Genomic DNA, 53,315 nt, shown 5'->3' with positions numbered 1-53,315 from the left:
GGCAACGCCGTCGCTTCGACTTCCGCGTGCGCGTGAGCATCGCGGCACGCTTCGGCCCCATTGAGATTCACGGACGCACCCGCGACCTCTCCTTCGGCGGATTGGGCGTGGTGCTGACGCGCGAACTGCCAGAGGGAACGCCCGCCATCATCAGCCTGCGCACGCCGGTGCTGCGCCGCGACAGGACCGTGCAGGAACCACGCGAGTTTCACTTTCCGGCCATCCTGCGCCACCGCCGCGGCTTCCAGTGCGGCTTCCAGTTCCTGCGCTTGACCCCCGAAGCGCGCCTCTTCGTCCAGCAGTTACACCGCGCACTCCCCTAGCCCCCGCGTCTGCGGCCGGCAGTCGCGCAGCGGCGTTACCGCCTCGCGCCCGCGGCCGGCAGCGGCTTGCCGCGTTACCCGTCTTAGCGCCCGCGGCCAGAAGCACCGAAGGTGCGTTACCCGTTACACACAACTGTCCATGTCTCCACGACAATACTTTTTGCTTCAAAGCACGGGCACGGAAGGCGCATCTTCACGCCCTGCCCACGCGGCGGCTTTGGTGATAGCATCTGCCGCAGAGAAGGGACCCCTGTGAAACTCACGCGCGTGCTCATCTCCGTGCTATTGCTGGCCACCCCGGCGATGGTGTGCGCGCAGGAGTGGCGGCAGGCACGCACGCCCGGTGCGCTGCTGCTCACCGACCAGCGCGAGAGCGAAGCGCAGCAAACGGCGGTGCGGCTGGAACAGGTACGCGAGCTGTTCGGCGAATTGCTCCACCGGGATTCACCTCACCTGGCGCGGCCGTTGCGCATCATCCTTGCCCGGCCCGCTTCTTATGCGGCTGAACCGCTGCTGGCGCAGATGACACCGGAGATGCCCGCAGGGGGCTTCCAGCGCGATGAGGACATCCTTGTTGCCGACTCCTCCGCCCCGAGCGCGATGAACGCACTGTCAGCGCTTTATGCCAACCGGCTGCTGGAATCCAACTATCCGCGCACACAGCCGTGGTTCGACCTCGGCATTGCCGAGCTGATCGGCTCGGCCCGTTTCACCGCGAAGGAGATGCAACTGGGCGGCCCGCATCCAGACCTTCCGATGCAGGCGCACTGGATCCCCGTGCCCCAACTGTTCGCCGCCGCGCCCAAGGCCCCAGAACACGCAAGGGTGAACATGCGCGAGCTGCGTGCCTGCGCGCAGGGCGTGGACGCGAATGACTTCGCCGCCGAAAGCTGGACGGTGGTGCGCTGGCTGCTGGCCAACCAGCGCATGAATGACGCGGGCAATTATTTCGGCCTCGTCATGACGCAGGGCGCCACGGTTGAGCAGGCCATCACAAAGTCCTTCGGCTCCTCTCCCGCGGAGCTGGACGCCGAATTGCAGCAGTTTGCGCGGCAGATGCCGAAGGCGATGACGCTGCCACTGCCCTCCAGCACGCTTCCGCAGAGCATTCCGCTCGAAAAGGTGGCGGCGAACGAGGCGCGTGCGGCATTGGTGGAGGCCGCCGCCAGCATGATGGATGACCCGGCACCGGCCGCCGCGCGGCTACACCAGGTGATGGAGGATGAACCGCGCAACGCCCGCCTGCACCATGCGCTGGCCGTGCTGGCCATGCGCGGCAACCAGCCGGAGTTGATGATGGAGCACGTGCGGCGCGCCCTGGAGCTGAACCCCGACGACGCACTGATGCACTTCTATTTCGCCATCAACCTGAATCGTGGCGCGCGCGACACCATCCGCGTGGAGAGCGCCTCGGCGCGGCTGCGCGGCGAGTTGGGCAACGCCATACGCTGCTACCCCTCGCTGGCCGCGGCCCATGCGCTCTACGGGCTTGCCCAGGCATCGGGCGATCACTTTCCGGAAGCTCTCCAGGAGCTGGGCGCGGCGCGGAAGCTGGCGCCACGCGACGACCAGATTGCGCTCTCTTTGGCACGCGTGATGGCCGCCAGCAAAGCGCTGGAAGGCGCACGCCGGCTGCTGACGGTGCTGCAATTCAGTCCACAGCCGGCGATTGCACGCGCGGCTCGCGAGGAGTTGGCCCAGGTGGGGCACGAGCAGAAGCAGCGCCGCCTCTGGGAGCAACTGGCCGCCGAACAGCAGCGCGGAACCGAGCCGAACTCGCAGGCCCATGACAGGCTGGGCGTGATTCCCGATACCGACGAAGCGTTGCGCAAGAGCGAGGCTCCGCCGGATACGCGCAAGATTGAGTTCTTCAAGGGACGCATCGTCTCCGTCAGTTGCGCGGCCGATGGCACGGCGCTGCTGCGGGTCTCAGGCAATGGTGCTCTGCGTACCTTCAAGGCCGCCAACTACCCGAACACGCTCCTGATTGGGGCCGAGCGCTTTGACTGCGCGTGGCGTGATGTTGCCGCCAATATCAACTACAAAGCCGGCGGCGGAACCGATGGGGATGTTGTGAGCATCGAAGTTTCTATAGCGCCTGCGCGCCACTGACCTGGTTCAGCGAAAGCCGCCCGCGAGCAGCCAGAGAGTTTTGTAAAGAAGGAGATGCCATGATCGCCATACAGGTAAGTGAATTTGGAGGGCCGGAGCAGCTTGTGCTCAAGCATGACGTGCCGGACCCGACACCCGGCATCGGTCAGGTGCTGATCCGAGTGCATGCCGCAGGCGTGAACCCTGCGGATACCTACACGCGCACCGGCACCTACGCCGTCAAGCCTGCGCTGCCTTACACGCCCGGCATGGATGGTGCGGGCAATGTGCTGGCGGTTGGCGCGGGCGTGACGCGCTTCAAGGCCGGGGACCGTGTCTACATTGCCGGGCCACTCTGCAATACCTATGCCGAGCGCACAGTGGTCGACGAAGCGCGCGTTCATACGCTGCCGGATAGTCTCACTTACTCGCAAGGCGCGGCCATCGGCATACCGTTCGCCACCGCCTGGCGCGCCCTGTTCCAAAAGGCTCACCTCAAGGCCGGGGAGACCGTCTTCGTGCATGGAGCCAGTGGCGGCGTGGGACTGGCGGCGGTGCAATTGGCCAAGCTGCATGGAGCCAAGGTGATCGGCACGGCCAGCACCGACCGTGGACGCCAGTTGGTGCGCGACAACGGCGCCGACCAGGTCTTGGATCACCATTCGCCGGAGATGGCACAGCAGCTTGCCACGCTCACCGGCGGACACGGGCCGAATGTAATTCTGGAGATGCTGGCCAATCTGAACCTGGCGCGAGATATGCAGATGGCCGCGCGCGGCGCGCGCATCGTCATCATCGGCAACCGTGGCACCATCGAGGTGAATCCGCGCGACGCCATGGCGCGCGACCTGGTCATCTACGGCATGGTGCTGTTCAACTCCTCCGCCGAGGAACTGGCCGAGAATTATGCCGCACTGGGCAAGCTGCTGGCCGGGGGCAAGCTGAAACCGGTCGTCGGGCGCGAGTTTCCGCTGGAGCAGGCCGCAAAGGCCCACGAGGAAGTGCTCAAGCCGGGCAGCTACGGCAAAATTGTGCTGCGGCCATAACCATTTTGTATTGGAACAAAACGAAAGCCCCTCACCAGTGAGGGGCTTTCAATCTGGGAGTTACGCGGACCGCTGGGGGGTGGAGTCTGCGGGCGCAATCAGCGCCAACTGGGTGGATTCGGAACCGGCGGGCCTCACGGCGCCACCGCAAATCCGGGTTAGCCGCGGCTGACGTTCTGCGCCTGAAGGCCCTTGGGGCCCTTCACGCACTCAAACTCGACCGTTTCGCCCTCATTCAGAGTGCGATAGCCGTTTTCCTGAATGACCGAGTAATGAACGAAAACGTCTTCCCCGGTGCTGCGCTGAATGAAGCCATAGCCCTTCGCGCCATTGAACCACTTCACAGTACCCTTCTCTCTCACAACAAACTCCTTTCCAGAATGCTGATCCGCGCGGCTGGCATGAGTTTCCGCCGCCGTCGTACGGAGTTATTTCCTGGGTTGGTCTCCTGTCCCGAGCCACCGCCACAAAAAAACTCGGGCTACCGGATCTTGTCCCATGCAGCAATGGCGCCACTGGCCATCGCTTGCAGTGGAACAACACCCGGAAGCCCGGATTTCCTCGTACGTCTGACCGCTGACTGAAACATCAACCTGATGACTGGCTCCTAGCCAGACTTACCCGACAGATTCAGGTAAGTAGCGCATGATTGCAAGAAGTTACCGAATATGCAAGCGACGCAGCGCACAGACCTTTGTGATAAGGCACCAACAGAGAAAAGCCGCACCCAAAAGGTGCGGCCTCCGTGCAAATTGCACTGAGTCAATTATTTGGGAGACTTGGGCGTCGCCTCTGGCGCGCTCTTAATCTCTTCGCCCTCGAAGAGGATGCGGCTCTTCGACTCAAATCGCTTGTAATTCGTGTACTTGATGACCTGTTTGATGTGTACGTCGTTCAGGTCAAAGTGCAGCACATCGTCCACTTTTGTGTAGGTCGGGAACCAGTATTTGCCATCGATCTGCTCGCGCCAGGTGGTGAACTTGGGGAACAGATTCTGGTTCTCCACGCTCTTGCGCTTCTTCTCACTCAGCTCAGTGACAGGCTTGCCGTTCACCAGGTCCGGCACACTCTTGCCAAAGCTTTTGACAATCTGCAGGTCATGATCGTCGACCCATATGCGCCCCTGAAAGTAGCGCTTGCCACGCTCGATCTTCTTCGGCGCCACGTCGAAGACGAAGGTATTCAGCTCGTCTTCCTTCTGCTGGCCAACATAAAGCACGTCATACTGCGGCAGTTCCTCGGCCGTGACCGTGAACGGCATGTGGTTCTCAAAGTCGTCGAGGTCTTCCTTGGTCAGCTCGATTTCGCGCAATGTGTTTTGCGGCGCAAACAGGATGTTCTCGGTGCGGCGTCCCTTGTCGTCAAAGACCACGTCGAAGACGTTGCGGTACTCGCCGGTAGGGGTGTTGCCGTCCATGGTCTGCACGCGCACGTCCTGCCGCCAGGTGTACTGCTCGCGGGCACGCTTGAAGTCGGCTTCCTTCTGCGTGAAGCCCTTGACGATCTGCTCCACCGCGATGCCCTTGGGCTGCTCCTCGCGCAGGGGGCCTTCCTGCGCGGCCATCGGCACGCCAGAGAGATACAGCACCACGCCCGCCACCCAGAACAGCAGACTCGCGCAACCCAGCAACCAAGGTGCGAGTCGATTGGAATTACATGTCGACGCCATCGCCTTCAACCTGTCGTATGAAATTGGGCCTGCGTCGGCCCTTCCGGTTGGATGCCACCGGCCTGCGCGCGATGCACCCAAGTCTGTTCGTACCTGCTTTCTATTCGACGCGCCAGCGCGGCAGCCGTCAACCGGCGGCCGTGGCCGCGGCTTGCCCCAGCGTGTAAACTTCTGGGTTGGAGCCAAGCTCTCTTTTTCCACCCGGAGTTGCCATGAGATATCTCTCGCGCTGTCGCCTGATTCTTGCCGCATTGCTCGTCCTCACGCTCGCCCTGCCGCTGGCCGCCGAAGCCAAGCGCCCCTTCACCTTTGAAGACATGATGAAGCTGAAGCGCGTGGGCGACTTCGCGGTTTCGCCCAACGGAAAGTGGGTCACCTTCAGCGTGGTCGACGTCTCGCTCGAGGCCAACACCAGGAAGTCTCACCTGTGGATTGTGCCCGTCGCGGGCGGCGCCGAGCGCCAGCTCACTAACGGCGCGGGCGAAGACCGCCTGCGCTTTGCCCCGGACGGCAAGCGCGTGCTCTACACCGGCACTACCAAGGACGGTCAGTCGCAGATCTTTGTGCAGGCCTTTGACACCGCCACGGGCACGCTGACCGGCGAGCCGATGCAGGTGACGAGCATCTCCACCGAAGCCGACGGCGCGCTCTGGTCGCCCGACGGCAAGCAGATTCTGTTCGCCAGCACCGTCTACCCGGAATGCACGGATGACGTCTGCAACAAAGCGAAGGACGAGGCCAAGGCAAAGAGCAAGGTGAAGGCGCAGGTCTTTACGAAGCTGTTCTACCGCCACTGGAACCGCTTCAGCGACGGCAAGCGCTCGCACCTGTTCCTGGTTTCGGGCGAATGCGATGCCAGCACCGGCAACGCAGCCTGCGCGGGCAAGGACCTTACCCCCGGCGACCGCGACGTGCCGCCCTTCTCGCTCGGCGGACAGGACCAGTACCAGTTCTCACCCGACGGAAAAGAGATTGCCTACGCCAGCAACCCGGACGAGGTGGAGGCAACTAGTACCAACAGCGACATCTATATCCTCTCGCTGACCGATCCGCAGGCGAAGCCGGTGAACCTGACAGCCGAGAACCACGGCTCGGATTCGACGCCGATGTATTCGCCCGACGGAAAGTGGATCGCCATCCGCTCGCAGTTCCGCCCCGGCTATGAGAGCGACCGCTTCCTCCTGCGCCTGATCGACCGCGCGAGCCGCAAGATCACCAACCTGACCGAGGGCTTTGACCGCTGGGTGGAGTCGATGGCCTGGGCGCCGGATTCAAAGTCGCTCTACATCACAGCCACCGATGCGGGCGAAGCGCCGATCTATGAACTGGCCGTCACAGGCGGTGCACCGAAGCTAATCGTGCGCGGCACGAATGATTCGCCGACGCCGACTGCCGATGGAAAGACAATCGTCTTCGCGCGAAATTCGGTACGTTACCCGAACGCAATCTTCTCGATTCAGCTTCCGGTAGCCGATGCAAAGGCCGCCCAGGCGCTGGAACTCAACAAGCTGAACGATGCCGTGCTCTCGCAGATTCAGATGCAGCCGGCGGAGCCGTTCTGGTTCACCGGTGCGAAGGGCGACAAGGTGCAGGGCTTCGTGGTGAAGCCGCCGGACTTCGACGCCAGCAAGAAGTATCCGGTGAAGTACCTGGTGCACGGCGGGCCGCAGGGCTTCTTTGGAGATGACTGGTCGTTCCGCTGGAACCCCAATCTTTTCGCGGCCAACGGATACGTCGTGGTGATGGTCAACTTCCACGGCTCCACCGGCTATGGACAGGCCTTCACCGACGCCATCAACGGCAACTGGGGCGGCGCTCCGTTCGAGGACCTGATGAAGGGCCTCGACTACGCGGAGAAGACATTTACGTATATCGATAAGGACCGCGAGTGCGCGCTCGGCGCCAGCTACGGCGGCTACATGGCCAACTGGCTGCTCGGGCACACCACGCGCTTCAAGTGCATCGTCTCGCACGACGGCATGTTCAACCCCGTTTCCGCCTACGGTGAAACCGAGGAGCTGTGGTTCAACGAGTGGGAATACAAGGGCACGCCGTGGACAAACCCCGAGCTTTACGCCAAGTGGAGCCCGGCGGCGGCGGCAAAGAACTTCAAGACGCCGACGCTGGTGGTGCACGGCCAGCTCGACTACCGGCTCGATGTGGCCGAGGGCTTCCAGCTCTTCACCACTCTGCAGCGGCTCGGCGTGCCGAGCAAGATGCTCTACTTCCCCGACGAGGGCCACTGGGTACTGAAGCCGCAGAATTCGCAGCTCTGGTACAAGACGGTGAACGAGTGGTGCGATGAGTGGGCGAAGGAAAAGAAGTAGCAGGCGACGCCAACTGGAGTACAAGCAGTTCGCACGTACCCGGTTGGCAAGCCGAAGAACCAGGTTTTCCAGTTGCAGGTTTCCGGTGGGCGCTGCGGTTGCGGCGCCCATTTTTCTTGCAGCAATGTGGAAACAAGCGCACGCTTAGTGGAGTGAATGGCACACAGACATGGCACGAACGTACCAAAGTGCGCGCCCTTTCGCGCCGTGTGTGCACATCTTTGCTTCCGTAAGGGGCCCTTGACCATCTAATCTAGAGAAGATCACTTCACGGAAAGAAGGTCCTCGCACAAGATGAGTTCCTCTCTCGCGTTCGCCCCCACGGCGCATGCCGTGCGCCTCTCGGGCGAATTCGGAATCTCAAATCTCACCGTTGATGAAGTCCCCACTCCGCAGCCCGGCCCCGGACAAGTTCTGGTCGCCATCAAGGCCGCGTCGCTGAACTACCGCGACGTGCTGATGGTGAAGGGCCTGTATAACCCGCGCGTGCAGAAGCCGCTGATTGTCGGCTCCGACGGTGCGGGCGACGTGGTTGCCGTGGGCGACGGAGTCTCACGCTTCAAGCCCGGCGACCGCGTGGTTGCCAACTTCTTCCAGAAATGGGTGTACGGCCGCCTCACCCGCGCCGGCAGTGACAGCGCGCTCGGCGGCTCCATTGACGGCACGCTGACGACCTATCAGGTCTTCGACGAAGCCGGTTTGCTCGCCATTCCCGCGCACCTCGACTACCTTGAGGCCGCCACTCTGCCCTGCGCCGCGCTGACCGCCTGGAATGCTCTGGTCAACTCCGCGCACGTGCAGGCCGGTGACACGGTCGTGCTGCTCGGCACCGGCGGCGTTTCAATCTTCGCGCTGCAGTTTGCCAAGTTGAGCGGCGCACGCGTCATCATCACCAGCAGCAGCGACGCCAAGCTGGCCCGCGCCCGCACGCTCGGCGCCGACGAGACGATCAACTACAAGCAGACGCCGGATTGGGAAAAGGAAGTCTACCGGCTCACCAACAAGCAGGGTGCGGATATCGTTGTGGAAGTGGGTGGCGCCGGCACCTTGCAGCGCTCGCTCAAGGCGGTGCGTCCCGGCGGATTCGTCGGCCTGATCGGGGTGCTCAGTGGCATTGAGCAGCCGATGAACATCGGCCCCATCCTGCACAACAACGTTCACCTGCAGGGCATTTATGTCGGCTCGGTGGCAATGTTCGAGGACATGAATCGCGCCATCGGCTTCCACAAGGTGAAGCCGGAGATCGATCGCGTCTTCGGCATGAGCCAGACCAAGGAAGCACTGGCTTACATGGAGAGCGGACAGCACTTCGGCAAGATTGTGCTGGACACGATGCGGTAGATCGCGACTCAACTTCGCGCAAGACAGCAAAGGCGCCGGAATCTCCGGCGCCTTTCGCATTTCTATTTGAACTTTCTCTAGCTGGCGGCTTCGACCTTCTCTGGCTTCGGCTCAGGTGCGGGCGCAGACTTCGGCACCTGGCCGACAGCGGACAGATGTGCGCCGCCCAGCATCAGCAGGCCGCAGACGTAGGACCAGAAGATGAGCGTGACCGAGACAGAAAATGGCCCGTAAGTCTCCTTGAAGTCAAGCAGCGGCAGGCACCAGACGAAGATCTGCCGCGCAATCTCAAAGACCACGCCGGTGATGATCGAGGCAGGGAGCACGGCCATCGGAGGAATCTTGGAGTTGGGCAGCAGCCAGTAGATGAGGAAGAACACGAGCACGCTCGCCACGAGCGCAAAGGCTTTCATCGCAATATAGGCGATGCCGCCGTTGATGTTGCCGATGAGGCTTCCAATAAATCCGGCGCCGACGTGATCGTTCACCAGCCCGGCAACGTGCGTGGCCGGGGCCAGCACCACGGCCGTGCCCATGATGGAGAGCATGATGAGCGTGGCGCAGCCGAGCGCCAATCCGAGCGAAACCACCTGGTTCATCAGGTAGGAGCGGTCGCTCTTGCTCTGCCAGATGCGGTTCAGCGCCACCTCCAGCGGCAGAAAGACGCCGGTGCAGGTGATGAACAACATGATGCAGGAAAACAGTCCGACCTTGAAGTTCGACGCCTTGTCGAAGACCACCGAGTAGATGAACTTCTGGTTGCTCGGCAGATAGGCCACGATCAGATTCTGCATGGCGCGGCGCATGTAGTCCGAGTGCAGCACCTTGGTCGAGATGGTGGCCATCAGCACCAGTGCCGGGAAGAACGCGAGGATGGCGTTGGCCGCCACCGAGAAAGCGTAGGTGTGCACCTCGGTCTCGGTCATGTACTTCAACGTGGAGAGGCCGTGCGTCTTGAGCGTGCCGAATAACGACTTCCGCACCCAACGCCCCAGCGAGGGTGGTTCGGTCGGGGCCGGTGCCGCGGCACTCGCGGCGGGATTGGATGGCGTGGACATGATGCTTTTATCGTAGCACCCGGCAAGGCCGCATTTCATGCGGGCGCGAGTGACTTTCGACGAGGTTGGCTGGATTCCGGACAGGCGCAGTGGAGCGGGGCTGCGACTGCGATCGCAGCCCCGCAAAATAGAGGATTAGAAGTACAGGTACTTACGCCACTTGGCGTCCGAACGGCCCATCATGCGCATGATGTGGCGGCTGGTGTGCAAACTGAAGGGCTTGGGCTCGCGCAGGGGCTTCATCCCGCACTCCCAGGTAAACGCATTGCCCTTCTTCCGGTTGCACTCGTGGCAGCAGGCAACCAGATTTTCCCAGCTTGAGGTTCCACCGCGCGAACGCGGCAGCACGTGGTCCAGCGTCAACTCGCTGGCGGGCAGCACCACGCCGCAGTACTGGCAGGTGTTGCGGTCGCGCAGCAGGATGTTCTTGCGCGAGAGCGCGCGTGTCTGGTGCGGAATGCGCCGGTATTCGAGCAGGCGAATGACGCTGGGGACGCGCATGGCCACCCTGGTGGAGTGCAGGAAGTGCCCGTTGATCTCTTCGGTCTGGGCGACGCCCTTCAGCACCAGCACAATCGCCCGGCGCGCGGCGCAGACGTTGATCGGTTCATAGGAGGCATTCAGTACCAGGACAGGCGCGTGCATGGCGGTGTAGACCATGTCGCCCCCCGCCTGGTGATAACTGCGAAACGCTCTGTGACTCTCCATGTTCAGGCTCCGTTGTGGGCCGCCCGCGTCGCGTCGGCACTGTCCGGCAGCGTCGAAGCGGTCAGTTCCTCTTGCATCGGTTTGCGAATGAGTTCGGATTCATGCTTTGGGTTCACTTGCATGGCGCGCGCGGCGGTGGCCACGCACACCTTTCTGGCGCCTGCGCGCAGCAGCACGCGCGAGCACTCGGAAACCGTTGCGCCGGTGGTGAGCACGTCATCCACCAGCAGAATTTCGCGATCCTTGACGCGCTCGGGCGCCGCCACGCGGAAGGCACCCTTCATCTGCGCCATGCGCTGATCCAGCCGGAGGCCGAACTGCGCCTCCGTAGGACGGCGGCGGATGAGCGCAACCGTCTCCAGCCGGACGCGGCGTCCCAGCGCGCCGGTCAGTCCGCTGCGCGCCTCTTCGGCAATGCGCTCGGCCTGGTTAAAGCCGCGCTCGTGGTAGCGTGCCTTGTGCAGCGGCACGGGGATCAGCAGAACTTCGTCGCTTTCAAACTCATTGGCCAGCGCCACCGCGGCCGAGGCCGTCAGGCGGCCCAGCACACCGGCCGCCGGGCGCACGCGCTGATACTTCAGCAGGTGCACCAGTTCGCGCAGCACGCCTCCATAGGGGGCATAGGCCACGGCGCGCTCAAAGTGGCGCTCGGTGCGGGCGCACTCAACGCAAAGCGGGCCGGCCTCACGCTCGGCGAGCGCGTCGGAGCATTTCTGGCAGCGTGGGATGTCCGTGGGGGCGAGCAAACTCAGGCAGGAGGGACAGACAGGGAGTCGTGAAAAATTGCCCAGTGGTGCGTGGCAGATGCGGCAATCGGAGGGGAACAAGACCGCAAGAAGGCTTCCGGCCGCACCGCCCAAAATTTGGACGGCAAGCGGACTTCGGTGTACGGCATGAACACCGGTTCGCCGGATTCTGTCTCCAGGACTGCTGAAGACGCGCCTCCTTCCCGCTGGCGGAGCGTCGCCCAGTTGCGACGGACGTTCACGGGAACTGCCCTAAGTATAAGGTTTCCGCCGGGCAGCCGCAACGAACATCGCCGAAGCTGCGGTAAAACACCGCCGGTGACACCCCAAAGGGCCGTAAACTGCTGTCCGTAAGTGCCCCGTTAGTGTCACAATAGCAGCACGCAACCGGCGCAAGGTTACGCTTGTATGAAACTCTTACCGCATGCTAACTTGCGCCTTCCGGGATTCCCCACAGGAGCACCATAGAGGACTTCATGAGTTCGCAACCCAGAGTGCATAAACCATACGTTCCCGCCAACATGCCCATGACCGAGTTCACGGGCCGCGCCATTGTCCTCGGACTTTTCATGACCGCCCTGCTGGGAGCGGCCAACGCGTACCTTGGCCTGAGAGCCGGTATGACGATTGCCGCCACGTATCCGGCGGCCGTTATCGGCATGTCCCTGCTGCGCGTGATGAAAGGCTCGCTGCTGGAAGAGAACATGGCCCGTACCGTCGGCTCCATCGGTGAGTCGGTGGCGGCTGGCGCCGTGTTCACCATCCCGGCCTTCGTCATGGCCGGCATCTGGAATGGGCTGACACCGGACCACTACTGGAACTCGGTGGTGTTGATGGTGATCGGCGGCCTGTTGGGCATTCTGTTCGTCACGCTGCTGCGCCGCGTGATGGTGGAAGACCCAGAGCTGCCCTTCCCTGAATCGGTTGCCGCCTCTGAAATTCACAAAGCCGGTCAGCAAGGCTCGAAGGCCGCGAAGATCCTGTTCAGCAACATGGGCTTCGGTGGCCTGCTCTATCTGCTCGGCCAGCTCAACGTCTTCAATCCGAGCAACGTCTTCAATGTCACCATTGGCGACGTGGGCAAGAAGCTGCTGCTGCGCACCAGCACCAAGCCGGAAGTGGCCACCACTATCACCGGCGGCGCTACCACGTTCGCCGCGCCGGACATCAGCCCGGCCTACCTCGGCGTTGGCTACATCATTGGCCCTCGCCTTGGCGCGCTGAACTTTGCCGGTGGCGTGCTCGCCTGGGGCCTGCTGGTTCCGCTTCTTACCTATGTCCTTGGCCCCTACGTGCAGGCCGCGCAGGTCGCCGCCGGACAGCCTTCGATCCCGTGGCCCACACTGGCCGGTGCCATCTACTTCTCCATCGTGCGCCCCATCGCTGTGGGCGGCATGCTGGTGGGCGCCAGCTACACGCTGTTCAAGATGCGTAAGCAGCTGGGCGCCGGAATTGCCCGCGCCGTCAGCGATCTGAAGAAGTCGACCGAGGCTCATGAAGCCGCCGACCGCACCGAGCAGGACCTGAGCGCGAAGCTGGTCTTCGTCGGCGTGGCCGTGGTGCTGCTGGCCATGATCGGCCTCTACTGGTACTTCATCCACGGGGCCGGCAACCTGTCGGGCTCCACGGTGATTACCGGCGCGGTGGTTGCCGCAGTGGTCATGATCATCCTTGGCTTCTTCTTTGCCGCCGTCAGCGGCAACCTGGTCGGCATGATCGGCTCCAGCAACAACCCGATCAGCGGACTTACGCTGTGCACGCTGGTGATTGCCGCGCTGCTGATGGTGGCGCTCGGCGTCTCCGGTATTGGCGGCGTGGCCGCCGTGCTGGGCGTGGCCGCCGTGGTCTGCGTCTCCTCGGCCGTCGCAGGTGAAATGCTGCAGGACCTGAAGGTTGGCCACATCCTCGGCGGTACCCCCAAGCGCATGCAGGTGGGCGACGTCATGGGCGTGATCGTGGCTTCGCTGGTGCTGTTCTTCCCGCTGATGGTGCTCGACAAGGCCTATCACTTCGGCAGCGACAAGCTGCCGGCGCCGCAGGCCGGCCTGATGGCCATGCTCTCCAAGGGCATCGTCAACCATGACATGGCGTGGCCGCTGGTGATCGTCGGCATCCTGATGGGTATCGCGCTCATCATGATCGAGGTCAAAAGCCCCATGCTGTTCTCGGTCGGCATGTACCTGCCGCTGGGCACCACGTTCGCCATCTTCGTCGGCGGCCTCATCCGTTGGGCCACCGACAAGCTGCGCGACAACGGCAAGCTGAACGACGCGCAGAAGGCGCGCGTGGACAACGCCGGAGTGCTCACCGCCAGCGGCCTGATCGCGGGCGAAGCGCTCTGCGGCTTGGTCGTCGCGGCCATCGTCGGCTCGCGCGGCAGCATGTTCACCGTGATGGAGAAGGCTCCCTGGGTGACCGCTGTGATCGCCCTCGTTGCCCTAGCTGTGCTGATGGTGAAGCTGCCGCTGGCCAACGCCGGAGATCCCGACGAGCCGGCGCCGCCGACCGCCATCATGTAACAGGCAGTTCAACCGAAACACGAAAGGCGCTCTTCGGAGCGCCTTTCTTCATGCCTGCAAACAGCCAAGCGTGGCAACACGACAGCAAACAGAAAGCCCCGCGTGCCATCAGGCTTACGCGGGGCTTTGAACTATCGTCTGCGTTCCACTCGCGGCACGCACGTGGCGCCGCCATGAACGCGGTTACCGCTTCATGAAGTAGAGCGCCCAACTGGCGATGATGAGTCCGCCCATGAACCAGGCGAAGCAGTAGGCGCCGTACTTGGCCATCTCGCGCGGCGTGTTGCGCTGCGTGATGCCGAAGACGATGGAGGCGCAGATGCTGAAGACGAGCGCGGCGGAAAAGTGTGACAGTTCCATTATTGCTTCTTTCCGATGGCGATGTGGTAAGCGTCAATCATGCAGACCAGGTTGAGCAGACCGGCGACGACGATGAACTTGGTGCCGTAGTCACCCACGGCGCGCTGCACCTGTCCGGTACCCCAGTCGAGCGAGCGCGCCAGGAAGTAAAGCCCCCCGGTGCAGAAGTCGCCGACAAAGCTGAGCACGTCGATCAGGTCATTAAAGCTGGTGCCGTAGATTTTGCCCTGCATGGCCTTGCCCATGAAGAACATGGACAGCACCGAAACCATGATGAGCAGTCCGCGCACCCAGCGCTTCTGGATGAGGTGGCCGCCGCCGGGGATGATCCATCCCGCGGCCAGCGCCAGCATGCTCATCGTGTTCGGCGGAAACTGCTCCTCCACCGCGTTCTTAGCTGCGTTCGTCTCTTTCGCCATAACCTGCCTAAACCAGCACCAGCGCATCCTGAATGCGCCCGGTCACTTCGGCCGCGCCGTTGCGGATCAGCACATCGACCTCGCTGCGGATGCCGAACTCGGGAAGATAAATTCCCGGCTCTACTGAGAATAACGTATTTGGCAGAATCTCGCGGACGTCCTGCGTCTCCAGGTTGTCCATGTTGGCGCCATTGCCGTGGACGCTGGTGCCGATGGAGTGTCCGGTACGGTGCACAAAGTAGTCGCCGTAACCGGCTTTGGCGATGACGCCGCGCGTGGCGTCGTCCACCTGCCAGCCCTCGATGCGCTGCTTGGCCGCAAAGGCGTTCTTGGCCTCCGCAATGCCCGCATTGCGTGCGTCGCGCACGATGTTGAAGATTTCGACGTGGCGCTTGCTCGGCTCGCCAATGACGCCCGTCCAGGTGATGTCGTAGTAGACGGCATCCGGCTGGTCGAGCTTGGCCCACATGTCAATGAGGAGCAGGTCACCCACGCGAATGGGCTGCGAGCTTTCCTTCGTCGGGCCGTAGTGCGGATTGCCGGCATTGGCGTTCACGCCCACGATCGGCAGATCGTCCGTCACCAGCCCTTCGCGCTGGAAGGCCTCGCCGAGCCACTGCTGCGCCGAGAACTCGTCCCAGCCACCGCCGCGCACGCGCTGGCCCACTTCCTTCCAGGCCGCAGCCATGATGGCGTCCATCTTGTCGCGAGCCGCAAAGTGCGTGGCAATCTGCGGCTCGCTCAGCGTGGCTTCAAACTGCGAAACCAGATCGGCCGAGCTGGCCACGTCCACGCCGAAACTGCGCACCAGCTCCAGCATGCCGCCGTCTACCAGCGAGACGTACATGATCTGGTTGTTCGGCGAGTACTGCATGGCCACCTTCTTGTACGGCGACAGAATCTCACGCAGCTTGGCGTGCAATTCCTGCCACGGGCCGTAGTGCAGTTGCTTGCCCGGAAGAGCCGTCAGGTGCTTCGGCTCCACGCGATGGTTCAGCTTCACCGGCTCGCCCACGGCGGGCACCAGGTAGAACCAGCGCCGCGTAACGTGCATGTTGGCGGGCAGACCGAGAATGCTGTAGGCAATCTCGTCGCGGTGGTGATGATCGTAGAACAGCCAGGCATCAAGCTTGCGGTCGCGCAACGCGGCCTGAATGGCTTCGAGTTTCATAGGGGCTTATTGTACAGCGGAGCGGCGCGGGGCCGTTAGCGGCACGCGGGCGCGGCCTTTCCGTGGGGACGCGAAGAGCGGCTCAGCCCAGGATCTGCGTGCGCAGCGTGGAGTTCAGGGTTTCACAGCCGGTGCGCAGCACCAGCCGCGGAGCCGTGTCCTTGATCGACTTCAGCAGCGGCACGGTGAACTTGGGGTTGTACTTGGCGCCCTCGCGCAACAGCCAGCCCAAGCCCTTCTGCACCATCACGTCCTCTTCCTTCAGCAGACGGTGCGTGACCTCTTCGGTCTCCAGCTCGAACAGGCCTTCGCGCACGCCGCGTATGAGAGAGACGCAGGCGGCGCGGCGGTGCCAGCGCTCGGCCGAGCGCGACCACACCAGCGCGCGTGCCGTCCGGCGGTGTTCAAGAACCATCATTGGCCCGATCAGGTACGAGCAGAGCGCATCGTGGTCGGCCCAGGAGAGAATGCGGTCGAGCCAGCTTTCAAGCAGCTTGAAGTGCTTCGGCTCCATCTCCTTGGGGTAGCTCTCCAGCAGTTGCACGGCCAGCACGCGCTCTTCGAGCACGCGTCCGTTGAACAGGTCGTCGGAGACCTGCACGAGGTAGTCCAGCCCGGCTTCATGCCGTATGACCTTGCGGAAGCGCTTGGCCAGCGTGCGAAGCTCGGGATAGCGCCAGCCGCGCGAGGTCACCTCGTGCTGGAAGAACGCTTCAACCTCCGCCGTGTGCGGCGCGGCGGCCCCGTCAATCAGCACCTGCCGCAGATGATTCGCAATGTAGTCGACCGGCTTGGGCATTAGTGGCTCGGCTCAGCGCTCCGCAGCACCACGCGGTCGTAGACCCACAGCAACCCGGCGGTGAGCACGCCAAGCAGGCTGACGCACACCCAGATAATCTCCGGTTGGTGGCGTACCTCGCCAAAGTAGTGCATCAAACGTCCGCCGAACCAGCCGCCAATCAGCGAGCCGATGCCGATGGGCATGAAGGCGAAGCCCATGTACGTTCCCTGCTGCCCGGCCGGTGCCAGACGCGAGATGTATTCGTAGTAGCGCGGAGACTGGGTGATCTCACCGATGGCGACCATGAACAAGGTCAGGATAACCATCGGCACCGACGGGTGGAACACAAGGATGAGGAAGGCCAGCGAGGAGATCAACGCGCCCAAGGTGACGGCGCGGAATGCCGGAATCTTGCGCGTCAGGAAGCTGGCCACCATCTGCAGGGTGATGATCGTCAGCGGGCCGGTCACCAGCAGCAGTTCCGTGTCGGTCTTCGGGTTGATGTAGTCATGCACATACAGCGGCAGAATGATGAATTCCTGCCAGTAAACCACCCAGTACCCGGAGAAGATGATCAGGAACAGCATGAAACGCGGGTTGGAGAGCACCGTCCAGAAATTGGCTGCCGATTGCGCAAGCGTGGGGACAGCTTCCTCCTCCGAACGCCGGGGCTCGCGGAAGAACAGCAACACCGCGAAGAACATGAGCAGCACGCTCAAGGCAGCCACGCGGAAGACGTTCTCCACCGCGAGGTGCTGATGCACGTAGGAGGCGACGTACGGCCCGGCCGCGCCGCCAATGTTCACCAGCGTGTAGTAAATCGAGTAGCCGATGGAACGAACATTTTCCTTGGAGGCGCGCGCCGTGGTGCCCACCACGCAGGGCTTCACCAGGGAGATGCCAAGGGCAGGCAGCATCAGCACCAACGCCACCAGCAGCCCCAGCGGGAGCACGCTGCGAACCGGCCCCATCCACGGAGCGCCCAGCGAACCGAGCAGGAAGTACGCGCTGCTGAGCAGGAAGTACGCCAGCGAGAGCGACCGCCGGAACCCCATGCGGTCCGCGACCGTACCACCAAACGCCGCTAGGAACCAGACTAGGCCGCCGAACAAACCGGAAAGGCTTGCCGCCCGTTCGGTCGGGAACTGCAGCGTCTCATGCAGGTAACGCGCCAGCGAGGCGAAGGCCGCGTAGTAGGACAAGCGCTCGAACAGCTCGCTGATGTTGGCGACCCAGAATGGCCGCTCAAAGCCAGTGCGTATCTCCTGCAAACGCTGCGCAATGCTCAACGTCTCTTCCTCCGTTAATGTCCGAGCTTTTCCCGCACCTGCGCGGCCGTCAGGCCGGCGACGCGTATGACCTTGTTGCGGCCGGTTTCGCCTGCGGCAATCGTAACCGAGGAGCGCGCCACGCCCAAGAGTTTTGCGAGGAACTCGATGCAGGCCTCGTTGGCCTTGCCCTCCACGGGCGGCGCGGTCAGGGCAATCTTCACGGCCTCGCCCATTTCTCCCACCACGGCGTTGCGGCTGGCGCGCGGCTGCACGCGTATGGCGAACGACACGCCCTCGGCGCTCTCGCGGATCTGAATCACTTTGAGCTTTCCTTCGAGTAGTCCCGCGCGCCAAAGATGGCCGTGCCCACGCGCACGCAGGTCGAGCCTTCCTCGATGGCCACTTCAAAATCGTGCGACATGCCCATGGAAAGCTCGCGCAGCTTCACCGTGGGGAACTTCGCCGCCAGCTCCTCGCGCAACTCGCGCAGGCGGCGGAAGTACGGACGCGCGCCCTCGGGGTCTTCCGTGAACGGCGGCACCGTCATCAACCCGCGAAACTCAAGGTGTTCGAGGCGAGGCGCTGCCTCGAGCATCTGCGCCAACTCGGGCGAACTCTCCGCCAGCCCGCTCTTGGCTTCCTCGCCGCCAATGTTGACCTCAATGAGCACGCCGAGCCGCTTGCCCAACGCGGCAGCCGCAGCATCAAGCCGTTCTGCCAGCCGCAGGGAATCGACGCTATCGACCGCGTGGAACAACTCGGCGGCCTTGGCGGACTTGTTCGACTGCAGGTGCCCGATGAGGTGAAACTCCGCGTCCTTCAACTCGGTCAGCGGCGCAAACTTCCCGGCGAACTCCTGCACGCGGTTCTCGCCAAACAGCCGCTGCCCCGCCGCATAGGCCTCAAGGATGGCCTCCGCCGGGTGCGTCTTGCTGACAGCCATCAGCGCTACGCTGTCGGCGCTGCGCCCCGCACGCGCGGCAGCACGATCGATGCGCTCGCGAATGCGCGCAATGTTTTCAGACAGGCTCATAGTGCCAGTGTAATCAGAATCGCCGCGTAATAGAAGGATGGTGCAGCGGTCACCCTTCCCAGACAAAGGCGTCGAAGACGTGCTGCACCTGGAAGCCGAGGCGCTTATAGAGGGCCACCGCGCGCTGGTTCTGTTCGGTCACGGTCAGGCTCATCAGGTGGCCGCCGGTTGCAGCAAGAGCCACGCTGTTGGCGTGGATGAGGTGCTCGCCAATGCCCTGGCTGCGGAACTCCGGCAGCAGGCACACCTGCGTGATGTGGCCGACGTCCTCGCGGATGCGCGAGCAGAGCAGCATGCCCACGTTCTGCCGCGACTTGCGATGCACGGCGATGAACGACGACTGCGGGTCAAATGCGCCGCAGCCGGGGAAACGCACGATGTTATTTAGAAACCGCAGCGAGCCGGAGACCGACCGGTACTGGTCGTTGATGTCGCTGTCAACGTGTCCGCGATAGGCGGCGGTGATGAGTTGTGCCGCCGGCTGATAATCGCCATCCTGCCAGGTGCGCAGTTCCAGAGCCTCGGGCAGCGGACGGCTCGGCGCAGAAATTCCGCGCACGGAGGTTTCCATGAAGAAACGCGGGTAGCGGCGGAAGCCCGCCTGCAGAAATTCAGCCGCAGCTTCGCCGGAGGGATGCACCAGAAGCTGCGCTTCCACGCGGTGTATGCCCGGCGACTGCTGCAACGTGTCAATCACGGTGGTCAGCAGTTCATGCTGCACCCTGCGCCGCTCTTCGTTGCTGCGCGCCACATCCACGTACATGTCGCCGATGACGCCCTTGGCGCCCTCGTACACGTAAAAGGTGTAGCCGATGATGCGGCCGCGGTCGACCGCCGCATAGCCGGGCAGGATGCGCGCATCCATGTAGCGCAGGATCATTTCGCTCGAGCTGCGGTAATTCCAGTTCAGCTTGCGCAGCCAAATCTCCGACTCATCCTCCAAAAGAGGACGCAGGTCCGGGGACGCGAAATGTCTCAGGTCAAGGATCTCCACTGATTGCCCGCTGGTGTTCACTCGCAGTGTAACCGCGGCGCGAGCGAGCGGCAAACCCGCGTGGGTTGTGCATCCGGGTACCCCTGTGCAAGAGCGGGCGCGGTGCTGAGGTGACTTCCCCCTGCGAAATACGCCGCGCGCTACCGCCGCCTTTTCGCTACCGCGCCGCCACCGAATACAACTCAAGATGCTGCAAACGGTAATAGCCGGCAAAGGCCACAGGACGCCCGCCGAGCGCCGCCGCAAGCTGTGCGCGCTGTCCTTCGCGAATGACCACCAGGTGCGCGCTCGCAGGAATCGCGATGGTTTCGGGCTGCCCCGGCTCAATCGCCTGATAGGTGCACACGCGCTGGTTGCGGTAGAACTGCAGGCCGTATTCGAGGTCGCGCTTGACGCCGAAGACCGCAACAGTCTCGGTGTCCGGAACGCCCAGTTCGCGGATGAACTGGTTGACCGGCCGCGCCGACTGCACGGCATCGAGCGTGAAAGTCTGGGTGCGCAACACGTAACCCACGCAGAAGATCAGCACCGCAAGGGTCAGGAAGCGGACCAGCTCCCAGCCGCGGAAATAGAGGCCCAGCGCCACGACAAGAAAGACCACAGTGCCCGCCGTCGAGGCCGCCATCAGGGTCATCACGCTCGCTGGCTGCTTCAGCAGCCACGTGGGAGACATGACGGTGGCGGCCGCCAGAAGAGCCAGCACCGCCGCGTGCGAAAACGCCAGCAGCGCGCCCGGCTTCACGCCATAGCGGATGCGTCCGTGCGCCCACTCCGCGCCCAGCAGCAGCAGCGCGGGCACCGCCGGCAGAATGTAGGCTGGCAGCTTCGAGGTGGAGATGGAGAAGAACGCAATCGGCACCAGCGCCCAGATGAGCAGAAACGTCCCCAGCGCCTCATCGCCCTCTTCGGGCTTCCACTTCTGGAACTTCAGGTCGCGCACCGCGCCAATTACGCCGGAAACCGTGAAGGCCACCCATGGCAGCGTGGCCACCAGCGCCACCGGCACGTAAAACCAGAACGGCTGCTTGTGGCGGAACATGTTGGTGCCGAAGCGTGCGAGATTGTGCTCCAGCAGAAAGACACGCGCGAACTGCGGCGTGTGCAGTTGCACCAGCGCGTACCACGGAAGCGCCACCACGCAGAAGACAAGCACGCCCGGCAGCCAGAGTGATTCCAGGATGAGTCTTGGCCGGCGCAGCACAAGCGCGAACAGCACGATGATGCCCGCGGCGAGCACCGGCGCCACCGGCCCCTTTGCCAGCATGGCCACCGCATTCGCCGCGTAGAAGGCGACGAGCAGTGCGCGATGCTTGGTGCGATACCAGGCAAACCACGCCAGCAGGCTGAGCGTAAACGGCACGGTCAGCGGCATGTCTGTGGCAGAGGCGCGGGCCATGCCAAACACCATGACGCCCGAGGCCGTCATCAGCGCCATGTCCAAGCGCATGGCCGGACGGAAGCGCGAGGCGAACCAGTAGACGGCGAAGACCATCAGCGTGGCCAGCAGCGCCGAGGGCACGCGCGCAGCCCAGTCGCTGACGCCGAACACGCTGTACGACAGCATGGCTCCCCAATAGTAGAGGATGGGCTTCTCCAGCCACGGGCCGTGGTTGAGAATCGGCGTCACCCAATCGTGGCGCTCAAGCATCTCACGCGCCACCTGCGCATAGCGCGGCTCATCGGCGCCAATCAGGCCGAAGCTGCCAAGCTGATAGAAGAACAGGAAGCCGCAGATACCTGCCAGCAGCAGGAGTTCGCGGCCACGCTCACGATTGAGTTCCATGGCTGAAGTCTAACAGGCGTGCGAGGCCGGGCCGCGCCGAAATCAGCGGTGCAGGCGCGCTACTCGGTGCGCTCCGTGGGCCGGAACATGGCCCAGATGCTGATGGCCACCCAGGCAAACTCCAGGATGACGAAGCCGAGCTTGAACGGATGCAGCGCCACGTAGCCGAGGATGCCGGAGCCGATGGCGTTGAGAACGTTGTAGAGGGCGCTGCGCGGGTTCATGCGGCCGGTCTGGTGGCCAACATAGGCCACAAGAATCATCAGCGCGCCGAGGAACGAAAACATCTGGAGGGGGTCACGAAACAAATCCATGGGATACCTTTTTCTTCCGTCGCGTGGCGCGTTGCTGTCTGCGCCGCTTGCGGCTATTTCCGGGACGGAGTCTGCTTTTCGATTTCTGCCATCACCTGCGCGCGGGCGTTCTCCAGCGGGCCATCCACGGAGAGTCCGGCGGCCGCTGCGTGTCCTCCGCCGCCGAAGTGCTCGGCGACTTTGGCCACGTCAAGGTGCCCCTTGCTGCGCAGGCTGACGCGGAACCTTCCCTCCAGTGTCTCACGGAAGAAGGCCGCGGTTTCCACACACTCAATGCCGAGCGCGTAGTTCACAAGGCCCTCGCAATCCTCGTCGATGGCGCCGCAGGCGTCCATGTCGCGGCGCATCACGTGCATCGTCGCCAGCGCGCCGTGCAACTCGAGCGTGCGCATGGCCGCACCCAGCAGCTTCATCTTGCCGCTCGGATTGGCAAAGAACGTCTTGCGCGCAATCGCCACCGGGTCGGCCCCGGCGTCCACGAGGTTGCGCGCCAGTTGAAAGGTCGCCGCATCTGTGCCCGCGTAGCAGAACATGCCGGTGTCGGTCAGCACCGCCGTGTAAAGGCAGGTGGCCATCTCCGGCGTGATCTTCACTCCGGCGCGCACCACCAACTGGTAGACAAGTTCAGCCGTGGCCGAGGCGCTCGGCACCACCCAGTTGATGTCGGCAAACGCGTTCATCGTGTTGTGGTGGTCAATGCTGATGGCGTACAGCTTTTCCATGCCGGAGATGCGCGAGCGTTCCAGCCCGTCGCACTCCAGCACCAGCGCGCCATCGTAATCGCCGTTCACATGGCTGGTGGTCAGGATGTATTCGGCGCGGGGCAGCCAGCGGTAGATGCGCGGCACTGGGTCATGCAGCACCACGGTCACCTGCTTGCCGAGCGCGCGCAGCAGTTGCGCGCAGGCCAGGGCGCTGCCCACCGCATCGCCGTCCGGACGCGCATGCGAGGTCACAACCCAGCGCTCGCGGCCCTTCAGCCCCTCAAGAATTTGGTCCACCACGTCCATCGTGTTCGCTCTTGTCCCGTCTACCCCGGACGCATGCCGCAGGCGCAGACCGGGACACTTACCCCTTGTTCTTGCGCTTCTCCACCCGGTTCAGAAGCTCGTCAATGCGGGCTCCATACTTCTCCGACCGGTCGAGCTGAAACGTAATTTCCGGTGCCTTCCGCAGATCCAGGTTGGCAGCCAGTTCATGGCGCACAAAGCCGACGGAGGCCGCCAGTCCCTGCATCGTCTGCTTGGCCTCTTCTTCGCTTCCTTCCACGGTAACGTAGACCCGCATCATCTTGCCGCCCGGCATCATGGTCACCTCGGTCACCGTGACCAGGCCGATGCGCGGATCTCCCAGCTCGCCGGAGAGGATCGTGATCAGTTCTTCCCGCAGGGCCTCGTGTAAACGCTCCCGGCGGTGTTGCTGTCCGCGTGGTTCCACTTCAAACTCCATCCTTTCCCCGGCACGCTCGGCGAGCGGAGGAAAACTTATCAATCTACACCTTTGCCAAAAACTTTGCAGCGCGAGAGTGACGAAAAATCGCCCGTTTCGCTATTTCTAATCGGCACATCAGGCGGACTACTCAATGTCGCAATAGCTGTCTACGACCTCGGCGCCCACGTTGTTGGCAAGCCGCACCGCTGCCGACTCCACCTGCTTCATCAGCCCGGCCAGGTAGTCGCGCGAATCGGAAATGCTGACCACGCCGATGGTTGCCCTCTGCCACAGATCGGTCACATCCACCTCGGCCACGGCCACGTTGAAGCTCGCGCGCAGCCGGTCCTTCACACTGCGCACGGCCTGGCGCTTGTCCTTGAGCGAGTGCGCGTGCTCAATCCGCAACTCCAGCGTGAGATGAGCGATGGGCATGCCGAAAGTACCCGTACAACACAAAGGGCCTCGCCGTGGCGAAGCCCCTTGCGATTGGATTGAGTTTTACAGAACCGCCGCGACGCTCTCCTGATGGAAGGCTTCGATCACATCGCCCACCTTGAGGTCGTTGTAGTTCTGGATGCCGATACCGCACTCCATGCCGTTGGTGACTTCCTTGGCGTCGTCCTTGAAGCGCTTGAGCGAACCGATCTTGCCGCTGAAGACGACCACATTGTCGCGCAGCAGGCGGATATCGGAATCGCGCTTGATGACGCCATCGGAAACCTGGCAGCCGGCGATGGTGCCAACCTTCGGAATCTTGAAGGTGTTGAGCACCTGCGCACGTCCCAGGTAAGTCTCCTTGATCACCGGTTCCAGCAGGCCGGTCATGGCCTTCTTCATCTCGTCCTGCAGCTCGTAGATGATCGAGTGCAGACGGATGTCGACCTTTTCCTGCTCGGCCATCTCCTGCGCCTTGCGTTCCGGACGCACGTTGAAGCCGATGATGATCGCGTTGGAGGCCGAGGCCAGCAGCACGTCGGTTTCGGTGATGGCGCCCACGGAAGCGTGCAGCACCTTGACCTTGACCTTCTCCGTGCTGAGCTTGGTAAGCAGATCGCTGATGACTTCGACCGAGCCTTGCACGTCGCCCTTGAGGATGACGTCCAGCTCCTTCGAGCCTTCCTTCTTGATCTGCTCCGCCAGGCCTTCGAGCGAAACACGCGTGCTCTTGGCCAACTGCGCCTCGCGCGCCTTCGCCTCGCGGTAGTCCGCAATTTCGCGGGCCTTTTCGCGGTCGGCGACGACCACCATCTGGTCACCCGCCTGCGGCAGGCCATCCAGACCGAGAATCTCCACCGGCGTCGAAGGACCAGCCGTGTCGATGGCGCGGCCGCGGTCGTCAAACATGGCGCGAACCTTGCCGAAGACGTTGCCCACCACAAAGCTCTCGCCGTTACGCAGCGTGCCGTTCTGCACCAGCACGGTCGCCACCGGGCCGCGTCCGCGGTCCAGCTTGGCTTCCAGCACGGTGCCGCTCGCCAGGCGATCCGGCGTGGCCTTCAGGTTCTGCATGTCGGAGACCAGGCAGATCATTTCCAGCAGCAGGTTCAGGTTCGTCTTCTGCTTGGCAGAAACATCGACGAACACCGTCTCGCCGCCCCAGTCTTCCGGCATCAGTCCGCGATCGGCCAATTGCTTCTTCACGCGGTCCGGCATGGCGCCGGGTTTATCAATTTTGTTGACGGCCACGATCAAGGGCACCTTGGCAGCCTTGGCGTGGTCAATGGCTTCCAGCGTCTGCGGCATCACGCCGTCATCGGCGGCAACCACCAGAATGACGATATCGGTGACCTTGGCGCCGCGCGAACGCATGCGTGTAAAGGCCTCGTGACCCGGCGTATCCAGGAAGACGATTTCGCGGCCGTTGGCCGGAGAGTTCGGATCCGAGATGCGCACCTTGTAAGCGCCGATGTGCTGCGTAATGCCACCGGCTTCGCCGCCCGCCACATCCGTCAAACGGATGGCGTCGAGCAGGCTGGTCTTACCGTGGTCGACGTGACCCATGATGGTGACCACCGGCGGACGCACGACCTCGTTAAAGACCGTCTCGTCGTTGGCGGCCAGCGCCTCGGCTTCCAGGTCATGCTGCACCTGGTCCTCAAAGCTGACGACCGTGGTGTCAGCGCCGAACTGGCGGGCCATCTCACGAGCCAACTCCGGATCGAGCGTCTGGTTGATGGTGGCAAAGACGCCACGCGCCAGCAAACGCGCGATCAAATCCTTTGCGCGAATTTCCAGCTTCTCCGCCAGGTCCTTTACGCTCACGCCCTCGGTAATGGTGATGGAGCGCGTGATCGGCAACGGCTCGGTCGAAAGCGAGAGCCGTGGCGGCGGAACAAAGCCCTTCATAGGACCTTCCGCCCTGCCCTTGGGAGGCATGTAGCGCTGGCCCGGACGCCGCGAAGGCGCACCGGCACGCGCTCCCGGACGCGACGGTCCCGGAGGCGGCGCACCTGCGCCTGCACCCATCGGACGGCCGCCCATTCCCGGCGGACGCGAACCCGGAATCGGGTTGCTGCGCGTTGGGTGCATCGGGCGGCGTTCGCCTCCCGGTCCAGCCGGACGGTTGAAGCCCGGGCGCGAACCCGGACCACCCATGCCCGGACGCGGGCGCTGGAAGATCGGCTGTCCACGAACCGGCAGGCCCGTGCGCTGCGCCGTAGGCGGCGGCGTCGGACGTGGTGGCGGCGCGGTGTAAACCGGACGCGGCCCCGTCTGCGGCACAATCATGCGGCGGCCCGGAGGCGGCGCCAGCGGATTGAACGGCTTCGGCGTGGGCGTTGCAGCAGGCTTCTCCGCGTGCTTCTCTGCGGGCTTGGACGCAGGAGCTGCGGTCGCGGCCGGCTTTTCCGCATGCTTGGCCGGTTCCGCTGCCGGAGCAGCAGGCGCGGACTTGGCCTCGGCAGCAGGCTTCTCCGCCGGAGCTTCCGGCTTGGCCGGAGCGGCAGCAGGCTTGGCCTCCACGGCCGGAGCAACGGGCGGCTCAGGCGCGGCTGCAACCGGAGCGACGGCCTTCACCACCGGCTCCTGCGGCTGCGGCTTGGCGGCTTCCGCCTTGGCAGCGGCCTGGGCGGCAGCTTGCGCGCGCGCAGCAGCGGCGGCAGCAACCGTTTCCGGCGTAATAACGCGCGGCTTCGGCGGCACAACCACAGCGGCAGCAGGCTTCGGTGGAGTGACCACCGCCGCCGGGCGCGTCACAATCGTGCGCGGCGGTGTGGGCGGAGGAGTTGCGGGCTTGGCTGGCGTGGCTGGAGCCGACGGGTGCGTCTGCGCGGTAATCGCCTTCAGCACATCGCCGGGCTTGGAGATCTTCGACAGATCAATCTTCGGCTTGAATTCATCCGAGCCGTGTGAAGAGCCCCTGCGGCCACTGCCGCCTGAACGTTCAGTCAAGTATTTCCTTACCTTCTCTGCCTCATCAGCTTCGAGCGAACTGGAGTGGGTCTTCTTTTCGGTGACGCCAACCTTCGGCAGCACCTCAAGAATCTCCCTGCTCTTCACTTCCAGCTCACGAGCCAGATCATTGATTCGAATCTTCATTCCGCCCTTCGTTTCCTCCGTCTATTCCTGTAGCCACTAAGCCTTCATAAAGTCCTCGATGCTTATTGGTTTGTGCCGCTGTGCGGCCTTACTGCTTCTCCGGTGCACTTTCACTCTCACCGGAATGTTCTTCTTCAGGCTGCGCCTCGGCCGGTTCGGCTTCCGCCGCGGCCTCCGCGCCTTCCGCTGCTTCTTCAACCGCTTCTTCCGCCGCTTCGGCGGCAGGCTCCACAGCCTCACCCGCCTCGCCAGCTTCCGCGGGCTGCGCCTCTTCCGCGCCTTCCGCCGGTTGCACGCCGGGGTTGAAGAAGTTGTTGACCGCTACTGAAATCTTTTCGATCGTCTTCGGCCCGATGCCCGGAATGGCTTCGAGCTGTTCGGGGTGCATATCGGCCAGACCTTCGATGGTGGTGATGCCAGCCGTATTCAGCTTCTCGATCACGCCCTCGCCCAGCTCTTCCATCAGGCTCTCCAGCGGCGTGTTCGAGCCGCCCACCAGCGCGCTCATCTGCTGTTCGACTTCCTGGCGCTTCTCTTCCTCGCTCTTGATGTCGATCTTCCAGCCGAGCAGCTTGGCCGCCAGGCGGACGTTCTGGCCCTTCTTGCCGATGGCCAGCGACAACTGGCTGTCGTCGACGATGACCTCAAGGTGCTTCTCCGAGGCGTCAACGACGGAGACGCGGCTGACCTTCGCAGGCTGCAGGGCCTTCTCTGCAAACGTCACCGGGTCCTCGTGGAACTCGATGATGTCGATCTTCTCCCCACGCAGCTCGCGGATGATCGACTGCACGCGCATGCCCTTCATGCCGACGCAGGCGCCCACGGCGTCCACATCCTTGTCGCGGGACATGACGGCGATCTTGGTGCGCTCGCCCGCTTCGCGCGCAATGGCGCGGATGACCACCGTGTTGTCATAAATTTCCGGCACTTCCGTCTGGAACAGGTTGATGACCAGCTCTGGAGCGGCGCGCGAAACCACCACCGACGGCCCCTTGGTCGCCTTCTCCACGCGCGAGATCACCACGCGAACGCGCTCGCCCACGGTGAACGACTCGAGCTTCGACTGTTCCTTTTTCGGCATCTTCGCCTCGGCCTTGCCCAAGTCGAAGATGATGTCCTGGCCTTCGATGCGCTTCACCGTGGCGTTGACCACTTCCAGCACGCGGCCCGCATACTCGTTGAAGACCGTATCGCGCTCGGCCTCGCGCACCTTCTGGAGGATGACCTGCTTGGCCAGTTGCGCCGCAATGCGGCCCAAGCCGTCGGTCGACTTCTCCTCCATCAGCTCGCCGCCGACTTCGGCTTCGGGGCTGATCTTCTGCGCCTCTTCCAGCGAAATCTGGAGGTTGTCGTCCTCGATCTCATCATCGGTGGCGGTGATGTTCTTCACCGAGTAGACGTGCACCTTGCCCGTCTCCTTGTCCATCACGCCGCGCAGGTTTTCCTGCGTCTTATAAAACTTGCGGGTGGCCACAACAATGGCGTCTTCCACCGCGGAAACCACAATCTCCGGTTCGATACCCTTCTCACGGCTCAGCGCTTCAATCACGTTGTAGAGTTCACTCGCCATATCCGTATCCTTCACCCTTGCAGAATTCACTTCGCGGCCCGCGGGCCGCAGGTTATGCGCCCGCCTCCGCTGCGGAGCGCTCTAAAACTCGGGAACCAGGTTCGCTTTCTCGATCTGCGCCAGTTCCAACTCGACCGCACCTTCACCCTGCTGCTTGGCGCGCTTTTTGCTCGCCGTCTCCAGCGTCAGGGTCAGGTGGCCGTTCTCAAACTTTGTCAGCCGCCCCTCAAAGTGGCGGTTGCCGTTGACCGGCTCGAAGGTCATCACCTTCACCAGGCTTCCCTGGAACCGCTCGTAGTCGGCCGCCTTGTACAGCTTGCGGTCCAGCCCCGGGGAGGAAACCTCCAGCAGGTAGCCGCCGCCCTTCACCGCGTCTTCCACGTCAAAGATGGTGCTGACCTCGCGGCTGAAGGCCGAGCAGTCCTCGTGGGTCACTCCCTCGGGCTTGTCGATGAAGATGCGCAGCGTGCGCGTCTTCCCCGTGCCGTGCAGTTCAAGCTCGACCACTTCCAGCCCGCTTGAAGCGGCCACGCGGTCGGCGATTTCGCGCACATGTTCCAGTGCTGTGGTTGCCATAAGCTTCTCTCGTGCGGCTTCAGACCGTAGTCATCCTGTTCAGGCCCTGATGCTGCCTGCGCTGGCCAGCGGCGGTCGCGACGCGCTCGCGCATCGCTCCCCTCGAAACTGGCTTGCCAGTCGCGTTGAAGAGGGACGAAACAAAAAGTGGGCTTCCGCCCACCAGGATACTTCGCCAAGAAGCCAGCCCGGCTTTGATACTCCACCTGGCTCGGCTGCTCAGGACGGGACTTTTGCCGCCACTACCACTCGCAATTTTACCGCAAAGGTGCCGAAAAACCAATTCTTTACGGCGCCTTTCATTGGATGCCATTCCCGGCCGAAGCGCTGCACACCACGGCGCCACCGCCGTCCCTCTGCGGAACGCGCCACCGGAGAATCTAACCGTCTAACTGGAACAATTCGGCGACTTTCGCGTCTAATAGGGGTGACCTCCCTTGGCAAGACCACGAAGAATGGCGAGGATACCTTTCGCCGTCGTGATTGTGTGTTTAGTACAATATTCGTTGGCAACAGAAAGCGAGCCAGGCAGGTGCTCACGGAAGGATCACTTTGAGCCGTACCCTATATCTTCGTTTCTCAAAATTTGCAATTGCGCTTGTTGTGCTGTGTTGTTTTGCGCTGAATTCTGCGCTGGCCCAGGCTCCTCCCCCCTCTTCGGCATCCGCCGCACAGGCCGACGCCCCATCGCAGCCCGGCAGCATTGAGGGCACCACCACGGACACCAACGACGCGATTCTGCCCGGCGTCAACATCGTGCTCCAAGGTCCCACATCCGCCGACCGCCAGACTGTGCAGTCCGGCGATTCGGGCTTTTTCTCCTTCAAGGGCCTCAAGCCCGGCGTCAGCTATAAGGTCACCTGCACCCTGAAAGGCTTTGCCTCTTGGACCTCGGACGCCATCGTGCTCACTCCCGGCCAGTTCCTCATTCTGCCCGGTGTGCGCATGCGCGTGGTCACCGAGACCGTGGTGAACGTCAACTACACCGCTGAGGAAATTGCCCTGGAGCAGGTGCACACCGAAGAAGCTCAGCGCGTGCTTGGCATCGTGCCGAACTTCTACGTTGTATATGACAGCTTTGACCCAGTGACCGGTAGCTTCACCAAGCCTGAGCCGCTGACCGTCCGCGCCAAGTTTCACTTGGCCATGCGCCTGGCGGCAGACCCGGTAACCCTGATCGGCGTTGGCACGCTGGCCGCTATTGACCAGGCCGCAGATACGCCTGCCTTTGGACAAGGCTGGGGCGCTTTCGGGCAGCGTGTTGGCGCCATTGGGGCCGACGGCTTCAGCAACATCCTCATCGGCGGAGCCATTTTGCCTTCGCTGCTGCATCAGGACCCGCGCTACTTCTACAAGGGGACGGGTTCCACCCGCTCGCGCCTGCTCTATGCCGCCTCCCACCCGTTCATCTGTAAAGGAGACAACGGTAAGTGGCAGCCCAACGTCAGCAGCCTTGGTGGCGACCTTTCGCAGGCCGCGCTCTCGAACCTTTATTATCCGAGCCGTGATCGCGGAGCGTCGCTGGTGTTCACCAACTTCGCAGTCAGCACCGCAGAACGTGTCCTGAGCGGTGTGTTGCAGGAATTTGTCCTGCCCAAGTTCACGCACCGGGGCAAGGCCCAGCAGCAGTAAGGTGCAGAGATTGCTTGCAGACGGCCGCCCAAAGCGGCCGTTTTCCGTTCCAATCGTGCACACCCACGCGCCATCTCCGGCACACACGGTTTGCACTCTTACGACGGGCTTTCTACAATAGACGGATACCCGCTGGACAAAAAAAGATGATTAACTTTCCTGTACCCGAAGCGCTTACTTTCGATGACGTGTTGCTGCTTCCGGCTGAGTCCGAAGTAGTACCCGCCGAAGTCAACACGCAGACGCAGCTTTGCCGCAGCATCTCCCTGAATATTCCCCTGATCAGCGCGGCCATGGACACGGTCACCGAGTCGCGCATGGCGATTGCCCTGGCCCAGCAAGGCGGCCTTGGCATTGTTCATCGCAATCTCACCATTGAGCAGCAGGCCGGTGAGATCGACAAGGTCAAGCGCTCTGAGAGCGGCATGATCGTCGACCCCATCACCATCGCGCCCGAACAGTTGATCGCCGATGCGCTCGAGGTCATGAAGCGTTACCGCATCTCCGGCGTGCCGGTCACCAAGAACAGGAAGCTGGTCGGCATTTTGACCAACCGCGACCTGCGCTTCGAGACGCGAACCGACATTCCCGTCAGCCAGGTGATGACCAAGGAAAATCTCATCACCGTTCCGGTCGGCACCACCCTCGAACAGGCCTCGCACATCCTCCACCAGCACCGCGTTGAAAAACTCCTCGTCGTCGATGACAAGTACGAACTCAAGGGCCTCATCACGGTCAAGGACATCCAGAAGAAACTGAAGTACCCGAACGCCGCCAAGGACGAGCAGGGACGCCTCCGCGTCGGAGCCGCCATCGGCGCCACCGGAGACTTTCTGGAGCGCGCGCAGGAGTGCGTACGCCAGAAGGCCGATGTGCTCGCCATCGACAGCGCGCACGCCCACTCCAGCCGCGTGCTCGATGCGGTTCGCACCATCAAGCGCAACCTGCCCGAAGTATCCCTGCTGGCTGGCAACGTGGCTACCTATGAAGCGGCGGCCGCGCTCATCAAGGCTGGCGCTGACGGCATCAAGGTCGGCATCGGCCCTGGCTCCATCTGCACCACCCGCGTCGTTACCGGCGTGGGCGTGCCGCAGATCACGGCCATCGCTGAGGCTTCGCGCGCGGCGCGCGATACCGGCGTGCCCATCATCGCCGACGGTGGCATCAAGTACTCCGGAGACATCACCAAAGCCATTTCCGCCGGAGCATCGGTCGTCATGATCGGCTCGCTGCTGGCTGGCACCGAGGAAAGCCCGGGCGAAACTATTCTGTATCAGGGCCGCACCTTCAAGAGCTATCGCGGCATGGGATCGCTGGCCGCCATGGCCAACGGCTCCAGCGAGCGCTACTTCCAGAGCGTGGATGATACCCCGGATCTCCGCATTGGTGAGCAGGAAGGCGAAGGCAACCGCCTGGCCAAGCTGGTGCCGGAGGGCATTGAGGGCCGCGTGCCCTACCGCGGCACCGTGGCCATGATGGTTCACCAGCTCGTGGGCGGTCTGCGCAGCGGCATGGGATACGTTGGTTGTGGCACCATCCCCGAGTTGCAGCAGAAGGCGAAGTTCGTGCGCATCAGCGGCGCGGGCCTGAAGGAAAGCCACGTCCACGACGTCACCATCACGCGCGAAGCGCCCAACTATCGCGTCGAGTAATTCACCTTTCACCGGCAGGGCCGCCCCGCGCGGCCCTGCGGAGTTCCCGCCGAGTGCAAGAACGCGCGAAATCCGCTTGGACAGCCATGCTGCTCAATTGGCTGCCGGTTGCCATCATGCTGATGATCATCCGAGTCGAATCCACCGACATGATGAGCGGCAACAACACCGGTCATCTCCTGCAGGGGATTCTGGCGGCATTACACATTCAGCTCTCCCCCGCAGCACTCGGCCTCCTGAACCTGATCGCGCGCAAGACTGGGCATGTTGTGGGCTATGGGCTGGTCGCTTACCTGTTTTTCCGCGGCTATCGCGGCAGTATCCGCTGGCGCAACGGGCTTGGTTCGCACATCCGCACCACAGAAGGCTGGACCTGGCGCTGGCGCATGCAATGGGCGCTGATGGGCGCCGGATTTGTGGCGTTGATTGCCACCCTCGACGAACTGCACCAGATGACAATCCCCTCGCGCACCGGCACCGTGCATGACATTGTGCTCGATACCGTCGCTGGCGTGGTCTTCCTCTCCGTCTGCTGGCTCTGGAACTTTCTCCGCAGCCGCACGGCCTGAACTTTTATCGTGGCAGCCTTGAACATCTGACGCTAGGCTTCTGCCCGCCGCGCCCTTCGAATCACGTCTGGCGCAGCCAGCAGCATGGCCGCCGACACCAGCGCCAGCCCCGCGGAAAACGCGAATGGCACGCGTGCGCCAAATTGCTTCCATAGCGCGCCGGTCAGCACGCTGCTCAGCAGGATGGCCACGCTGGTCGTGAAGTCGAAGATACCGAAGGCTCCACCGCGCAGCTCGCTCGGCACCGCGTCCACAATCACAGCCTTCAGCACCGGCGCCGTCAGCGCGTAGTAGATGCCGTATCCGCCCATCGCCACAAATACCAGCCACGGATGCATACCCACGGCGAATGCCGCGTAGGTTACGGCGAAGACCAGCATGCCGGCGCTCACAATCCAATAACGCCAGCGCGAAACACCCGACTGCCGCGCCGCGCGGTCGCTCAACCAGCCAGCAGGCCAACTGAACAACGTGTAGGTGATGTTGAATACCAGCCCGATCAGCGGCGTCTGGTAGGCGGGCACGCCCAGTGACTGCGCGCGCAGCACTAGAAACATGTCGCTGGAGTTGCCAATGGAAAACAACGCCACGGCCACCAGCACGTAGCAGAAACCAAAGCCCAGCTTGCGCGGCGAGGCAAAGCTCGCCTTCTTGCTCTTGACCGAGGGATCGTGCTCGGTCTCACGCAGGCCGAAGGCGACGATCAGCACCGTCAGCAGGCCCGGAACGGCGGCGGCCCAGAAGACGGCGCGCGGCCCGTAGTGGTGTCCCCAGGTGGAAGCCATGATGGCCAGCGCGGCCAGCGGCCCCAGGATGGCGCCGGCTGAATCCATCGCCTGCAGCAGCCCGAAGGCCGAGCCCACCTTGTCGCGCGGCACCGAGTCTGCAAGCATCACGTCGCGCGGTGCGCTGCGCACGCCCTTTGCCAGCCGGTCGGCAAACCTCACGCCAAAGACATGCCATGCGCTCGTTGCCCAGCCCAGCAGCGGCTTGGCCGCGTTGGCCACAATGTAGCCAGCCACCACCAGCGGCTTGCGGCGGCGCAGATGGTCCGTGATCAGTCCGCTGAACAACTTTGTGAATGACGCAATGCTCTCCGCCAGGCCTTCGATCATGCCCAGCACCGCTGGCCCCGCGCCGATTGTGCCGAGGAACGCCGGCAGAATCCAGTAGGCCATCTCGCTCGCCGTGTCATTGAACAGCGACGTGGCGCCAAAGATGTGTACGTTGCGCGGCTGCCGCGGAACCTCTTCCTCCGTCTGCTTCTCAACCATGCTTTCTATTCTAGTCGCCCGGTGTTTCATTTTTGTTTCGGCTGTAACGCCCGCCTCCGTGCACTCGCGTATACTTGCGGGTTGCCCATGGGCAAAGCAAGAAGGAGGACCTGCGAATGTCTCTGAATGAGCTGTTGTTGCGGGAGTATGACAACGAGATGGCCATGACGCGCAAGACGCTGGAGCGCGTTCCCGCCGAACACTGGGACTGGAAGCCTGACGCGAAATCCGGCAGCTTTGGCTGGCTCGCCGGACACGTTGCCACCCTGCCCGACTTCATCATCGGCACCCTGACAACCAGCGAGATCGACTTCGACAAACCGATGGACTATCCGAAGGTCGACAGCCACGCCGAACTGCTTTCCACCTTCGACAAGCTGGTGCCCGTCGCACGCGACCTGCTTAGCAAGGCCACCGACGCCCAACTGGCCGAAACCTGGACGCTGCGTCAGGGCGAGAAAGTTTACTTTGCGATGCCCCGCTATGACGTGCTGCGCGGCATGTGCCTGAACCACCTGGTTCACCACCGCGCCCAGTTGACCACTTACCTGCGCGCGCACGGCATCCCGGTGCCCGCGCTCTACGGCCCCTCCGCCGACGAGCCGATGCTCTAGGTTTCCCGCAAAAAGCAATGGCCGTGCTTTCGCACGGCCATCTGTGATTCTTAGCCCTACAACGTGTGGAGCACTTCTCTCCCGGCGCGGCCGGGCGGGAGTTACTCGGACTTCTTTTCGTCGGCCGGGGCTGCCTCTGCGGCGGCCTGGGCGTTGGCTTCTTCCATTGCCTTGCGCGTTTCTTCGGCGCGCTTGGCACGGGCTTCGGCACGCTTTTCGCGCTTGGCGTCAATGGTCTTCTCGCTGCCGAGAATCTCAATGAACGCCTTTTCGCCGCCATCGCCGCGGCGGAAGCCGGTCAGCGTGATGCGGGTGTAACCGCCGTTGCGGTCGCCGAAGCGCGGCCCGATGGAGGCAAACAGCTTGTCGACCGACTCGGGCGTCAGCAGGAAGGCTGCCGCCTGACGGCGCGAGTGAACGTCGCCCTTCTTGGCCAGGGTGATCATTTTTTCCACGTGCGACCGCATGGCCTTCGCCTTCACCACGGTGGTCTCAATGCGCTCCTCGACGATCAGCGAGGTGACGAGGTTGCGCAGCAGAGCGCGGCGGTGCGAAGTATTGCGGCCCAGTTTCCAACCAGCTACACGATGACGCATAGTTCAATCCTTGATGACGACCAGCGCGCAGGCTGGTTCAATTCTGTAATCCGGCCCCGAGGGGCCAACTGCACGATCTTGCGGCTGCCGCAGGCCTGCGCGCGCGGCAGCCAAACCCTTGTGGCCTAGAAGCCGCCGCCGAAACCTTCTCCGCCGCCGAGCGGCGAAACCGGACCGGTGGTGCCGGGAGCGGCGGGCACGGCGTTGCCATGCTCGTCGATCTTCATGCCCAAGCTCAGCCCCATCGAGGACAGGATTTCCTTGATCTCGTTGAGGGACTTGCGGCCGAAGTTCTTCGTCTTCAGCATCTCGGCTTCGGTCTTCTGCACCAGTTCGCCGATGGTCTGAATGTTGGCGTTCTTCAGGCAGTTGTAGCTGCGGACCGACAGCTCCAGCTCTTCGACCGAACGGTTGAGGTTCTCGTTGCGGATTTCGGGCTTGCTCATGTCCGTTCCGCTGGCGGCCTCAACTTCTTCCTCGAAGTTGATGAAGATGTTCATGTGGTCCTTCAGCAGCTTGGCTGCCAGGCCCACGGCGTCCTGCGGGGAAACCGAACCGTTCGTCCAGACTTCGATTGCCAGCTTGTCGTAATCGGTGATCTGGCCGAGGCGGGCAGCCTCAACCGAGTAGTTCACCTTGCGCACCGGCGAGTGCACCGAGTCGATGGGAATAAAGCCCAGTCCCAGGTCCTCGTCGAAGTTCTTGTCGGCCGAGACATAGCCGCGCCCCTTCTTCAGGCGCATCTCCATGTCCAGCTTGCCGCCTTCGCTGATGGTCGCGATGTAGACGTCCTTGTCCAGCACCTCGACATCGCCGTCGGCTTCAATCATGCCGCTGGTGATGACGCCCGGCTGGTCGGCGCGCAGGTAGATCGCCTTGGGCGCGTCGCCCGCCAGCTTGAACGGAATCTGCTTCAGGTTGAGGATGATGTCGGTGGCGTCCTCAACCACGCCCGGAATCGACTGGAACTCGTGCAGCACGCCTTCAATCTTGACGGCGGTGACGGCGGCGCCCTCAATCGAGCTCAGCAGCACGCGGCGCAGTGCGTTGCCAATCGTGGTGCCGAATCCGCGCTCGAACGGCTGAGCCCAGAAGTGACCGTACTTGTCGGTCAGTGACTCGCTGTCAAACGCCAGGCGCTTCGGCTTTTGGAAACCTTTCCAGAGCATTCTTTTCTCCTTGTTCTTCAACCATGCGGCACGGCTCCCGCTTGGGGGCCGGCGGATCTGGTCGAGAGTAAGGTGAGCGGCGGCGTGAGCCACCGCTCAAGTTCTTGTCGGACTGCGCGAACCGCCATTCGTGCGGGGTTCGCACCGCTGTACTGCGCGCCTACGGCTACTTGCTGTACAGTTCGACGATCAACTGTTCGTTGACCGGGATGTTGATGTCTTCGCGCTTGGGCAGAGACAGAACGCGGCCCTTGAAGTTGTCGCGGTCAATCTCCAGCCAGGTCGGCTGCTGCTGTCCGCCGGCGAATTCCTTCGCGGCTTCGATCGTTGGGATCTTGCGGCTGCCTTCGCGAACGACGATTTCATCGCCCACGTTCACCTGGAAAGATGGAATGTTCACCTTGCGGCCGTTCACGGCGATGTGGCCGTGGCGCACAAGCTGGCGTGCCTGGCGGCGGGCAACGGCAAAGCCGAGGCGGTAGACAATGCTGTCCAGACGACGCTCGAGCTGCTGCAGCAGGATTTCGCCGGTCACGCCCTTGGTGCGGGCGGCCTTCTCGAAGTAATTGCGGAACTGGCCTTCCTGCGCAAAGTACATGCGCTTGGCCTTCTGCTTCTCGCGCAGCTGCAGGCCGTAACCCACAACCTTCGCCTTGCGGTCCTTGCCATGTTGTCCGGGAGCGAAATTCCTCTTCTCAACCGGACACTTGTCGGTGAAGCACTTGGCGCCCTTCAGGAACAGCTTGGTTCCCTCGCGGCGGCACAGGCGGCATACGGCATCTTTGTAACGAGCCAACTTACCTTCTCCTTCGGGCTGGGGATCGGTTTACGGGAGTTGGCCTCCCTTCAGTCCCGATCAGTCAATGTCGAATCGTCTCAAACGTTGCGGCTTCGCGGGTCGGGGTTTGCGAGCTGAGGCAAACCACTTGGGCGCGGGAAGCAGTCAACGTGAAACTACACGCGGCGGCGCTTCGGCGGACGGCAGCCGTTATGCGGAACCGGCGTGGTGTCCTTGATCGAGCGAACGTCGATACCGGCGGCGGCCAGCGCACGGATGGCCGATTCACGGCCGCTGCCCGGACCGCTGACGCGAACGTCAACCGAGCGAAGACCATGCTCGCGAGCCATGTTGGCGGCGTTCATCGCTGCCTGCTGCGCGGCAAACGGAGTGCCCTTGCGCGAACCGCGGAAGCCGAGCGAGCCCGAGCTCTTCCACGAAATCACGTTGCCGCTGGGGTCCGAGATGGTAACGATAGTGTTGTTGAAGGACGCGTTGACCGTCACGATTCCGTGAGGAATGTGCTTGCGCTCCTTCTTCTTGAACTTCTTTCCGGTCTTGCCCTTCTTGTCCGCCGCGGCGGATCCTGCTGCTTTTGCCATAGACTCTCAGTTTCCTGTCATTGCCGGAGCCGCACTGCCTGAGGCTTCTGCTGCTCCGTTCCAATTTCTCGCCTGCCCATACCTGCCGTTGGCGCGGGTTGCGGGCCGGACTGTGATGGCTTACTTCGCCGTGGCCTTCTTCTTGTTGGCCACCGTGCCCTTGCGCGGTCCCTTGCGGGTGCGGGCGTTGGTGTGCGTGCGCTGTCCGCGAACGGGCAGGCTGCGACGGTGCCGATTTCCACGGTAGGAGCCGATTTCGATCAGGCGCTTGATGTGCAGCGAAATGTTCTTACGCAGATCGCCTTCGACCGCTTCGCCTTCTTCGATGACCTGACGGATGCGATTGACTTCCTCTTCGCTCAGGTCGGAAACCTTCTTGATTGCATCGACGTTGGCCGCCGCCAGAATCTTGGCGGCGCGCGTGTCACCGATGCCGAAAATGTAAGTCAGCGCGATCTTGGCCTGCTTGTTACGAGGAAGATCGACGCCTGCAATACGTGCCATGTGGTTCCTTTACTCCCGCCAGCTCAGCCCTGGCGCTGCTTGTGTTTCGAGTTCTCGCAGATCACGCGCACCACACCGTGGCGGCGGATGACCTTGCACTTGTCACAAATCTTCTTGACCGAAGCCCGTACCTTCATGATCTTTTCCTGCTTTTCTGCATTCTCAGTTCCCAGCGAACTGAGAACTGCATTCGGCGAGCGTTCGCCAAAAGCTTGTTATTTATACCGGTACACGATGCGTCCCCGGTTCAGGTCGTACGGCGACAGTTCCACCGCCACCCGGTCCCCGGGAAGAATACGGATGAAGTTCTTGCGCATCTTGCCGGAGACATGGGCCAGCACTTCGTGGTTGTTCTCCAGCTTCACCTTGAACATCGCATTGGGCAGCGGTTCGATCACCACTGCCATCACTTCAATCGCGTCTTCCTTGCTCATGCATCTCCGAAAAATTGTCCTGGGGCCTGTTTCCCAGTTCCCAGTTGGGCATGCGTGCAACACGCTTGCAGGGCCGCCCTGGCCCTTTCTTTTAAACCGTCAGAATCACCGGACCATCTTTGGTGATTGCGACGCTGTGTTCAAAGTGGGCGCTCGGCTTGCCGTCTTCGGTCACCGCCGTCCACTTGTCGCCCAGCACCCGCACGCCGTAGCTGCCGGCGTTGACCATCGGCTCGATGGCTAGCACCATGCCTTCACGCAGCTTCAGTCCGTGATTGCGCTGGCCGTAGTTGGGAACCTGAGGATCCTCATGCATCTTGGTGCCGATGCCGTGCCCCACAAAGTCCCGAACCACGCTGAACCCGTTGGCCTCGACGTATTCCTGCACCGCCGCGCCAATGTCACCCAGCCGGTTGCCGACCCGGGCCTCTTCAATGCCCTTGTACAGCGACTGCTCGGTGACTTCGATCAGCTTGCGCTTCTCGTCCGTCAACTCGTCGCCCACCGGAACGGTGATCGCCGAATCTCCGAAGTAGCCGTCCATCACCACGCCGAAGTCGATCGACACAATGTCGCCCGCCTTCAGTACGCGATGCTCGGACGGAATTCCGTGCACCACTTCCTCGTTGACCGAGGTGCACAGCACGCAGGGGTAGTCGTAATACCCCTTGAATGCCGGCTTCGCGCCCAGTTCGCGCGTTTTCTTTTCCGCCACGCGCTCCAGGTCCATTGTGGTCAGGCCCGGTGCGATCATTTCCTTCATCGCGTCCAGTACCTGGCGCACCACGTGACCGCTGCGCCGCATCCGCTCAATTTCGCCCGACGACTTACAAACGATTGCCATTCTCGATCGCTGCCACCATCTCCGCCGTGACCTGCTCCGGCGCTTGGTCGGCATTTACCACTCGCAGACGTCCACGCCTCTGGTAGTAATCCACCAGCGGCAGCGTCTGCTCCTCATAGGTCTTCAATCGCTCGGCAATGACCTCGTCTCGGTCATCCTTGCGCGTGATAAGCCCGCTCCCATCGACATCACAGATGCCGGGGGTCTGTGGCGGCTGAAAATGAACGTTGTAAATCCGTCCGCAGGTGGGACAACTACGACGTCCGGTAAGCCTTTGCAATAGAGCATTATACTCTACTGCAAACTGCACCACAATGGGCGCCCCGAAGGCCTGCCCGTTCTCAAAGAACTGGGTAGTCAGGAACTGGTCCAGCCACTCGGCCTGACCGACTGTCCGCGGGAATCCGTCGAGGATATACCCCGCCTTGCAGTCCGGCTCAGCCAGCCGGTCGGCCACCATGTCGCAGACCAGCGTATCGGGAACCAGCTCCCCGGCGCTCATGATCTGCTTGGCTTTCTGGCCCAGTTCCGTACCCTTGCTTACGTTCGCCCGGAGAATATCTCCGGTTGAGATCTGAGGGATGCCGTATTGCTCGGCGATGATCTTCGCCTGTGTTCCCTTGCCGGCCCCCGGCGGTCCCAACAGAATCAGCATTCCGACCTGTTTGGTCTTTGTAGTCACCGTCGGTTCCACCTCAGGTCTCATAGTCGTAGTAGCCATCCGATTTCCTCCAGGTGCAAAACAGCCTTCTGCTGCCCAGCCCCAAAGTTCACGACTCTACCACGATTACCACGTGCGGCGACCCCTAATTCTTCCACTCCGCGGTGTAAATCCTTCGTAATGCCGCATGATCAACTGCGACTCAATCTGGTTGACCGTATCCATGGCAACGCCCACCACGATCAGCAACGACGTGCCGCCGAAGTAGAAGTTGACACCCAAGCCGTTCAGGATGAAGCCCGGCAGGTGGTCAAAGAACCGGCCGACCGCGCCATACAGATGGTTCAGGTGGAAGCCGGCGATCATCCATTCCGGAATGATCGAGATCACGATCAGGTACAGTGCGCCCACCAGGGTGATGCGCGTCAGCACGTCGTTGATGAAGTTCGCCGTGCGCTGTCCCGGACGGATACCCGGAATAAATCCACCGTACTTCTGCATGTTGCTCGAAACGTCATTCGGGTTGAAGACGATCGAGACATAGAAGAAGGCGAAGAAAATGATGCCCAGCGCGTAGAGCAGCGTGTACAGCGGCTCTCCCCAGCGCATTGCATCCATGACCTTCTCGAGAACCGAGCCTACGTACCAGGCCTTGTTCTTCAGCATCAGGGCCACGGTCTGCGGCAGCGCCAGCACGGAGCTGGCAAAGATGACCGGCATCACGCCGCCGGAGTTGACCCTCAGCGGCAGATGGGTCGACTGCCCGCCCATCATCTTGCGGCCCACCACGCGCTTGGCGTACTGAACCTGAATGCGGCGCTCGCTGCGCTCCACGTAAACGATGAAGGCCACCACGGCAATCATGATCACCAGAAGGATCAGCAGGCCGAGGAAGCTGAACGAGCCCATGCCCGCCAGCGAACCGTTCTTCACCTTGTCAACCAGGTCGGCAATGCCGTGCGGCAGGCCCACCACGATGCCGGTGAAGATCAGCAGCGACATGCCGTTGCCGATGCCGCGTTCGGTGATCTGCTCGCCCAGCCACATGATGAAAGCCGAGCCGGTGGTCAGGGTCAGAACCGTCATCAGCACAAAGCCGATGCCCGGGTTGATGACCAAGCGCTCACCGCTTGCTCCGGCCGCCTGCAGCATATTGGCAATGGCCAGCGACTGGAAGACGCTGAGGATGACCGTCAGATAACGGGTCCACTGCGTGATCTTCTTGCGGCCCAGTTCACCTTCCTTCTGCAAGCGCGCCAGCGGCTCGTAGACCACGGTAAGCAACTGCAGAATGATCGAGGCGGTGATGTAGGGCATGATGCCCAGGGCGAAGATGGTCAGACGGCGCAGGTTACCGCCGCTGAACAGATCCACGAAGCCCAGCACCGAACCCTTTTGCATATCGAACAGACGCTGCAACGCGGCCGTGTCAATGCCGGGGGTGGGAAGGTGGGCGCCGATGCGATAGACCGCCAGCAGCGCGAGCGTGAAGATCACGCGCTTGCGGAGATCTGGAATCCTGAAGATGTTCGCCAGCTTCTCGAACATAGTTATAAGGGCCTCATCTTTTCCGGCCCGGGGTCACCCGGGCCGGGAATCTTCGCCTCTGGCGGGCGAAGGGATTCAGTTACGCGATGACCTCGACGGAACCGCCCGCCTTGGTGATCTTTTCCTTTGCCGTCTCGCTGAACTTGTGCGCCTTCACCTTCAACGCCGTCGTCAGCTCGCCCACGCCCAGTACCTTCACCAGGCCGCGCAGGTTCTTGATCACGCCGTGCTCCTTGAGCACTTCCGGGGTGATCTCGGCCACGCCCAGCTCGGCCAGGCGCGACAGGTTCACCACCGCGTATTCCTTCTTGAAGATGTTGGTGAAGCCGCGCTTCGGCATGCGGCGCTGCAGCGGCATCTGGCCGCCTTCAAAACCGCGCATGAGGCTGGAGCCGGAACGCGAGCCCTGGCCCTTGTGGCCGCGGGTCGAGGTCTTGCCCATGCCCGAACCCATGCCGCGTCCGATGCGCTTGCGCTTGGTATTCGAGCCCTTGGGTTTACGAATTTCCGAAAGATTCATTGCCTTCTATCTCCGCTGGCGCGCACCATCGGCGCGCCTTGCTGCCTGACGCCCCCGGCGGATGAACCGGGGACTCGGTTGTTTCCTGTAGGGTGTTCCAGCTTCGCCGCCTCAATGGCGGCTGGCATGGAACGCTCTGCGGCCGCCAAAGCGGCGCAGGCCACCTACTTGCCGACGATCTCGACCAGGTGCGGCACCTTGGCAACCATGCCACGGACGGCCGGCGTGTCCACGCGCTCCACCACCTGGTTCAGGTGTGTAAAGCCGAGACCCTTGACGACAATCTTCTGCTTCTTCGGGGCGCAGATGGCCGAGCGGACGTACTTCAACTGGATCTTCGCGCCGGCCGGCGCCTCTACCTTGGGCGTCTTGATTCGAATGCGAGCCATGGTTTAGAGCTCCTCCACGGACTTGCCGCGATTGGCGGCGACTTCCTGCTTGTCGCGCAGCTTCTTCAGCGCGTCAAACGTCGCCTTGATCACGTTGTGAGGATTGGTGGTGCCAATCGACTTGGTCAGGATGTTCTGGATACCCACGGAGGTCATCACGGCGCGAACAGCACCGCCAGCGATGACGCCGGTGCCTTCCGGAGCCGGCTTCAGCAGAACCCGGCCGGAGCCATAGCGGCCCAGCGAGACGTGCGGAATCGACGTCTCATTCATGTTCACTTTGATCAGGTTCTTCTTCGCCGATTCAATGCCCTTGCGGATGGCCTGCGGAACTTCCTTGGCCTTGCCGCTGCCATAGCCGACCACGGCCGCGGACGGATCGCCGATGACAACCAGCGCCGCGAACGACATGTTTTTGCCGCCCTTGACCACCTTGGTCACGCGGTTGATGGCGACCACCTGGTCCTTCAGGTTGTACTGTGCGGCATCGAGCTTTTTCTTAACGATTGCCATTTCCTGTTCATTCTCCTGGCAGACTGCCGATTCAGCCTGCCTGACTTCTGCGAACTAACGGCTTGCGCCTCGCCCGCGTGAACCTCGCGTCGCCTGCCGGAGTGCCCCGCCCATGCGGCGGCCCTCCCGGCGACAGAATGCGCTAGAACTTCAGGCCCGCCTCGCGTGCCGCCTCTGCCAGGGCCTTGATGCGCCCGTGGTACAGATAGCCGCCACGATCGAACACAACCGTCTCAATGCCCTTGGCCTTGGCGCGCTCGGCAATCGTCTTGCCCACCTGCTTGGCGCTGGCCACATTGCCGCCGGTGATGTGCTTCTTGCCATCCGCCTGCTTGCCCAGCTCCAGCGTGCTGGCCGCAACCAGCGTCGCGTGCTTGCTGTCGTCGATCACCTGCGCGTAGATGTGGTTCACCGAGCGGAATACGTTCAGGCGCGGACGCTCGGTGGTGCCGGCAATCTTTTTGCGAATACGGGTGTGGATCTTGACCCGGGTCGCGTCCTTGGAAGTCTTCAAATGCATTTTGTTTCTCGTCCTCTCCGGCCGACTCCCGGGACTGGCCGCGCGGGCCATACCGGGGACCGGTTTTAGGGGAGCAGGGGTGGCGGAATCTCATCCGCTGCCTTTCTGCTCCAGTCTTGGTCATGCCGCCGGCGGAGACTGATGGGGTGCTCCGCTGGCGGCCGGTGAAACTTGTTCCTGCCCACCCTGCACCGCTTTCGCGTTCAAGGTGGAGGCGCTTTGCTCTTCCGTGAAGAGACCCTTCGCACTGCGTGCTCAGGGTAGTTGCCAACCGGGCTCAGACGCCCGGTTATGCGGCAACTACTTCGCGCCGGTCTTGCCAACCTTCTTCTTCAGCTTCTCGCCCGCGTAACGGACACCCTTCTGCTTGTACGGGTCCGGCGAACGCAGGGCACGCATTTCGGCTGCAACCTGTCCGATCTTCTGGCGGTCGATGCCGGTCAGCGTCAGCTTGGTCTGCTTCGGGTCGATGGCGCACTCGATGCCGGTCGGCAGCGGGTACTCGATCGGGTGCGAATAGCCAAGGGTGAAGACCACGATGCCCTTGCCCTTCAGCTCGGCGCGGTAGCCGATGCCGACGATCTCAAGATCGCGGGTCCAGCCGGCGGTGACGCCGTGAACCGCGTTGTTCACCAGGGCGCGGGTCAGGCCGTGCACGGCGGCGAACTGGTCGCTCTCGCGCTCCACAAGCAGGTTGCCGTCCTTCTCCTCCAGCTTGACGCCGGCGGGAAGATGGTTGGTCACCGAGCCTTTGGGGCCCTTCACGGTAACGGTGTTGCCTTCGGTCTGGAAGGTCACGCCCTTGGGAAGGGCAATCGGCTTCTTACCAATTCTCGACATTTCTTTCTCTCCACACCGCGCGGAACCAGGTCCGTCGCGGGCTTCCGGCCCCGTTGCCGGGGCACGTCTGCTCGTTCCGCCTGCGCGAACAGGCGGAACTGTTGGTTAGTAAATCTCGCAGAGGATCTCGCCGCCGACGCCTTCCTTGCGCGCCTGCTTGCCGGTCATCACGCCCTTCGGAGTGGTCAGGATGTTGATGCCCAGACCGCCCAGAACGCGGGGAATCTCGTTCTTGCCGACGTAAACACGGCAGCCCGGACGCGACACGCGCGTGACGTGGCTGATGGCGCCGGAGTTGTCCGGGGTGTACTTCAGGTACACGCGGATCAGCTTCTTGCCTTCTTCTTCCACCGGCTTGTAGTTGGCGATGTAGCCCTCTTCCTTCAGAATGCGCGCCAATTCCAGCTTCAGCTTGGAGGTGGGCACGTCGATCTTCTGGTGACGCGCCTTGATGCCATTGCGGATTCTGGTCAGGAAATCTGCTACCGGATCAGTAAAACTCATTGTTGCTCTCCTGAAATCATCGCCCGTTCTCTTTCTCGCGCACGCTGGCCTGGCGCGATGGGTTCAGCTTCTGCCTTTCGGCCTGCCTCCCCCGGGAAAGAACCTGCGGCGACGTATTCTCACTTCCGCCTTGCGGCGGAACGGCCCTGGCTTGCGCCCTGGGCCACGTGCCAGCCTTCGCGGGGCTCACCCCCGCTCGTCAGGGATTCCGTTTACCAGGACGACTTGGAAACCCCAGGAATCTCACCACGCAGCGCCAGTCCGCGGAAGCACAAGCGGCAGATGCCGAACTTGCGCAGGTAAGCCCGCGGACGCCCGCACAGCTTGCAGCGGTTGTGCTGGCGCGTGGAGAACTTGGGAGTCTTGTTCGCCTTGGCAACACTCGATGTCTTGGCCATCGTTTCCTTTTCCATGCGCATCCTTGGATGCGCGATCAAAACCGGTGAATCAAGCGGGCGGGCGCCGAAGCTCCCGCCCCAAAAACTCGCTTACTGCTGGCGGAACGGCATGCCCAGCGCCTTGAGCAGCGCGCGGGCGTGGTCGTCGGACTCTGCCGTGGTGACCACCGTGATGTTCATGCCCTTCTGCTTTTCGATCTTCGAGTAATCAATCTCGGGGAAGATCAACTGGTCGCGCAGGCCGAGCGTGTAGTTGCCGCGACCGTCGAAGCTGCGGCTGCTCACGCCGCGGAAGTCGCGCACGCGGGGCAGAGCCACGTTCATCAGGCGGTCCAGGAACTCGTACATGCGGTCGCCGCGCAGGGTGACCATGCAGCCGATCGGCATGCCCTCGCGAACCTTGAAGGCCGCGATGGACTTCTTCGCCTTGGTGACCACCGGCTTCTGACCCGTGATCTGGCCCAGTTCCTGCACGGCAGGATCCAGAACCTTGGCGTTCTGCGTGGCTTCGCCCACGCCCATGTTGATGACCACCTTCACCAGGCGGGGCGCGCCCATCATGTTGGCGATGCCCAGTTCCTTCATCAGCGCCGGGCGAACCTCGGCGAAGTAGCGCTTGCGCAGGCGAGCGCTGGCATCGTTATTCAGCTTCGGGCGGGCCGGCTTGTCACCGGCGTGGTGGGCTTCCGGTTCAGCGGCGGCCTTCTTGGGCTTTGCCGAGGCCTTGGCCTGCTGTGGCTTCTTTTCCTTCTCAGCCATTTCTCTTGTCACTTTCTCTCACGGTCTCCGGTTCGGCTTGCGCGTTACGGTTTCGTGAGGTCGTCAATTTCCGGTGCTGCCTTCCGGTGCGGCGGCTGCCGCAGCCCGGCGGGCAAGCCCCGGAGTTATTTCTCGAGCGTGTTCCCGCAACGCTTGCAGACGCGCACTTTCTTCTCGCCACGGACTTCGTGACCGACGCGCGCCGGCTTGCTGCAGCTGCCGCAGTACAGCATCACGTTGGAGATCGCAATCGCGCTCTCCTGCTCGGCGATGCCGCCCTTGATCTGCTTCTGCGGGTTGGGGCGGACGTTCTTCTTCACCACGCCCACATGCTCGACCAGAATCTTCGACTTGGCCGGTTCGACACGCAGCACGCGACCCTGCTTGCCCTTGTCCTTGCCGGCGATAACCACAACCTGATCGTTGCGGCGAATGTCAACGGTTGCCATTGCTTCCTCTCCTGATGACACCGAGCCTCGCTCGCTTGTCATCTGCGGACTGACTTGCCGTTCTTACAAGTCAGCGTACTCAACTCTCCGGCCTACAGGACTTCCGGGGCCAGGGACACAATCTTCAGGAACTTCTTCTCGCGCAGTTCGCGCGCCACCGGTCCGAACACGCGGGTTCCCACCGGTTCGTTGGAGGCGTCGATCAGCACGGCCGCATTCTGGTCGAAGCGGATGTAGCTGCCGTCCTTGCGGCGGTGTTCCTTGCGGGTGCGCACGATCACGCACTTCACCACCGAACCCTTCTTGACGCTGCCGTCCGGCGACGCTTCCTTCACCGCCGCCGTCACAACGTCACCCAGCCCGGCGTTCAGGCCGGTGGAGCCGCCGACGGGAAGGATCATCTGAAGCTTGCGGGCGCCGCTGTTGTCGGCAACCTCCAAAATGCTTCTCATCATCACTGCCATGGTTCTGTCTCCTGATCGCCGCGCTTTGGCGCGGCTCATCCGCTACTTTCCGTTTCCACGGAGTGGGCGGAGTTGACTGCGGCCGGCTCTCGCCCGCCGCAGATGCAAGCTAGTTCTTCTGCTCCGCCGCCGGCTCGCCGCCAGCCAGCTTCGAGCGCTTCACGATCTCCGCCAGCTTCCAGCGCTTCAGGCGCGACAACGGGCGCGTCTCTTCAATACGCACCACATCGCCCACATGCGCGGTCTGCTCTTCGTCGTGCGCGTAGAACTTCTTGGAGCGGGCCACGACGCGGCGGTAGAGCGGGTGCGCCTTCTGGCTGCGCACTTCCACCACAATCGTCTTGGCCATCTTCGTCGAGACCACGTGGCCGACCATTTCCTTGCGTCCGCTGCTCTTCTGTTCTGTCTCGCTCATGGCTACTTGGTCTCCGTTCCGGCGATCTGCTTCTCGCGCTGGATCGTCTTGATCCGCGCGATGTCCTTGCGCAGGCCGCGAATCTTCTTCAGGCTCTCGGTCTGGCCCATGTTCAACTGGAACTTGAGCTTGAAGAGCTCGTCGCTGAGTTCAGCTTCCTGATGCTTCAGCTCGGCGTCGGTCAAATTGCGAATCTTTTCCGGTTTCATCTTAGTATCTCATCTCTGCCGGCTGTCCGTTGGCCTCCATCTTAAAAAAGACGGGTTCTCCGGTGCGGCCGGCCGCCCCTCAACGGGCGCTGGCTTTCTAGTGAGCGGTCTCGCGCGCCACGAACTTGGTCACCAGCGGCAGCTTGTGCGAGGCCAGCCGCATGGCTTCCTGCGCATCAGCCACGCTGACGCCTTCCATTTCGAACAGGACCTTGCCCGGGCGAACGACGGCGACCCAGTGATCCGGTGCGCCCTTGCCCTTGCCCATACGGGTTTCGGCCGGCTTCTTGGTCACCGGCTTGTCAGGGAACAGGCGGATCCAGATCTTGCCGCCACGCTTGACAAAGCGGGTCATGGCGACACGCGCCGCTTCAATTTGCCGGTCGGTAATCCAGCCCGGCTCCATCACCTTCAGGCCGTAATCGCCAAACGACAGGTCGCTGCCACGCCAAGCCTTGCCGGCCATGCGTCCGCGCTGCTGTTTGCGATACTTCACTTTCTTCGGCATCAACATATGCAGTTCTCAGTTCCCGGCCCGCGCGCTTGCGCATAGCTGGCCGTCATGATGCGGGTCCGGCCCCCTGCGGGGCCAGGGACCAGTTAGAAACTCGGCGCGGCCGCCTGTTGCGGTTCGCGGCGCTTCTGGTTCAGGATCTCGCCTTTGTAGACCCAGGTCTTCACGCCGATCACACCGTAGGTCGTGCGCGCTTCGGCAAAGCCGTAGTCGATATCCGCACGAAGGGTGTGAAGCGGCAGACGGCCCTGGAGGTACCACTCGGAACGGGCGATTTCATTGCCGTTCAAGCGGCCCGAGACGCGAACCTTGATGCCCTTGCAGCCGAAGCGCAGAGCGCTGTCGACCGACTTGCGCATGGCGCGGCGGAAGCCGACGCGCTTTTCCAGCTGCAGCGCGATCGACTCGGCCACCAGCTGCGCGTCCAGTTCCGGCTTGTGCACTTCGAGAATGTCGACGTGCACTTCACGGCTGGTGCGCTTCTGCATGTCCTGCTTCAGCTTGTCGATCTCGGCGCCCTTGCGGCCGATGATGATGCCCGGGCGGGCCGTGCGGATGATGATGCGCAGCTTGTTACCCGGACGCTCGATCTCGATCGAGCTGACGCCGGCCGACTTGAGCTTTTCCTTCAGCTCTTCCTTCAGCTTGACGTCTTCGATCAACATCTTGTCGAAGTCGCGGTCCATGAACCACCGCGATTTCCACGGCTTGGTGTAGCCGAGGCGGAATCCGTAAGGATGGACTTTCTGTCCCATATCGTTTGTTCTCTCCGCGGCCGCTCAGGGCCGCTCGATTTCTCGGGACACGCGCCAGGCGCGCATCGTCACTACTTCTTTGCCGGAGCTTTCTTCGCGGCAGCCTTCTTCGCCGGAGCCTTCTTGGCAGCCGCCTTCTTGGCCGGTGCCTTCTTGGCTGCGACTTTCTTCGGCTCGCCTTCGCCGCCGGCCTTCAGGCCCGACGGCTTCTCCGCCAGCACGATCTCCATGTGCGCCATGCGACGCTGGTAACGGTAGGCACGGCCCATCGGCGCCGGGCGGATGCGCTTCATGCGCGGCCCGTCGTTGGCCACCGCCGACTTTACGTACAGCCGGTCGATGTCGATGTCGACGTCCTTTTCCGTGCTCAGGTACTTGGCGTTGTCCAGCGCCGAGCGCAGCAGCTTCTCGACGGCCGGAGCGATGCCCTTCTTGGTGAACGCCAGCGTCGTCAACGCCGTCTCCACCCGCTGGCCCTTGATCAGGTCCAGCACCAGGCGCGCCTTCTGCGGCGAGACCCGCTGGAACCGGGCTTTTGCTGTGAATTCCATAGCCATCTATCTTCCTTCCCCGACCTATTTCGCCGCCGGCTTGGCCGTGGTCTCCGCGGCAGCCTTCACCGAGTGTCCCTTAAACGTGCGGGTGAAGCTGAACTCGCCCAGCTTGTGACCCACCATGTTCTCGGTGACGTACACGGGGATGAATTTTTTGCCGTTGTGAACGGCCAATGTATGTCCCACCATCTCCGGGATGATGGTCGAGCGGCGCGACCACGTGCGAACGACTTTCTTCTCGTTGCGCGCGTTCATGCCTTCGACCTTCTCCGCCAGGTGGCTGTCAATGAACGGACCTTTTTTCGTTGAACGTGCCATAGTGCTCCTGCCTATTTGCTCCGGCGGCTCACGATGAACTTATCGGTCCGCTTATTGTTACGAGTCTTGTAGCCACGCGTCGGCTGGCCCCACGGGGTAACCGGGTGACGGCCGCCAGAAGTCTTGCCTTCGCCGCCGCCATGCGGGTGATCGACCGGGTTCATAACCACACCGCGGTTGACCGGGCGCTTGCCCATCCAACGGGTGCGGCCGGCTTTGCCGATCGACACATTCTCGTGGTCGAGATTGCCCACCTGGCCCACGGTCGCGATGCAATCGACCAGAACCTTGCGGGTTTCGCCCGAGGGCAGCTTCAGCAGCGCATAGTCGCCTTCCTTGGCAACCAGCTGCGCCTGCGCACCGGCCGAACGCGCCATCTGCGCGCCCTTGCCGGGCTTCAGCTCGATGTTGTGAACCACCGTGCCGGCCGGGATAAACCGCAGCGGCAGGGCGTTTCCAACCAGAATGTCGGCGTCCGGGCCGCTCACAATCTTGCTGCCCACCTTCAGGCCCACCGGGTGAAGGATGTAGCGCTTTTCGCCATCGGCGTAGCTGAGCAGTGCGATGTTGGCCGAGCGGTTCGGATCATATTCGACCGAGACGACAGTGGCGGGAATCCCGTTCTTGTCGCGCTTGAAGTCGATGATGCGGATGCGGCGCTTGTGGCCGCCGCCGCGGTGCCAGATCGTCAAATCGCCCGAATTGCGGCGGCCGCCCGTGCCCTTCTTCGGCTCGGTCAGCGGCTTGTAGGGCCGGTCGGTCGTAATCTCCTCGCGCACCAGCGTCGATTGAAAACGCAGGGTCGGAGTTACCGGTCTGTATGTCTTGATCGCCATAGTTCTTCTCTTCCGGCTCCTTGGGGCTCGCGCCCCGGAGCATTCACGCCTGCGGATAGGTTCTTGTTTCTCCCGCAGGCTGCGCCGCGCTCAGCTTGCCGCGCGGCCCTTGGCCCAGGCACAGAATTACAGGTTCTGCGCGTACTCGGGCATCTTCTCGCCCGCCTTGAGCCGTACGTAGGCCTTCTTCCAGTCCGGACGATAGCCCGAGAACTTGCCCCGGCGGCGTTCCTTGCCGAAGAAGTTCGCGGTGCGGACTTCGGCCACCTTCACCTTGAAGATCGACTGGACCGCCTGCTTGATCGCCGTCTTGGTGGCCCCAGCGGCCACCTCGAACACCAGCGTCTGCTCGGCTTCCTTCACGCCCAGGCCTTTTTCCGTGATGATCGGCCGGTTGATGATCTTGTAAGCAGATTGCTGCATTAGGCCACCTCCGCCTTGTGCTTCGGCGCCGAAGCCTTCAGCGCGCTCTGCAACTTGTCCAGCGCCTCGCGCGAGATGATCACGCGGTCATAGCGCAGCAGGTGATAGGCGTGCACTTCCGGCCCGTACAGCAGCTCAACGCCCGCCAGGTTCCGCGCGCTCAGTTCCAGCTTCTCGTTCAGCATGGGACCGGCGGCTTCCACCAGCAGCGCCGTCTTCTCGACCTTCAGCTTGTCGAGCGCCGAGCGCAGCGTCTTGGTCTTGATCTCGGCCATGTTCAGGCTGTCGACCACCACCAGCTTGCCATCCTGCAGCTTCGCGGCCAGCGCCGAACGCAGAGCGCCCAGCACCTTCTTGCGCGGGAAAGCGTAGTCATAGGAGCGCGGCTGCGGTCCGTGAACCGTGCCACCGTGACGCCACAGAGGGCTGCGGATCGAAGCCACACGGGCGCGGCCCGTGCCCTTCTGCCGCCACAGCTTCTTGCCCGAGCCGCTGACCAGCTTGCGGTTCTTCGTGGCGTGGGTGCCGGCACGCTGGGCCGAGCGGAAGTGCTTCACAGCCTCCCACAGCAGGTCCTCGTTGATTGCGCCGAACACTTCCTCGGCCAATTCGAGGCTTCCCACCTTCTCGCCCGCCAGATTCAATACGTCAATCGTTGCCATGTCTGTTTCTCTCGCACCCGCCGATAAGGTTCCGGCGAGTCTCCTGGGCGGCCTTACGCGGCCGCCCGCATGTCATTCTTACTTGCCCTTGGCTGCGCGCTTGGAGGCCTTCAACGGGTTGATCGCCGTCTGCTCACCAGTGAATCCGCGACGCTCTCTCGGCGGTTTCTTCGACTTCGTGATGACCACGTAAGCATTGCGCGGGCCCGGCACGGCGCCTTCGATCACCAGCAGGTTCTCGTCCTTGTCGATGCCGAGAACACGCAGGTTGCGCACCGTCACCGCAACGTCTCCCATGTGGCCGCTCATGCGCTGGCCGGGGAAAACGCGCGACGGAAACGACGAAGCGCCGATCGAGCCCTGTACCTGGAACATGTGTCCGTGGGCAGCCGGGCCGCCAGCGAACTTGTGCCGCTTCACGACGCCGGCAAAGCCGCGTCCCTTGCTCTTGCCCACCACGTCGACGAACTTCTCGCCGTCAAAAAGGTCCACCAGAACCTTGTCGCCAACCTTGGTCGGCGCAGCCTCACCCTCGCCGTCCACCGCGACCGCAACTTCCTTCATGAACTTCACCGGAGGAAGGTTGTTCTTGTCGAAGTGGCCCTTCATCGGCTTGGTCAGCCGCGAGGGCTTGACGAACTCGACGAGGCCGATCTGGGCCGCGTCGTAGCCGTCATGGGCTTGTGTCTTGATCTGCGTGATTACGCAGGGACCGGCCTGAATGACCGTGACCGGGCGAACTTCACCCTTGCTGTCGAACAGCTGGGTCATGCCGATCTTTTTTCCCAGAATTCCGTTTACTGCCATGTTCTTGTCTCCTCATCATGCGTGCCCCGCAGGGTGCGCACTGTAGGTGCCGGTGCTTTGCGGGCGTCTGAGCCCGCTACCGGCATCCTGAGCAAAGCGAAGGATCCGCTTCCCTCAGTTATTTGTGTTCCTTGCCGTAGGCCTTGATCTCAACGTCAACGCCGGCCGGCAGGTCGAGCTTCATCAGAGCGTCCACCGTCTGCTGCGTCGGCTCCAGAATATCGAGCAGGCGCTTGTGGGTGCGGATCTCAAACTGTTCGCGCGACTTCTTGTCCACGTGGGGAGAACGCAGTACGCAGTACTTGTTCTTCACCGTCGGAAGCGGAATCGGACCGGCGATCTGTGCGCCAGTGCGGCGCGCCGTTTCCACGATTTCGCCCGTGGACTGGTCGAGAACGCGATAGTCGTAGGCCTTCAGGCGGATACGGATTCGTTCTTTGCCAATCACTGTGGTTTCTCTCAAAGATCGTATTTCTAAGGGCTCCGCTCCCGGGGCTGGTTGGCCCCGTCGCCATGTT

Annotated in this window: 63 protein-coding genes (1 of these 63 cut by a window edge); 10 read left to right on the top strand and 53 right to left on the bottom strand. The window is 62.6% G+C overall.

Annotated features, from left to right (window positions below; translation table 11 throughout):
- From AC6IZO_RS15645 to AC6IZO_RS15635, 3 genes are all read left to right on the top strand, one after another.
- Positions 1-323, top strand: partial view of a PilZ domain-containing protein gene (locus tag AC6IZO_RS15645; protein WP_497806276.1) — the 3' portion only. It extends 31 nt beyond the left edge of the window; 323 of the gene's 354 nt are visible here — the last part of the coding sequence; its start codon lies off the left edge, out of view; it ends in the stop codon at positions 321-323.
- Between the two features lie 252 nt (positions 324-575).
- A complete protein-coding gene (locus AC6IZO_RS15640; protein ID WP_497806274.1) occupies positions 576-2,435 on the top strand; it encodes a hypothetical protein in 1,860 nt (619 codons plus the stop codon).
- Positions 2,436-2,494: 59 nt separating this feature from the next.
- Positions 2,495-3,460, top strand: a complete 966-nt coding sequence (locus AC6IZO_RS15635; RefSeq protein WP_497806272.1) for an NADPH:quinone reductase — start codon at positions 2,495-2,497, stop codon at positions 3,458-3,460.
- A gap of 158 nt (positions 3,461-3,618) precedes the next feature.
- On the opposite strand, the gene AC6IZO_RS15630 is transcribed toward AC6IZO_RS15635, so the two are convergent.
- Both AC6IZO_RS15630 and AC6IZO_RS15625 read right to left on the bottom strand, forming a co-directional pair.
- A complete protein-coding gene (locus AC6IZO_RS15630) occupies positions 3,619-3,822 on the bottom strand; it encodes a cold-shock protein (protein WP_497806270.1) in 204 nt (67 codons plus the stop codon).
- Positions 3,823-4,226: 404 nt separating this feature from the next.
- Positions 4,227-5,129, bottom strand: coding sequence for a hypothetical protein (locus tag AC6IZO_RS15625; RefSeq protein ID WP_497806268.1), 903 nt, complete (start codon positions 5,127-5,129; stop codon positions 4,227-4,229).
- Between the two features lie 212 nt (positions 5,130-5,341).
- On the opposite strand from AC6IZO_RS15625, the gene AC6IZO_RS15620 reads away from it, so the two are divergent.
- Entirely contained in the window at positions 5,342-7,456 is a 2,115-nt protein-coding gene (locus AC6IZO_RS15620) for a S9 family peptidase (protein WP_497806266.1), read from the top strand.
- A gap of 294 nt (positions 7,457-7,750) precedes the next feature.
- Positions 7,751-8,797, top strand: coding sequence for a zinc-dependent alcohol dehydrogenase family protein (locus tag AC6IZO_RS15615; protein ID WP_497806264.1), 1,047 nt, complete (start codon positions 7,751-7,753; stop codon positions 8,795-8,797).
- Positions 8,798-8,874: 77 nt separating this feature from the next.
- Here AC6IZO_RS15615 and AC6IZO_RS15610 read toward each other — a convergent pair whose 3' ends face one another.
- The 3 genes from AC6IZO_RS15610 to AC6IZO_RS15600 all read right to left on the bottom strand — a co-directional run bounded on the left by AC6IZO_RS15610 (position 8,875) and on the right by AC6IZO_RS15600 (position 11,390).
- Positions 8,875-9,855 (bottom strand): YihY/virulence factor BrkB family protein, encoded by a 981-nt coding sequence (locus AC6IZO_RS15610; protein WP_497806262.1) that lies wholly within the window; start codon positions 9,853-9,855, stop codon positions 8,875-8,877.
- A 135-nt stretch (positions 9,856-9,990) separates the two neighbouring features.
- Complete coding sequence (locus AC6IZO_RS15605) at positions 9,991-10,563, bottom strand: HNH endonuclease (RefSeq protein ID WP_497806260.1); 573 nt, start codon at positions 10,561-10,563, stop codon at positions 9,991-9,993.
- Between the two features lie 2 nt (positions 10,564-10,565).
- Positions 10,566-11,390, bottom strand: a complete 825-nt coding sequence (locus tag AC6IZO_RS15600; RefSeq protein WP_497806258.1) for a ComF family protein — start codon at positions 11,388-11,390, stop codon at positions 10,566-10,568.
- A gap of 413 nt (positions 11,391-11,803) precedes the next feature.
- On the opposite strand from AC6IZO_RS15600, the gene AC6IZO_RS15595 reads away from it, so the two are divergent.
- Positions 11,804-13,828 carry an OPT family oligopeptide transporter gene (locus tag AC6IZO_RS15595; protein ID WP_497806256.1) on the top strand — a complete coding sequence of 675 codons (2,025 nt, stop codon included), beginning with the start codon at positions 11,804-11,806 and terminating at the stop codon, positions 13,826-13,828.
- Positions 13,829-14,011: 183 nt separating this feature from the next.
- Here the strand turns inward: AC6IZO_RS15595 and AC6IZO_RS15590 are convergent, their stop codons facing one another.
- The 16 genes from AC6IZO_RS15590 to rimP form a co-directional block, all read right to left on the bottom strand.
- Positions 14,012-14,188 carry a hypothetical protein gene (locus tag AC6IZO_RS15590; RefSeq protein ID WP_497806254.1) on the bottom strand — a complete coding sequence of 59 codons (177 nt, stop codon included), beginning with the start codon at positions 14,186-14,188 and terminating at the stop codon, positions 14,012-14,014.
- On the bottom strand, positions 14,188-14,607 hold the full coding sequence (locus tag AC6IZO_RS15585; RefSeq protein ID WP_497806252.1) for a DUF6677 family protein: 420 nt from the start codon (positions 14,605-14,607) through the stop codon (positions 14,188-14,190). Before AC6IZO_RS15585 ends, AC6IZO_RS15590 begins: the two co-directional genes overlap by 1 nt.
- A 7-nt stretch (positions 14,608-14,614) precedes the next feature.
- Positions 14,615-15,778, bottom strand: a complete 1,164-nt coding sequence (locus AC6IZO_RS15580) for a M24 family metallopeptidase (RefSeq protein ID WP_497806251.1) — start codon at positions 15,776-15,778, stop codon at positions 14,615-14,617.
- A gap of 82 nt (positions 15,779-15,860) precedes the next feature.
- The gene (locus tag AC6IZO_RS15575; RefSeq protein WP_497806250.1) at positions 15,861-16,577 is read right to left on the bottom strand and encodes a DNA alkylation repair protein; all 717 of its coding nucleotides are present in this window, start codon (positions 16,575-16,577) and stop codon (positions 15,861-15,863) included.
- The gene (locus AC6IZO_RS15570; protein ID WP_497806248.1) at positions 16,577-17,848 is read right to left on the bottom strand and encodes an MFS transporter; all 1,272 of its coding nucleotides are present in this window, start codon (positions 17,846-17,848) and stop codon (positions 16,577-16,579) included. Before AC6IZO_RS15570 ends, AC6IZO_RS15575 begins: the two co-directional genes overlap by 1 nt.
- Positions 17,849-17,862: 14 nt before the next feature.
- Entirely contained in the window at positions 17,863-18,150 is a 288-nt protein-coding gene (locus tag AC6IZO_RS15565; protein WP_497806246.1) for a DUF167 domain-containing protein, read from the bottom strand.
- A complete protein-coding gene (locus AC6IZO_RS15560; protein ID WP_497806244.1) occupies positions 18,147-18,863 on the bottom strand; it encodes a YggS family pyridoxal phosphate-dependent enzyme in 717 nt (238 codons plus the stop codon). Before AC6IZO_RS15560 ends, AC6IZO_RS15565 begins: the two co-directional genes overlap by 4 nt.
- 49 nt (positions 18,864-18,912) lie before the next feature.
- Complete coding sequence (locus AC6IZO_RS15555; protein WP_497806242.1) at positions 18,913-19,806, bottom strand: GNAT family N-acetyltransferase; 894 nt, start codon at positions 19,804-19,806, stop codon at positions 18,913-18,915.
- A 208-nt stretch (positions 19,807-20,014) separates the two neighbouring features.
- Entirely contained in the window at positions 20,015-21,640 is a 1,626-nt protein-coding gene (locus tag AC6IZO_RS15550) for an ArnT family glycosyltransferase (RefSeq protein WP_497806240.1), read from the bottom strand.
- 59 nt (positions 21,641-21,699) lie between these two features.
- Positions 21,700-21,954: a CBU_0592 family membrane protein gene (locus tag AC6IZO_RS15545; protein WP_497806238.1), complete on the bottom strand. Its 255-nt coding sequence runs from the start codon at positions 21,952-21,954 to the stop codon at positions 21,700-21,702.
- A 53-nt stretch (positions 21,955-22,007) separates the two neighbouring features.
- Positions 22,008-22,964 carry a DHH family phosphoesterase gene (locus AC6IZO_RS15540; RefSeq protein WP_497806237.1) on the bottom strand — a complete coding sequence of 319 codons (957 nt, stop codon included), beginning with the start codon at positions 22,962-22,964 and terminating at the stop codon, positions 22,008-22,010.
- A 58-nt stretch (positions 22,965-23,022) separates the two neighbouring features.
- On the bottom strand, positions 23,023-23,391 hold the full coding sequence (rbfA, locus tag AC6IZO_RS15535) for a 30S ribosome-binding factor RbfA (protein WP_497806236.1): 369 nt from the start codon (positions 23,389-23,391) through the stop codon (positions 23,023-23,025).
- A gap of 138 nt (positions 23,392-23,529) precedes the next feature.
- The gene (locus AC6IZO_RS15530; protein ID WP_497806234.1) at positions 23,530-23,820 is read right to left on the bottom strand and encodes a DUF503 domain-containing protein; all 291 of its coding nucleotides are present in this window, start codon (positions 23,818-23,820) and stop codon (positions 23,530-23,532) included.
- A gap of 66 nt (positions 23,821-23,886) precedes the next feature.
- Entirely contained in the window at positions 23,887-26,925 is a 3,039-nt protein-coding gene (gene infB / locus AC6IZO_RS15525; protein ID WP_497806233.1) for a translation initiation factor IF-2, read from the bottom strand.
- A gap of 88 nt (positions 26,926-27,013) precedes the next feature.
- A complete protein-coding gene (gene nusA / locus AC6IZO_RS15520; RefSeq protein ID WP_497806232.1) occupies positions 27,014-28,495 on the bottom strand; it encodes a transcription termination factor NusA in 1,482 nt (493 codons plus the stop codon).
- Positions 28,496-28,576: 81 nt separating this feature from the next.
- The gene (rimP, locus tag AC6IZO_RS15515) at positions 28,577-29,071 is read right to left on the bottom strand and encodes a ribosome maturation factor RimP (RefSeq protein WP_497806231.1); all 495 of its coding nucleotides are present in this window, start codon (positions 29,069-29,071) and stop codon (positions 28,577-28,579) included.
- 603 nt (positions 29,072-29,674) lie between these two features.
- On the opposite strand from rimP, the gene AC6IZO_RS15510 reads away from it, so the two are divergent.
- The 3 genes from AC6IZO_RS15510 to AC6IZO_RS15500 all read left to right on the top strand — a co-directional run bounded on the left by AC6IZO_RS15510 (position 29,675) and on the right by AC6IZO_RS15500 (position 32,924).
- Positions 29,675-30,703 carry a carboxypeptidase-like regulatory domain-containing protein gene (locus AC6IZO_RS15510; protein WP_497806229.1) on the top strand — a complete coding sequence of 343 codons (1,029 nt, stop codon included), beginning with the start codon at positions 29,675-29,677 and terminating at the stop codon, positions 30,701-30,703.
- Positions 30,704-30,849: 146 nt separating this feature from the next.
- Positions 30,850-32,355 carry an IMP dehydrogenase gene (guaB, locus tag AC6IZO_RS15505; RefSeq protein ID WP_497806227.1) on the top strand — a complete coding sequence of 502 codons (1,506 nt, stop codon included), beginning with the start codon at positions 30,850-30,852 and terminating at the stop codon, positions 32,353-32,355.
- A gap of 86 nt (positions 32,356-32,441) precedes the next feature.
- Positions 32,442-32,924, top strand: a complete 483-nt coding sequence (locus AC6IZO_RS15500) for a VanZ family protein (RefSeq protein WP_497806225.1) — start codon at positions 32,442-32,444, stop codon at positions 32,922-32,924.
- Between the two features lie 32 nt (positions 32,925-32,956).
- On the opposite strand, the gene AC6IZO_RS15495 is transcribed toward AC6IZO_RS15500, so the two are convergent.
- Positions 32,957-34,198: an MFS transporter gene (locus AC6IZO_RS15495; protein ID WP_497806223.1), complete on the bottom strand. Its 1,242-nt coding sequence runs from the start codon at positions 34,196-34,198 to the stop codon at positions 32,957-32,959.
- Positions 34,199-34,314: 116 nt separating this feature from the next.
- Between AC6IZO_RS15495 and AC6IZO_RS15490 the strand changes: the two genes are divergently transcribed.
- Complete coding sequence (locus AC6IZO_RS15490) at positions 34,315-34,812, top strand: DinB family protein (protein WP_497806221.1); 498 nt, start codon at positions 34,315-34,317, stop codon at positions 34,810-34,812.
- Positions 34,813-34,913: 101 nt separating this feature from the next.
- Here the strand turns inward: AC6IZO_RS15490 and rplQ are convergent, their stop codons facing one another.
- The 31 genes from rplQ to rpsJ all read right to left on the bottom strand — a co-directional run bounded on the left by rplQ (position 34,914) and on the right by rpsJ (position 53,245).
- Positions 34,914-35,408 (bottom strand): 50S ribosomal protein L17, encoded by a 495-nt coding sequence (gene rplQ / locus AC6IZO_RS15485; RefSeq protein WP_497806219.1) that lies wholly within the window; start codon positions 35,406-35,408, stop codon positions 34,914-34,916.
- 125 nt (positions 35,409-35,533) lie between these two features.
- Positions 35,534-36,577: a DNA-directed RNA polymerase subunit alpha gene (locus tag AC6IZO_RS15480; protein WP_497806217.1), complete on the bottom strand. Its 1,044-nt coding sequence runs from the start codon at positions 36,575-36,577 to the stop codon at positions 35,534-35,536.
- A 166-nt stretch (positions 36,578-36,743) separates the two neighbouring features.
- Positions 36,744-37,373 (bottom strand): 30S ribosomal protein S4, encoded by a 630-nt coding sequence (rpsD, locus tag AC6IZO_RS15475; protein WP_497806215.1) that lies wholly within the window; start codon positions 37,371-37,373, stop codon positions 36,744-36,746.
- Between the two features lie 158 nt (positions 37,374-37,531).
- Positions 37,532-37,957, bottom strand: coding sequence for a 30S ribosomal protein S11 (gene rpsK, locus AC6IZO_RS15470; RefSeq protein WP_497806213.1), 426 nt, complete (start codon positions 37,955-37,957; stop codon positions 37,532-37,534).
- A 120-nt stretch (positions 37,958-38,077) separates the two neighbouring features.
- Positions 38,078-38,461: a 30S ribosomal protein S13 gene (rpsM, locus tag AC6IZO_RS15465; RefSeq protein ID WP_497806211.1), complete on the bottom strand. Its 384-nt coding sequence runs from the start codon at positions 38,459-38,461 to the stop codon at positions 38,078-38,080.
- Positions 38,462-38,484: 23 nt separating this feature from the next.
- Positions 38,485-38,598 carry a 50S ribosomal protein L36 gene (gene rpmJ, locus AC6IZO_RS15460; protein WP_497806209.1) on the bottom strand — a complete coding sequence of 38 codons (114 nt, stop codon included), beginning with the start codon at positions 38,596-38,598 and terminating at the stop codon, positions 38,485-38,487.
- A gap of 78 nt (positions 38,599-38,676) precedes the next feature.
- The gene (gene infA / locus AC6IZO_RS15455; RefSeq protein ID WP_497806207.1) at positions 38,677-38,895 is read right to left on the bottom strand and encodes a translation initiation factor IF-1; all 219 of its coding nucleotides are present in this window, start codon (positions 38,893-38,895) and stop codon (positions 38,677-38,679) included.
- Positions 38,896-38,986: 91 nt separating this feature from the next.
- The gene (gene map / locus AC6IZO_RS15450; RefSeq protein WP_497806205.1) at positions 38,987-39,739 is read right to left on the bottom strand and encodes a type I methionyl aminopeptidase; all 753 of its coding nucleotides are present in this window, start codon (positions 39,737-39,739) and stop codon (positions 38,987-38,989) included.
- Complete coding sequence (locus AC6IZO_RS15445; protein ID WP_497806203.1) at positions 39,723-40,460, bottom strand: adenylate kinase; 738 nt, start codon at positions 40,458-40,460, stop codon at positions 39,723-39,725. The genes map and AC6IZO_RS15445 overlap by 17 nt, the downstream gene beginning before the upstream one ends.
- 66 nt (positions 40,461-40,526) lie before the next feature.
- Positions 40,527-41,948: a preprotein translocase subunit SecY gene (secY, locus tag AC6IZO_RS15440; RefSeq protein WP_497806201.1), complete on the bottom strand. Its 1,422-nt coding sequence runs from the start codon at positions 41,946-41,948 to the stop codon at positions 40,527-40,529.
- Between the two features lie 79 nt (positions 41,949-42,027).
- Positions 42,028-42,468 carry a 50S ribosomal protein L15 gene (gene rplO, locus AC6IZO_RS15435; RefSeq protein WP_497806199.1) on the bottom strand — a complete coding sequence of 147 codons (441 nt, stop codon included), beginning with the start codon at positions 42,466-42,468 and terminating at the stop codon, positions 42,028-42,030.
- A gap of 164 nt (positions 42,469-42,632) precedes the next feature.
- The gene (rpmD, locus tag AC6IZO_RS15430; RefSeq protein ID WP_497806197.1) at positions 42,633-42,857 is read right to left on the bottom strand and encodes a 50S ribosomal protein L30; all 225 of its coding nucleotides are present in this window, start codon (positions 42,855-42,857) and stop codon (positions 42,633-42,635) included.
- A gap of 3 nt (positions 42,858-42,860) precedes the next feature.
- Positions 42,861-43,370, bottom strand: coding sequence for a 30S ribosomal protein S5 (rpsE, locus tag AC6IZO_RS15425; protein ID WP_497806195.1), 510 nt, complete (start codon positions 43,368-43,370; stop codon positions 42,861-42,863).
- Between the two features lie 142 nt (positions 43,371-43,512).
- On the bottom strand, positions 43,513-43,890 hold the full coding sequence (gene rplR / locus AC6IZO_RS15420) for a 50S ribosomal protein L18 (RefSeq protein ID WP_497806193.1): 378 nt from the start codon (positions 43,888-43,890) through the stop codon (positions 43,513-43,515).
- Between the two features lie 300 nt (positions 43,891-44,190).
- The gene (gene rplF / locus AC6IZO_RS15415) at positions 44,191-44,730 is read right to left on the bottom strand and encodes a 50S ribosomal protein L6 (RefSeq protein WP_497806191.1); all 540 of its coding nucleotides are present in this window, start codon (positions 44,728-44,730) and stop codon (positions 44,191-44,193) included.
- A 105-nt stretch (positions 44,731-44,835) separates the two neighbouring features.
- Positions 44,836-45,234 carry a 30S ribosomal protein S8 gene (rpsH, locus tag AC6IZO_RS15410; RefSeq protein ID WP_497806189.1) on the bottom strand — a complete coding sequence of 133 codons (399 nt, stop codon included), beginning with the start codon at positions 45,232-45,234 and terminating at the stop codon, positions 44,836-44,838.
- Between the two features lie 212 nt (positions 45,235-45,446).
- The gene (locus AC6IZO_RS15405) at positions 45,447-45,647 is read right to left on the bottom strand and encodes a type Z 30S ribosomal protein S14 (RefSeq protein WP_497806187.1); all 201 of its coding nucleotides are present in this window, start codon (positions 45,645-45,647) and stop codon (positions 45,447-45,449) included.
- A 75-nt stretch (positions 45,648-45,722) separates the two neighbouring features.
- Positions 45,723-46,391: a 50S ribosomal protein L5 gene (rplE, locus tag AC6IZO_RS15400; RefSeq protein WP_497806185.1), complete on the bottom strand. Its 669-nt coding sequence runs from the start codon at positions 46,389-46,391 to the stop codon at positions 45,723-45,725.
- A gap of 125 nt (positions 46,392-46,516) precedes the next feature.
- Positions 46,517-46,840 carry a 50S ribosomal protein L24 gene (gene rplX, locus AC6IZO_RS15395; RefSeq protein WP_497806183.1) on the bottom strand — a complete coding sequence of 108 codons (324 nt, stop codon included), beginning with the start codon at positions 46,838-46,840 and terminating at the stop codon, positions 46,517-46,519.
- A gap of 92 nt (positions 46,841-46,932) precedes the next feature.
- Complete coding sequence (rplN, locus tag AC6IZO_RS15390) at positions 46,933-47,304, bottom strand: 50S ribosomal protein L14 (protein WP_497806181.1); 372 nt, start codon at positions 47,302-47,304, stop codon at positions 46,933-46,935.
- A 109-nt stretch (positions 47,305-47,413) separates the two neighbouring features.
- On the bottom strand, positions 47,414-47,719 hold the full coding sequence (gene rpsQ / locus AC6IZO_RS15385; RefSeq protein WP_497806179.1) for a 30S ribosomal protein S17: 306 nt from the start codon (positions 47,717-47,719) through the stop codon (positions 47,414-47,416).
- Positions 47,720-47,721: 2 nt separating this feature from the next.
- Entirely contained in the window at positions 47,722-47,928 is a 207-nt protein-coding gene (gene rpmC / locus AC6IZO_RS15380; protein WP_497806177.1) for a 50S ribosomal protein L29, read from the bottom strand.
- A 97-nt stretch (positions 47,929-48,025) separates the two neighbouring features.
- Positions 48,026-48,442 carry a 50S ribosomal protein L16 gene (rplP, locus tag AC6IZO_RS15375; RefSeq protein ID WP_497806175.1) on the bottom strand — a complete coding sequence of 139 codons (417 nt, stop codon included), beginning with the start codon at positions 48,440-48,442 and terminating at the stop codon, positions 48,026-48,028.
- A gap of 86 nt (positions 48,443-48,528) precedes the next feature.
- A complete protein-coding gene (gene rpsC, locus AC6IZO_RS15370; RefSeq protein WP_497806173.1) occupies positions 48,529-49,197 on the bottom strand; it encodes a 30S ribosomal protein S3 in 669 nt (222 codons plus the stop codon).
- Positions 49,198-49,268: 71 nt separating this feature from the next.
- Entirely contained in the window at positions 49,269-49,748 is a 480-nt protein-coding gene (rplV, locus tag AC6IZO_RS15365) for a 50S ribosomal protein L22 (protein WP_497809978.1), read from the bottom strand.
- A gap of 24 nt (positions 49,749-49,772) precedes the next feature.
- Positions 49,773-50,069 carry a 30S ribosomal protein S19 gene (rpsS, locus tag AC6IZO_RS15360; protein ID WP_497806171.1) on the bottom strand — a complete coding sequence of 99 codons (297 nt, stop codon included), beginning with the start codon at positions 50,067-50,069 and terminating at the stop codon, positions 49,773-49,775.
- An 11-nt stretch (positions 50,070-50,080) separates the two neighbouring features.
- A complete protein-coding gene (rplB, locus tag AC6IZO_RS15355) occupies positions 50,081-50,905 on the bottom strand; it encodes a 50S ribosomal protein L2 (RefSeq protein ID WP_497806169.1) in 825 nt (274 codons plus the stop codon).
- A 126-nt stretch (positions 50,906-51,031) separates the two neighbouring features.
- Positions 51,032-51,328: a 50S ribosomal protein L23 gene (locus tag AC6IZO_RS15350; RefSeq protein WP_497806167.1), complete on the bottom strand. Its 297-nt coding sequence runs from the start codon at positions 51,326-51,328 to the stop codon at positions 51,032-51,034.
- Positions 51,328-51,990, bottom strand: a complete 663-nt coding sequence (gene rplD, locus AC6IZO_RS15345; protein WP_497806165.1) for a 50S ribosomal protein L4 — start codon at positions 51,988-51,990, stop codon at positions 51,328-51,330. Before rplD ends, AC6IZO_RS15350 begins: the two co-directional genes overlap by 1 nt.
- Positions 51,991-52,068: 78 nt before the next feature.
- Entirely contained in the window at positions 52,069-52,797 is a 729-nt protein-coding gene (rplC, locus tag AC6IZO_RS15340) for a 50S ribosomal protein L3 (protein WP_497806163.1), read from the bottom strand.
- A 118-nt stretch (positions 52,798-52,915) separates the two neighbouring features.
- Entirely contained in the window at positions 52,916-53,245 is a 330-nt protein-coding gene (gene rpsJ, locus AC6IZO_RS15335) for a 30S ribosomal protein S10 (RefSeq protein ID WP_497783943.1), read from the bottom strand.
- Positions 53,246-53,315: the final 70 nt, after the last annotated feature.

This window comes from Oryzophilus luti (genome assembly GCF_059726245.1).
This window is presented reverse-complemented; position numbering and strand designations above follow the sequence as displayed.

Bases quoted from the DNA above. Each gene is read 5' to 3' on its own strand.
- AC6IZO_RS15635 (WP_497806272.1), top strand. From the start codon at position 2,495: ATGATCGCCATACAGGTAAGTGAATTTGGAGGGCCGGAGCAGCTTGTG.
- AC6IZO_RS15625 (WP_497806268.1), bottom strand. From the start codon at position 5,129: ATGGCGTCGACATGTAATTCCAATCGACTCGCACCTTGGTTGCTGGGT.
- AC6IZO_RS15620 (WP_497806266.1), top strand. From the start codon at position 5,342: ATGAGATATCTCTCGCGCTGTCGCCTGATTCTTGCCGCATTGCTCGTC.
- AC6IZO_RS15615 (WP_497806264.1), top strand. From the start codon at position 7,751: ATGAGTTCCTCTCTCGCGTTCGCCCCCACGGCGCATGCCGTGCGCCTC.
- AC6IZO_RS15610 (WP_497806262.1), bottom strand. From the start codon at position 9,855: ATGTCCACGCCATCCAATCCCGCCGCGAGTGCCGCGGCACCGGCCCCG.
- AC6IZO_RS15605 (WP_497806260.1), bottom strand. From the start codon at position 10,563: ATGGAGAGTCACAGAGCGTTTCGCAGTTATCACCAGGCGGGGGGCGAC.
- AC6IZO_RS15590 (WP_497806254.1), bottom strand. From the start codon at position 14,188: ATGGAACTGTCACACTTTTCCGCCGCGCTCGTCTTCAGCATCTGCGCC.
- AC6IZO_RS15585 (WP_497806252.1), bottom strand. From the start codon at position 14,607: ATGGCGAAAGAGACGAACGCAGCTAAGAACGCGGTGGAGGAGCAGTTT.
- AC6IZO_RS15580 (WP_497806251.1), bottom strand. From the start codon at position 15,778: ATGAAACTCGAAGCCATTCAGGCCGCGTTGCGCGACCGCAAGCTTGAT.
- AC6IZO_RS15575 (WP_497806250.1), bottom strand. From the start codon at position 16,577: ATGCCCAAGCCGGTCGACTACATTGCGAATCATCTGCGGCAGGTGCTG.
- AC6IZO_RS15560 (WP_497806244.1), bottom strand. From the start codon at position 18,863: ATGAGCCTGTCTGAAAACATTGCGCGCATTCGCGAGCGCATCGATCGT.
- AC6IZO_RS15550 (WP_497806240.1), bottom strand. From the start codon at position 21,640: ATGGAACTCAATCGTGAGCGTGGCCGCGAACTCCTGCTGCTGGCAGGT.
- AC6IZO_RS15545 (WP_497806238.1), bottom strand. From the start codon at position 21,954: ATGGATTTGTTTCGTGACCCCCTCCAGATGTTTTCGTTCCTCGGCGCG.
- AC6IZO_RS15540 (WP_497806237.1), bottom strand. From the start codon at position 22,964: ATGGACGTGGTGGACCAAATTCTTGAGGGGCTGAAGGGCCGCGAGCGC.
- AC6IZO_RS15530 (WP_497806234.1), bottom strand. From the start codon at position 23,820: ATGCCCATCGCTCATCTCACGCTGGAGTTGCGGATTGAGCACGCGCAC.
- infB (WP_497806233.1), bottom strand. From the start codon at position 26,925: ATGAAGATTCGAATCAATGATCTGGCTCGTGAGCTGGAAGTGAAGAGC.
- nusA (WP_497806232.1), bottom strand. From the start codon at position 28,495: ATGGCGAGTGAACTCTACAACGTGATTGAAGCGCTGAGCCGTGAGAAG.
- rimP (WP_497806231.1), bottom strand. From the start codon at position 29,071: ATGGCAACCACAGCACTGGAACATGTGCGCGAAATCGCCGACCGCGTG.
- guaB (WP_497806227.1), top strand. From the start codon at position 30,850: ATGATTAACTTTCCTGTACCCGAAGCGCTTACTTTCGATGACGTGTTG.
- AC6IZO_RS15500 (WP_497806225.1), top strand. From the start codon at position 32,442: ATGCTGCTCAATTGGCTGCCGGTTGCCATCATGCTGATGATCATCCGA.
- AC6IZO_RS15495 (WP_497806223.1), bottom strand. From the start codon at position 34,198: ATGGTTGAGAAGCAGACGGAGGAAGAGGTTCCGCGGCAGCCGCGCAAC.
- AC6IZO_RS15490 (WP_497806221.1), top strand. From the start codon at position 34,315: ATGTCTCTGAATGAGCTGTTGTTGCGGGAGTATGACAACGAGATGGCC.
- rplQ (WP_497806219.1), bottom strand. From the start codon at position 35,408: ATGCGTCATCGTGTAGCTGGTTGGAAACTGGGCCGCAATACTTCGCAC.
- AC6IZO_RS15480 (WP_497806217.1), bottom strand. From the start codon at position 36,577: ATGCTCTGGAAAGGTTTCCAAAAGCCGAAGCGCCTGGCGTTTGACAGC.
- rpsK (WP_497806213.1), bottom strand. From the start codon at position 37,957: ATGGCAAAAGCAGCAGGATCCGCCGCGGCGGACAAGAAGGGCAAGACC.
- rpsM (WP_497806211.1), bottom strand. From the start codon at position 38,461: ATGGCACGTATTGCAGGCGTCGATCTTCCTCGTAACAAGCAGGCCAAG.
- rpmJ (WP_497806209.1), bottom strand. From the start codon at position 38,598: ATGAAGGTACGGGCTTCGGTCAAGAAGATTTGTGACAAGTGCAAGGTC.
- infA (WP_497806207.1), bottom strand. From the start codon at position 38,895: ATGAGCAAGGAAGACGCGATTGAAGTGATGGCAGTGGTGATCGAACCG.
- map (WP_497806205.1), bottom strand. From the start codon at position 39,739: ATGGCAATCGTTTGTAAGTCGTCGGGCGAAATTGAGCGGATGCGGCGC.
- AC6IZO_RS15445 (WP_497806203.1), bottom strand. From the start codon at position 40,460: ATGGCTACTACGACTATGAGACCTGAGGTGGAACCGACGGTGACTACA.
- secY (WP_497806201.1), bottom strand. From the start codon at position 41,948: ATGTTCGAGAAGCTGGCGAACATCTTCAGGATTCCAGATCTCCGCAAG.
- rplO (WP_497806199.1), bottom strand. From the start codon at position 42,468: ATGAATCTTTCGGAAATTCGTAAACCCAAGGGCTCGAATACCAAGCGC.
- rpmD (WP_497806197.1), bottom strand. From the start codon at position 42,857: ATGGCTCGCATTCGAATCAAGACGCCCAAGGTAGAGGCGCCGGCCGGC.
- rpsE (WP_497806195.1), bottom strand. From the start codon at position 43,370: ATGGCAATCGTTAAGAAAAAGCTCGATGCCGCACAGTACAACCTGAAG.
- rplR (WP_497806193.1), bottom strand. From the start codon at position 43,890: ATGCATTTGAAGACTTCCAAGGACGCGACCCGGGTCAAGATCCACACC.
- rplF (WP_497806191.1), bottom strand. From the start codon at position 44,730: ATGTCGAGAATTGGTAAGAAGCCGATTGCCCTTCCCAAGGGCGTGACC.
- rpsH (WP_497806189.1), bottom strand. From the start codon at position 45,234: ATGAGTTTTACTGATCCGGTAGCAGATTTCCTGACCAGAATCCGCAAT.
- AC6IZO_RS15405 (WP_497806187.1), bottom strand. From the start codon at position 45,647: ATGGAAAAGGAAACGATGGCCAAGACATCGAGTGTTGCCAAGGCGAAC.
- rplE (WP_497806185.1), bottom strand. From the start codon at position 46,391: ATGGCTGAGAAGGAAAAGAAGCCACAGCAGGCCAAGGCCTCGGCAAAG.
- rplX (WP_497806183.1), bottom strand. From the start codon at position 46,840: ATGGCAACCGTTGACATTCGCCGCAACGATCAGGTTGTGGTTATCGCC.
- rplN (WP_497806181.1), bottom strand. From the start codon at position 47,304: ATGGCAGTGATGATGAGAAGCATTTTGGAGGTTGCCGACAACAGCGGC.
- rpsQ (WP_497806179.1), bottom strand. From the start codon at position 47,719: ATGAGCGAGACAGAACAGAAGAGCAGCGGACGCAAGGAAATGGTCGGC.
- rpmC (WP_497806177.1), bottom strand. From the start codon at position 47,928: ATGAAACCGGAAAAGATTCGCAATTTGACCGACGCCGAGCTGAAGCAT.
- rplP (WP_497806175.1), bottom strand. From the start codon at position 48,442: ATGTTGATGCCGAAGAAAGTGAAGTATCGCAAACAGCAGCGCGGACGC.
- rpsC (WP_497806173.1), bottom strand. From the start codon at position 49,197: ATGGGACAGAAAGTCCATCCTTACGGATTCCGCCTCGGCTACACCAAG.
- rplV (WP_497809978.1), bottom strand. From the start codon at position 49,748: ATGGAATTCACAGCAAAAGCCCGGTTCCAGCGGGTCTCGCCGCAGAAG.
- rpsS (WP_497806171.1), bottom strand. From the start codon at position 50,069: ATGGCACGTTCAACGAAAAAAGGTCCGTTCATTGACAGCCACCTGGCG.
- rplB (WP_497806169.1), bottom strand. From the start codon at position 50,905: ATGGCGATCAAGACATACAGACCGGTAACTCCGACCCTGCGTTTTCAA.
- AC6IZO_RS15350 (WP_497806167.1), bottom strand. From the start codon at position 51,328: ATGCAGCAATCTGCTTACAAGATCATCAACCGGCCGATCATCACGGAA.
- rplD (WP_497806165.1), bottom strand. From the start codon at position 51,990: ATGGCAACGATTGACGTATTGAATCTGGCGGGCGAGAAGGTGGGAAGC.
- rplC (WP_497806163.1), bottom strand. From the start codon at position 52,797: ATGGCAGTAAACGGAATTCTGGGAAAAAAGATCGGCATGACCCAGCTG.